This window comes from Terrimonas pollutisoli (assembly GCF_029360765.1).
Taxonomy (GTDB): Bacteria; Bacteroidota; Bacteroidia; order Chitinophagales; family Chitinophagaceae; genus Terrimonas_B; species Terrimonas_B pollutisoli.
The window spans coordinates 115,343-173,013 of the sequence record NZ_JARKNA010000003.1 but is presented as its reverse complement, the minus strand read 5'-3'; the positions used below and the strand labels follow the sequence as shown (position 1 = coordinate 173,013).

56 protein-coding genes (2 of these 56 running past the window's edge) are annotated in these 57,671 nt (G+C 41.5%); 33 read left to right on the top strand and 23 right to left on the bottom strand.

Features of this window, described 5'->3' with window-relative positions; translation table 11 throughout:
• From P2W73_RS07315 to P2W73_RS07290, 6 genes are all read left to right on the top strand, one after another.
• Positions 1-1,470: the 3' portion of a TonB-dependent receptor gene (locus P2W73_RS07315; protein WP_276501351.1), read on the top strand. It extends 1,065 nt beyond the left edge of the window; only the last 1,470 of its 2,535 coding nucleotides appear in the window; its start codon lies beyond the left edge, outside the window; the stop codon is at positions 1,468-1,470.
• A gap of 450 nt (positions 1,471-1,920) precedes the next feature.
• Positions 1,921-5,778, top strand: a complete 3,858-nt coding sequence (locus P2W73_RS07310; RefSeq protein ID WP_276501350.1) for a TniB family NTP-binding protein — start codon at positions 1,921-1,923, stop codon at positions 5,776-5,778.
• A 245-nt stretch (positions 5,779-6,023) separates the two neighbouring features.
• The gene (locus tag P2W73_RS07305; RefSeq protein WP_276501349.1) at positions 6,024-6,194 is read left to right on the top strand and encodes a hypothetical protein; all 171 of its coding nucleotides are present in this window, start codon (positions 6,024-6,026) and stop codon (positions 6,192-6,194) included.
• The gene (locus P2W73_RS07300; RefSeq protein ID WP_276501348.1) at positions 6,176-6,307 is read left to right on the top strand and encodes a hypothetical protein; all 132 of its coding nucleotides are present in this window, start codon (positions 6,176-6,178) and stop codon (positions 6,305-6,307) included. Before P2W73_RS07305 ends, P2W73_RS07300 begins: the two co-directional genes overlap by 19 nt.
• A gap of 325 nt (positions 6,308-6,632) precedes the next feature.
• Positions 6,633-6,782, top strand: a complete 150-nt coding sequence (locus P2W73_RS07295; RefSeq protein ID WP_276501347.1) for a hypothetical protein — start codon at positions 6,633-6,635, stop codon at positions 6,780-6,782.
• A gap of 169 nt (positions 6,783-6,951) precedes the next feature.
• Complete coding sequence (locus P2W73_RS07290) at positions 6,952-7,245, top strand: hypothetical protein (protein WP_276501346.1); 294 nt, start codon at positions 6,952-6,954, stop codon at positions 7,243-7,245.
• Between the two features lie 58 nt (positions 7,246-7,303).
• Here the strand turns inward: P2W73_RS07290 and P2W73_RS07285 are convergent, their stop codons facing one another.
• Positions 7,304-8,074, bottom strand: a complete 771-nt coding sequence (locus P2W73_RS07285) for an alpha/beta hydrolase (RefSeq protein ID WP_276501345.1) — start codon at positions 8,072-8,074, stop codon at positions 7,304-7,306.
• Positions 8,075-8,569: 495 nt separating this feature from the next.
• Between P2W73_RS07285 and P2W73_RS07280 the strand changes: the two genes are divergently transcribed.
• Entirely contained in the window at positions 8,570-8,923 is a 354-nt protein-coding gene (locus P2W73_RS07280; RefSeq protein WP_276501344.1) for a hypothetical protein, read from the top strand.
• Between the two features lie 196 nt (positions 8,924-9,119).
• Here the strand turns inward: P2W73_RS07280 and P2W73_RS07275 are convergent, their stop codons facing one another.
• Complete coding sequence (locus P2W73_RS07275; protein WP_276501343.1) at positions 9,120-9,377, bottom strand: Txe/YoeB family addiction module toxin; 258 nt, start codon at positions 9,375-9,377, stop codon at positions 9,120-9,122.
• The gene (locus tag P2W73_RS07270) at positions 9,374-9,607 is read right to left on the bottom strand and encodes a hypothetical protein (RefSeq protein WP_276501342.1); all 234 of its coding nucleotides are present in this window, start codon (positions 9,605-9,607) and stop codon (positions 9,374-9,376) included. Before P2W73_RS07270 ends, P2W73_RS07275 begins: the two co-directional genes overlap by 4 nt.
• A 252-nt stretch (positions 9,608-9,859) precedes the next feature.
• Between P2W73_RS07270 and P2W73_RS07265 the strand changes: the two genes are divergently transcribed.
• The 3 genes from P2W73_RS07265 to P2W73_RS07255 all read left to right on the top strand — a co-directional run bounded on the left by P2W73_RS07265 (position 9,860) and on the right by P2W73_RS07255 (position 11,287).
• On the top strand, positions 9,860-10,456 hold the full coding sequence (locus tag P2W73_RS07265; RefSeq protein WP_276501341.1) for a hypothetical protein: 597 nt from the start codon (positions 9,860-9,862) through the stop codon (positions 10,454-10,456).
• Between the two features lie 245 nt (positions 10,457-10,701).
• Entirely contained in the window at positions 10,702-10,833 is a 132-nt protein-coding gene (locus tag P2W73_RS07260) for a DUF4160 domain-containing protein (protein WP_276501340.1), read from the top strand.
• Between the two features lie 103 nt (positions 10,834-10,936).
• A complete protein-coding gene (locus tag P2W73_RS07255; protein ID WP_276501339.1) occupies positions 10,937-11,287 on the top strand; it encodes a DUF2442 domain-containing protein in 351 nt (116 codons plus the stop codon).
• Positions 11,288-11,456: 169 nt separating this feature from the next.
• On the opposite strand, the gene P2W73_RS07250 is transcribed toward P2W73_RS07255, so the two are convergent.
• Complete coding sequence (locus tag P2W73_RS07250; protein ID WP_276501338.1) at positions 11,457-11,909, bottom strand: DUF1569 domain-containing protein; 453 nt, start codon at positions 11,907-11,909, stop codon at positions 11,457-11,459.
• Between the two features lie 146 nt (positions 11,910-12,055).
• On the opposite strand from P2W73_RS07250, the gene P2W73_RS07245 reads away from it, so the two are divergent.
• A complete protein-coding gene (locus tag P2W73_RS07245; protein ID WP_276501337.1) occupies positions 12,056-13,042 on the top strand; it encodes a GlxA family transcriptional regulator in 987 nt (328 codons plus the stop codon).
• A 262-nt stretch (positions 13,043-13,304) separates the two neighbouring features.
• Here the strand turns inward: P2W73_RS07245 and P2W73_RS07240 are convergent, their stop codons facing one another.
• Complete coding sequence (locus P2W73_RS07240) at positions 13,305-14,795, bottom strand: FAD-binding oxidoreductase (RefSeq protein WP_276501336.1); 1,491 nt, start codon at positions 14,793-14,795, stop codon at positions 13,305-13,307.
• A 350-nt stretch (positions 14,796-15,145) separates the two neighbouring features.
• Between P2W73_RS07240 and P2W73_RS07235 the strand changes: the two genes are divergently transcribed.
• The 3 genes from P2W73_RS07235 (at position 15,146) to P2W73_RS07225 (ending at position 19,602) form a co-directional block, all read left to right on the top strand.
• The gene (locus P2W73_RS07235) at positions 15,146-15,268 is read left to right on the top strand and encodes a hypothetical protein (protein ID WP_276501335.1); all 123 of its coding nucleotides are present in this window, start codon (positions 15,146-15,148) and stop codon (positions 15,266-15,268) included.
• 914 nt (positions 15,269-16,182) lie between these two features.
• On the top strand, positions 16,183-16,725 hold the full coding sequence (locus P2W73_RS07230; RefSeq protein ID WP_276501334.1) for a heme NO-binding domain-containing protein: 543 nt from the start codon (positions 16,183-16,185) through the stop codon (positions 16,723-16,725).
• 15 nt (positions 16,726-16,740) lie between these two features.
• The gene (locus tag P2W73_RS07225; RefSeq protein WP_276501333.1) at positions 16,741-19,602 is read left to right on the top strand and encodes a response regulator; all 2,862 of its coding nucleotides are present in this window, start codon (positions 16,741-16,743) and stop codon (positions 19,600-19,602) included.
• 183 nt (positions 19,603-19,785) lie between these two features.
• On the opposite strand, the gene P2W73_RS07220 is transcribed toward P2W73_RS07225, so the two are convergent.
• Entirely contained in the window at positions 19,786-22,284 is a 2,499-nt protein-coding gene (locus tag P2W73_RS07220; RefSeq protein ID WP_276501332.1) for a DUF5916 domain-containing protein, read from the bottom strand.
• Positions 22,285-22,467: 183 nt separating this feature from the next.
• The gene (locus P2W73_RS07215) at positions 22,468-23,046 is read right to left on the bottom strand and encodes a TMEM175 family protein (RefSeq protein ID WP_276501331.1); all 579 of its coding nucleotides are present in this window, start codon (positions 23,044-23,046) and stop codon (positions 22,468-22,470) included.
• A gap of 540 nt (positions 23,047-23,586) precedes the next feature.
• On the opposite strand from P2W73_RS07215, the gene P2W73_RS07210 reads away from it, so the two are divergent.
• On the top strand, positions 23,587-24,285 hold the full coding sequence (locus tag P2W73_RS07210) for a DUF998 domain-containing protein (protein WP_276501330.1): 699 nt from the start codon (positions 23,587-23,589) through the stop codon (positions 24,283-24,285).
• 356 nt (positions 24,286-24,641) lie between these two features.
• Here the strand turns inward: P2W73_RS07210 and P2W73_RS07205 are convergent, their stop codons facing one another.
• Positions 24,642-25,049 carry a winged helix-turn-helix transcriptional regulator gene (locus P2W73_RS07205; protein WP_276501329.1) on the bottom strand — a complete coding sequence of 136 codons (408 nt, stop codon included), beginning with the start codon at positions 25,047-25,049 and terminating at the stop codon, positions 24,642-24,644.
• A 123-nt stretch (positions 25,050-25,172) separates the two neighbouring features.
• Here P2W73_RS07205 and P2W73_RS07200 point away from each other — a divergent pair, with 123 nt between their 5' ends.
• The 4 genes from P2W73_RS07200 (at position 25,173) to P2W73_RS07185 (ending at position 28,433) form a co-directional block, all read left to right on the top strand.
• A complete protein-coding gene (locus P2W73_RS07200) occupies positions 25,173-26,045 on the top strand; it encodes an SDR family oxidoreductase (RefSeq protein WP_276501328.1) in 873 nt (290 codons plus the stop codon).
• Between the two features lie 25 nt (positions 26,046-26,070).
• The gene (locus P2W73_RS07195) at positions 26,071-26,655 is read left to right on the top strand and encodes a YceI family protein (RefSeq protein ID WP_276501327.1); all 585 of its coding nucleotides are present in this window, start codon (positions 26,071-26,073) and stop codon (positions 26,653-26,655) included.
• Between the two features lie 11 nt (positions 26,656-26,666).
• Positions 26,667-27,203, top strand: a complete 537-nt coding sequence (locus tag P2W73_RS07190) for a YceI family protein (RefSeq protein WP_276501326.1) — start codon at positions 26,667-26,669, stop codon at positions 27,201-27,203.
• A gap of 1,002 nt (positions 27,204-28,205) precedes the next feature.
• Positions 28,206-28,433, top strand: a complete 228-nt coding sequence (locus P2W73_RS07185) for a hypothetical protein (RefSeq protein WP_276501325.1) — start codon at positions 28,206-28,208, stop codon at positions 28,431-28,433.
• A 51-nt stretch (positions 28,434-28,484) separates the two neighbouring features.
• On the opposite strand, the gene P2W73_RS07180 is transcribed toward P2W73_RS07185, so the two are convergent.
• A complete protein-coding gene (locus tag P2W73_RS07180) occupies positions 28,485-28,727 on the bottom strand; it encodes a hypothetical protein (protein ID WP_276501324.1) in 243 nt (80 codons plus the stop codon).
• Here P2W73_RS07180 and P2W73_RS07175 point away from each other — a divergent pair.
• The 3 genes from P2W73_RS07175 to P2W73_RS07165 all read left to right on the top strand — a co-directional run bounded on the left by P2W73_RS07175 (position 28,721) and on the right by P2W73_RS07165 (position 31,354).
• The gene (locus P2W73_RS07175; protein ID WP_276501323.1) at positions 28,721-29,533 is read left to right on the top strand and encodes a response regulator transcription factor; all 813 of its coding nucleotides are present in this window, start codon (positions 28,721-28,723) and stop codon (positions 29,531-29,533) included. The two genes, P2W73_RS07180 and P2W73_RS07175, sit on opposite strands and share 7 nt — an antisense overlap.
• 68 nt (positions 29,534-29,601) lie before the next feature.
• Complete coding sequence (locus tag P2W73_RS07170) at positions 29,602-30,375, top strand: isocitrate lyase/PEP mutase family protein (RefSeq protein WP_276501322.1); 774 nt, start codon at positions 29,602-29,604, stop codon at positions 30,373-30,375.
• 19 nt (positions 30,376-30,394) lie between these two features.
• On the top strand, positions 30,395-31,354 hold the full coding sequence (locus P2W73_RS07165; protein ID WP_276501321.1) for a quinone oxidoreductase family protein: 960 nt from the start codon (positions 30,395-30,397) through the stop codon (positions 31,352-31,354).
• A gap of 66 nt (positions 31,355-31,420) precedes the next feature.
• Here P2W73_RS07165 and P2W73_RS07160 read toward each other — a convergent pair whose 3' ends face one another.
• From P2W73_RS07160 to P2W73_RS07150, 3 genes are all read right to left on the bottom strand, one after another.
• Positions 31,421-32,041: a DUF4202 domain-containing protein gene (locus P2W73_RS07160; protein ID WP_276501320.1), complete on the bottom strand. Its 621-nt coding sequence runs from the start codon at positions 32,039-32,041 to the stop codon at positions 31,421-31,423.
• Positions 32,042-32,315: 274 nt separating this feature from the next.
• Positions 32,316-32,597 carry an alpha/beta fold hydrolase gene (locus tag P2W73_RS07155; RefSeq protein ID WP_276501319.1) on the bottom strand — a complete coding sequence of 94 codons (282 nt, stop codon included), beginning with the start codon at positions 32,595-32,597 and terminating at the stop codon, positions 32,316-32,318.
• Between the two features lie 165 nt (positions 32,598-32,762).
• Complete coding sequence (locus P2W73_RS07150; RefSeq protein WP_276501318.1) at positions 32,763-33,044, bottom strand: hypothetical protein; 282 nt, start codon at positions 33,042-33,044, stop codon at positions 32,763-32,765.
• 359 nt (positions 33,045-33,403) lie between these two features.
• Between P2W73_RS07150 and P2W73_RS07145 the strand changes: the two genes are divergently transcribed.
• Positions 33,404-33,883, top strand: a complete 480-nt coding sequence (locus tag P2W73_RS07145; RefSeq protein ID WP_276501317.1) for a hypothetical protein — start codon at positions 33,404-33,406, stop codon at positions 33,881-33,883.
• Between the two features lie 81 nt (positions 33,884-33,964).
• Here P2W73_RS07145 and P2W73_RS07140 read toward each other — a convergent pair whose 3' ends face one another.
• The 4 genes from P2W73_RS07140 to P2W73_RS07125 all read right to left on the bottom strand — a co-directional run bounded on the left by P2W73_RS07140 (position 33,965) and on the right by P2W73_RS07125 (position 36,772).
• Positions 33,965-34,465, bottom strand: coding sequence for a DinB family protein (locus tag P2W73_RS07140; RefSeq protein ID WP_276501316.1), 501 nt, complete (start codon positions 34,463-34,465; stop codon positions 33,965-33,967).
• A gap of 302 nt (positions 34,466-34,767) precedes the next feature.
• Complete coding sequence (locus P2W73_RS07135; protein WP_276501315.1) at positions 34,768-35,196, bottom strand: hypothetical protein; 429 nt, start codon at positions 35,194-35,196, stop codon at positions 34,768-34,770.
• Between the two features lie 387 nt (positions 35,197-35,583).
• The gene (locus P2W73_RS07130; RefSeq protein WP_276501314.1) at positions 35,584-36,168 is read right to left on the bottom strand and encodes a PhnA domain-containing protein; all 585 of its coding nucleotides are present in this window, start codon (positions 36,166-36,168) and stop codon (positions 35,584-35,586) included.
• Between the two features lie 226 nt (positions 36,169-36,394).
• A complete protein-coding gene (locus P2W73_RS07125) occupies positions 36,395-36,772 on the bottom strand; it encodes a cupredoxin domain-containing protein (protein ID WP_276501313.1) in 378 nt (125 codons plus the stop codon).
• A gap of 250 nt (positions 36,773-37,022) precedes the next feature.
• On the opposite strand from P2W73_RS07125, the gene P2W73_RS07120 reads away from it, so the two are divergent.
• The 3 genes from P2W73_RS07120 to P2W73_RS07110 all read left to right on the top strand — a co-directional run bounded on the left by P2W73_RS07120 (position 37,023) and on the right by P2W73_RS07110 (position 39,671).
• Entirely contained in the window at positions 37,023-37,874 is an 852-nt protein-coding gene (locus P2W73_RS07120; RefSeq protein ID WP_276501312.1) for a ParA family protein, read from the top strand.
• Positions 37,875-38,078: 204 nt separating this feature from the next.
• Positions 38,079-38,654 carry a hypothetical protein gene (locus tag P2W73_RS07115; protein ID WP_276501311.1) on the top strand — a complete coding sequence of 192 codons (576 nt, stop codon included), beginning with the start codon at positions 38,079-38,081 and terminating at the stop codon, positions 38,652-38,654.
• A 249-nt stretch (positions 38,655-38,903) separates the two neighbouring features.
• Complete coding sequence (locus tag P2W73_RS07110; RefSeq protein WP_276501310.1) at positions 38,904-39,671, top strand: SDR family NAD(P)-dependent oxidoreductase; 768 nt, start codon at positions 38,904-38,906, stop codon at positions 39,669-39,671.
• A 35-nt stretch (positions 39,672-39,706) separates the two neighbouring features.
• On the opposite strand, the gene P2W73_RS07105 is transcribed toward P2W73_RS07110, so the two are convergent.
• From P2W73_RS07105 to pxpB, 4 genes are read right to left on the bottom strand one after another with little or no spacing between them, the layout of a single operon-like run.
• Positions 39,707-40,894, bottom strand: a complete 1,188-nt coding sequence (locus P2W73_RS07105; RefSeq protein WP_276501309.1) for an NRAMP family divalent metal transporter — start codon at positions 40,892-40,894, stop codon at positions 39,707-39,709.
• A complete protein-coding gene (locus P2W73_RS07100) occupies positions 40,884-41,597 on the bottom strand; it encodes a 5-oxoprolinase subunit PxpA (RefSeq protein ID WP_276501308.1) in 714 nt (237 codons plus the stop codon). Before P2W73_RS07100 ends, P2W73_RS07105 begins: the two co-directional genes overlap by 11 nt.
• Before the next feature lie 7 nt (positions 41,598-41,604).
• Positions 41,605-42,576 carry a 5-oxoprolinase subunit C family protein gene (locus tag P2W73_RS07095; protein ID WP_276501307.1) on the bottom strand — a complete coding sequence of 324 codons (972 nt, stop codon included), beginning with the start codon at positions 42,574-42,576 and terminating at the stop codon, positions 41,605-41,607.
• Complete coding sequence (gene pxpB, locus P2W73_RS07090) at positions 42,566-43,255, bottom strand: 5-oxoprolinase subunit PxpB (RefSeq protein ID WP_276501635.1); 690 nt, start codon at positions 43,253-43,255, stop codon at positions 42,566-42,568. Before pxpB ends, P2W73_RS07095 begins: the two co-directional genes overlap by 11 nt.
• 220 nt (positions 43,256-43,475) lie before the next feature.
• Between pxpB and P2W73_RS07085 the strand changes: the two genes are divergently transcribed.
• The 4 genes from P2W73_RS07085 to P2W73_RS07070 are packed head-to-tail and all read left to right on the top strand — an operon-like array spanning position 43,476 to position 48,279.
• The gene (locus P2W73_RS07085) at positions 43,476-44,051 is read left to right on the top strand and encodes a hypothetical protein (RefSeq protein WP_276501306.1); all 576 of its coding nucleotides are present in this window, start codon (positions 43,476-43,478) and stop codon (positions 44,049-44,051) included.
• Between the two features lie 44 nt (positions 44,052-44,095).
• Positions 44,096-46,456, top strand: a complete 2,361-nt coding sequence (locus P2W73_RS07080; RefSeq protein ID WP_276501305.1) for a TonB-dependent receptor — start codon at positions 44,096-44,098, stop codon at positions 46,454-46,456.
• Between the two features lie 18 nt (positions 46,457-46,474).
• Positions 46,475-47,518, top strand: coding sequence for a sensor histidine kinase (locus P2W73_RS07075; RefSeq protein WP_276501304.1), 1,044 nt, complete (start codon positions 46,475-46,477; stop codon positions 47,516-47,518).
• Between the two features lie 2 nt (positions 47,519-47,520).
• Positions 47,521-48,279 (top strand): LytR/AlgR family response regulator transcription factor, encoded by a 759-nt coding sequence (locus tag P2W73_RS07070; RefSeq protein ID WP_276501303.1) that lies wholly within the window; start codon positions 47,521-47,523, stop codon positions 48,277-48,279.
• Positions 48,280-48,314: 35 nt separating this feature from the next.
• On the opposite strand, the gene P2W73_RS07065 is transcribed toward P2W73_RS07070, so the two are convergent.
• A complete protein-coding gene (locus tag P2W73_RS07065) occupies positions 48,315-51,380 on the bottom strand; it encodes a PVC-type heme-binding CxxCH protein (RefSeq protein ID WP_276501302.1) in 3,066 nt (1,021 codons plus the stop codon).
• A 326-nt stretch (positions 51,381-51,706) separates the two neighbouring features.
• Entirely contained in the window at positions 51,707-52,066 is a 360-nt protein-coding gene (locus P2W73_RS07060) for a phage holin family protein (RefSeq protein ID WP_276501301.1), read from the bottom strand.
• A 155-nt stretch (positions 52,067-52,221) separates the two neighbouring features.
• On the opposite strand from P2W73_RS07060, the gene P2W73_RS07055 reads away from it, so the two are divergent.
• Positions 52,222-53,808: a M1 family metallopeptidase gene (locus P2W73_RS07055; RefSeq protein WP_276501300.1), complete on the top strand. Its 1,587-nt coding sequence runs from the start codon at positions 52,222-52,224 to the stop codon at positions 53,806-53,808.
• 101 nt (positions 53,809-53,909) lie between these two features.
• Here P2W73_RS07055 and P2W73_RS07050 read toward each other — a convergent pair whose 3' ends face one another.
• On the bottom strand, positions 53,910-55,724 hold the full coding sequence (locus P2W73_RS07050; RefSeq protein ID WP_276501299.1) for a T9SS type A sorting domain-containing protein: 1,815 nt from the start codon (positions 55,722-55,724) through the stop codon (positions 53,910-53,912).
• Between the two features lie 427 nt (positions 55,725-56,151).
• On the opposite strand from P2W73_RS07050, the gene P2W73_RS07045 reads away from it, so the two are divergent.
• Positions 56,152-57,186: a PhoH family protein gene (locus tag P2W73_RS07045; protein WP_276501298.1), complete on the top strand. Its 1,035-nt coding sequence runs from the start codon at positions 56,152-56,154 to the stop codon at positions 57,184-57,186.
• 152 nt (positions 57,187-57,338) lie between these two features.
• Positions 57,339-57,671, top strand: the 5' portion of a protein-coding gene (locus P2W73_RS07040; RefSeq protein ID WP_276501297.1) for a nuclear transport factor 2 family protein. Its footprint extends 93 nt past the window's final position; the window shows 333 of its 426 coding nt (coding positions 1-333); the start codon lies at positions 57,339-57,341; its stop codon lies off the right edge, out of view.

Sequence of the window (57,671 nt, the reverse complement as noted above, 5' to 3'; positions counted from 1 at the left end):
GATATATATTTTGACGGCAATGAAAAAGATGAGTACAAGACCAACATGGCCGGTCTCTCCTTCACCAACCAGCTTACCAAAAAACTAAAACTAAAATGGATGGCCTCCCGTTTTGAAAACGATGAGCGGGAAAACGTCGACATCACGGGAGCTTACTTATTTGGCCAAAGAGACTTTGATAAAAGCAAACCCAGCTACGGGCTCATTGTAAACCCATTAGGCGCCGGTGTGTTCCAGAATTATGCAAGAAACCGGCTCAATATCGAGAACTGGAGCTTTGCACACAAGGGTAATTTGGAAAAAGGCAGGCAAGCTTATCAATGGGGCATCACCTACGACCGCACATTGATCAATGATAAACTCAACGAATGGGAATTCCAGGACTCGGCCGGTTACTCATTGCCGTATCAGCCCGATATGTTGCAATTGAGTAAAGTGCTCAAATCAAAAGCCGATCTCAGCATTGATAAATTCTCCGGTTATGTGCAGGACAATATCCGCTTTGGCGATTCATTGAATGCTTATACACTCACGGCCGGTGTTCGTTACAATTATAATTCGCTGAACAAAGAAACGCTGATCTCGCCCCGTATCGGCGCCAGCTGGAAACCCAACTGGAAACGTGACTTTGTTTTTCGCATTGCCGCCGGCGCCTATCACCAGCCACCCTTCTATCGTGAGTTAAGGCGTTATGATGGCACTATCAATACCGATCTCAAAGCACAAAAAAGCTGGCAGGGCCTGTTGGGATTTGATTACAACTTCATTGGTTTTGGCCGGCCCATGCGCTGGACCACCGAAGCCTACTATAAACACATGACCGATGTAGTGCCTTATGATGTCGACAATGTGCGAGTCCGTTATTTTGGTGAGAACAATGCCAAAGCTTATGCCGCCGGTATTGAAATGCGGCTCTATGGCGAGCTGGTCAAAGATGCCGAATCATGGATCAGCATCGGCCTCATGAATACCAGGGAAGATATCAAAGGCGATACCTACAAGGAGTATACCCTCAATGATCTCAACGAACCTATCGACAGTGTCACGCTGGAAAAAGGTTGGGTGCGCCGCCCTACCGACCGCCGCATCACCTTTGGTATGTACTTCCAGGATTACCTTGCTACCAACAAGAATTTAAAAATGTATTTGAACCTCTTGTATGGCAGCAACCTGCCCTACAATATTCCCAACAATACCAAATACCGCAATGGGCTTGAGATACCCGCTTATATCCGTGCCGATGTAGGCTTTAGCGCCCTGCTGCTTGATAGCGACCGCAGCAAGCGCCGCAGCCATAGTCCCTTCCTTGGTTTTGATAATATCTGGGCCAGCCTCGAAGTATTTAATATCATCGATCGCGACAATACCATTTCCTATTTGCTCATCAAAGATTTTTCCAACACTACTTATACCATGCCACAACGCTTAACACCACGACTGTTGAATTTTAAAATTGTGGCGAGGTGGTGATGTTTTGAAAGTTAGTTTGTAGGTTGTGTTGGTATTCAATGGTATAATCGTTGTAAAACATCCGGCGCGACGCAGAAGAAAAACACTTTAATAACTAGTGTCTAAAAAATGAGGTCTTAGAACATCTGAATAAGCTGCAAAAAGGATTAAGGTATTTGGTTTGACGAGAGCTTAAATAATGGCGGACCATCTTTTTAGCAAGGCTGGTAAAACTTTTAAGGTGGCCATGGCTGGTCTTCAGTTTATTTTAGCATATACATATTGAAATTAATTTCGCAAACTAAAATTCATTTCAACAGAGAAGTACGTTTACGACAAAATAAATCATTATCATTTATGTTTCAGAAAAAGGATATCATAGTATTGCTCGAATATGAATAATGGCGATTTCCCCTTAACGACTTATGAAACTCTATTTAAATGTTCAGAGTATTAGAATAAATTAGAAAAATGCCAGTTGCCACCACCATCACTATATACATTGCGGACAAATTAGTAAGCCAGTTTATTAAGGAAGAAGGCTATGGAAGGATAAAGAAATTTTTCTTCCCATTTCAAAAATATGCACACAGGCTATCCGACATAATTGAAGAAACGATAGCCGAATTTGAAAAAGCACATCCCATAGAAAATAATGGGACGAAATTTCCATTTTATCACTCCCAAATTCTATATGATCTATTAAATCAGCATATTCTTTTTAAAACGACCAATTCGCCTCTTGTTATTGAGGAGTTCAGGAAAAATAAGAATATAATTATCCCGACGGAAAAAGAACTGGAATTATTTTACCGTCTTTTCACGGAAAAAGTAAACGCAGACAAAACACTGAAAAACCTGCATTTCGATGAAAATTACAAATCCGAAATCTTCGGAATTGCAGCAGATGTAAAGAAGCTCCTGTCGGGGAACGCCGAAATTCTGGAGAAAGTTAATAAAATAGAAGAAGAATTTGGAGCTACTTCATCCCAGATGCAACAGCTTAGAAACCGCTTTGAAGATGTATTGCAGGTTCAGAATTTTTATAAGCTCCAGGGACTTGCCGTTTACCCGAAGATTGAAAAACATTCCGACAGAAAAGACTATGTTGAAGAATTGTTAAGGGATCTTCAGCAATTCTCCTGGGTTCTCGTCCACGGTAATGTTTCAATGGGAAAAACGCAAATAGCCGTTCTGGTTGCAGAAAGATTTAAACATACATTATGGATTACCTTAACTGACCTGGATTCCAAAGTTGTTATTGATGTTATTCTTCAGGAATTATCACTTCACTTCAACCGCCCCGTTTCTTCGTTAGACGACATTACCGCCCTAATAGCAATGATACCCGAAGGGACGTTGATAATATTGGACGATTTACCTAAGCTTGACTTATCAAAATCAGATTGGATCAGGTTGCAACATATTGTAAGTAATTTAAAATCTCGGAATATAGAGTTGCTTTCTACCAGCAACTTTATCTTACAATCTAGAATTAAAGACTATATCTCCGACTCCCTTTTTAGTGAAAAATCCATCCCGTATTTAAACGAAAGCGAAGTTTCCGAAATCCTGTTGGCTTACGGCGCATCGGAAGATAAAGCGAGTACGTTAAAAGGCATAGTGTGCAAAACGGCAGAAGGACATCCTGCTATTGTTAATGCCATGTGCTCCTACCTGAAAAAGTTGAACTGGGATATTACCAGAGAAACCTTTATCGAGTTATTCAGGGGAAACTATACGAGTGCATTAGACGACGATACATACGAACGTATTATTAAAACAGTTTCGGATGCTGATTCCCGGGACTTACTATATAGACTAAAGGTTGTTTCCGGTACCATTACAAGTGAAGAAATTGATACCGTATCAGCAATTAAGCCTTTCATTTCCCGACCATACGAAAAAATTACCCCGCTGTCGGGGATCTGGTTGCAAAAAATTAAAACCGATAGTTATGAGATATCCCCTTTAATTAAAAGGATCAAAAGCCACAACATGTCCCCGGCAATATATAAATTAATTAATAATGCTTTGGGAAGACAAATACTTTCAAAAAAGAAAATTGATCAGATTAAGGCCAATAAGGCAATCCTTTATTTTATAAATGGGAAAGACTATAACCAGGCTGGTTTTGTGTTATCCCTTGTGCTGGAAGAGGCATTAAAAAACCCCGACTTGTATTTTGACTGGGGTTTTTCCTTCTATTGGTCTTCAACAGCATTGCCGGAGGAAATGGACTTGTTTTTAAAATCTGTAATCAGGTATCTCCAGATCAATTTGTTTTTAAAGAAAAAAGATCAAAGCATAGATTTCCTGATAACTGACCTTGAAAAAATTACTGTCCAGGCAGCCAAAGAGAACATCAATGTTACACATGCAGCCCTTCTTTTAACTACAATTTTGTCCGGAACAAATGCTGAAAAAAGTTCCGAATACCTGCTGTTGTCGCTAAAACACCTTGATCAGATACGAGCAAAAGATGTTGACAAGCTGCTTCCTGAATTATCCTTTCCTGTCGAGAGCCTGTTATGGAATAACTTATTGCAGGTTAAAAATGCTGCGGGGTTCGACAAATGGCTTTCTTCATTTTCCCTATTGACCCCGGAACAGCAGCGTCGTTCTTTGGATGGAGATTTAAATCAGGTTTGTTGTTTGCTATTCTGCGCCAAAATGTTTGACCACTATGCAGCGCAGCAAAATCCTGACTGGAATTTATTGCTTAAAGAATATGAAATCATAATTGAGAAAATCACTCCTTATAATGTTTCTGTTTTGATTGCCTGCTGCGTGAAATTTCAGATTAGATGTCTTTGTTCAAAATTAAATGACACTGCAGCAGCGATCCATCTTTTCGATTCGCATTTCAATCTGATCAGGGATAATCCGATAGGAGCTTTTCTGTTATATGACGAGCTGGGGCGGCAACTCTTCTATGCCGGGCAGCCGGAAAATGCCCTGCCGTATCTGCTTGAAGCCGCCGTTATAGAAACCCCTGTGATATTTACAGAGAAAATAGATACATACCTAGCTCTAAATGAAATTTTTGGCCATAAAGATATCCGGGTAGCTCATGAATATGCTCAAAAAGCGTATAATGCCCAATACGAAAATCAATTTGTAGATGATGTATTTTCTGCAAAGGTCATTGGCGAGTATGCCATCTCCACATGGCAGATCAAACAGGATAAGGATATCTTTTACCTGCTTGAAAAAGGATTGGAAAAACTGCTGTTCTCGTATAAACCGCTGGCGGATTATCAAGGTACAATCATAAGGTATGGGCATATCATAAACTATTATTTCCATCTTCTTGCTAAAAAGCCCCTGGCTGATATTGACGGACAGCCTTATGCCATTCCGTTCCAGGGCACCTTTTCTAAAAACAACGACCGGCTGCTGGAAGGCGGCTACTATTTTGAACAACGGAAATTTATGCTGGCCTACTTAATGGTACAAGCGTTTGAATTCATCGGCGATTTAGAGCCAGCAAGAAAATGGGCCTATATATGTTTTAACCTGGATAAAGAAACTGCTTTAAATCCTTTCGCCTCTTTAATGACGGGTATGAATACCTACCTGATACTTGAAGATAAATATGAAGAAGCTGTTATTAAGGAAATCGAAATATTAAAGGTTATTAACGAGTTTAATACCGGCACAGGTCTTTCCGGCAAGATAGACAATCCACGTCTCTCCGAAATAGTAAAAGACAGGCCGAAGACCACTTTTAATTCTTTTGATGACCTTCTTTTTGAGTATGTCATTAATTTTATTATCATCAAAGGCCTTTGGAACTATTGCCTCAATAAAAGCGATGAAACAATAACCGGATTCCTTACTGCATTTGATGCGGTAACGGAGTATTTTGATGACAAGGAACCGCTTTTGATTTTAAAAAAGGCTTTTGAATTCTTGATGGATGATGAAAAATCGGCTGATGATATCCTTTTATTACACAACGAGTCAATTAAATTGGCTACACAACTCCGGCTTCTCCTGTATTTAATAGCCTCCTTTAAGAGTGATGCTAAAAAGACCTTGCAATTACATCTAGCCCTGATCCAACGATTGGAAATGATTTCAACCAAAGTAGCTGCCGAATCGGCTTATAAATTTATGGTGGAGCCTTTCCTGATTGACTTTTGGAATGCAAAAATGCAAGAGCAAGCTCACGAATTCTTTCAATATGATTTTCTTATGGCGAAAGGCATACCGACAATACACAAAGCTGGCCCAGACAAAAAACTAAAAAAACTTTTCAGGATATTATGCTATCATTTGGAGATAGAACCTGATACTAAAATTGAAGACTGGTTGAATAATTAAGAAATAGATTTCCGTCCTGTTGTCCGTAGTGTTCCAAACCAATAAGAAAAATAAAAATTATAGGATGTTATACGGAGACTGCGTCTCCGTATCAGCTTCAAAGAAGCTGTCATACCTGCAATTATCTGCTAGTTGCAATGATAGGAAACCGGGGCTATCTCAAGTTATGCTACCCGGTTATCATTCATTTAAAAAGCCTGTAAAAAACCGAACTTTATTGTAGATTTAAACATTAAGACAGCAATATGACACAACTGGTAATTGATAAAAAAAAGTATGTTCTTATCCGGGAAAAGGAATACCAGGCCCTCCAAAAAAAAGCTGCATTAAAAACTGCACCGGCAAAAATCTTCACGGTGGAGCAGGCAAGGGCCTATAGCAAAAAACTGATCAGGAAATGGGCCGCCGGAAAATAGTTGTAAAACAGGAAGCGGCGGAAAACATTGCAGCCATTGCATGGTATATAGGATCACAGGGTATGCTGGCTACTGCTGAAAAGTTTGCCGATGATGTGTACATTACTTCATAAAAATGGCCGATAGACGCAAAAGCTATCGCCTATGCCGGGAACCAAACCGGACTCTTTTGGGATATAAATGCCTCCCCTACAAAAAGAAATATACAATCGTATTTTTTGAGTCGGACACAGAAATAATTATCACAGAGTTTGTTTCGTCAAAAGTTATTCATTGGTGATTTCCTTCCCCTCGGTTAGTGTCCCCCCTCATTCCTTGCTGAGTCTCCCATCCTTTCACAGGCGATGTCTCACAGCATAGCCTTGTGTGTAGCGTGGACCTGCCTTTGCCGGCAGGCAGGCTCGCCGTGCTACGAAGAAATAATCCGTAATTTGTTAAATGCCTGTCAAAAGAAAAATAACAGAGTCGGATGGGGTTTACTTTATTACCATCACCTGTTACCAATGGTTATCCTTAATTGAACAGGTAAAAGGTTATGATCTTATTTATAAATGGTTCGATCATTTAAAAGAAAAGGGCATTTCATAACTGGTTATGTCATTATGCCAAATCATTTGCATGCATTGATAACTTTCAGAAACACCGGCCAATCGATTAATACGATTATCGGAAACGGGAAAAGATTTATGCCTGCCTGCCGGTAGGCTGGGCCTATGAAATTATCAAACGCCTGGAACTGCAGGGAGCTGCAAGGCTATTGCATAATTTAAACCTCGCTGTAGAAGCTAAAGACAAAGAAAGAAACAAAAAACATGAAGTGTGGGAAGACTCATTTGACTGGAAAGAATGCAGAAGTAATTCATTCATCCGGCAAAAGCTTGATTACATACACAATAATCCGTGCAGGGGTAAATGGAACCTTGTGAATGATGTTACAGAATATGAACACAGTTCAGCCCGGGTTTACTTGCGTAGCATGCAATCCGCCTATCCTGTTATGAACTTTATGGAGCTTGATGATATAGACCTGACGAAACTCATTACAAAATGACGCCGAGTCCACCCCACCCCCAGAAGCCATGCAGTGAGACCCGGCTGGGAAACAGGTATTACTGGTTTTCATACCAATCTAAAATATAATCGGCCACCATTTCCCAACCAGGTTCCCCGCAAATGAAATGACTTTTACCTTCAAATATTTTTACGTCAAGCCGGCTATTGGAGTCCTTATACCTTCCTGCTATTGTTTGGGTAAGTTGGGGCGGGAAGATATGATCGCTGCCGCCCCCAACAAATAAAATGGGGACATGAGGTTTCTTAAAGTCTATATTTGAAAAAGAGTTTAAAACTAATTGACGACTGACCTTATAACTTTCTGGTACAGCCAACGCTTCAAATGCCTTTGTTTTCTCCGCGTCAGGTATTGTATTGAAAAATGCATAATCGTACCATTTACGGCTGCCCATAAAATATTTATTGAAAGAAAAGAACCCAAAGGCTGGCAACACAGTTTTAAGTGTTTGAAACGGGGGAAAAACATTTTTCGGAGGCGCTCCATCAATGCTTACTCCGGCTGCTGCCTTTTCCATTTCTACCAGTTTCATCGTTACCATGCCTGCCATAGAGTGACCGATCACCAATGGTTTTTCAGGTAAGCTATCTATTAATTGAACAATATTGTTTACAACATCTACGAACCCAGTTTTGACAAGGTCGGGATGAACTTTTGCTCTTAGATCAGCAGGGTTACCCTCATGCCCGGGGTTTGTCGGTGTATAAACTTTATAACCTTTTTGTTCATAGTGGCGTTTCCATTCTGTCCAACTGATATTGTTCACAAAATTTCCGTGGATGAGGATGATGGTCTTTGATTTTGCCATAATTGTTTATGTTATATCGGTAATAAACTTACGTCGTGGTAGGTGTTCGGACTATGAGTATTTCAAATTTAGTTCTATAACACCAATTACCGACAAACGAACTAAGATCATCTTCATTACTGTCAGAAAGTTTCTTTCTTTCGCCTCGGTTAGTGTCCGTAAAATAAAAGCCCCGATGCGTGTCTCCACGCATCGGAATCCTCGAACTAAAGCAATGTTGTATGAAAGTTCACTCCGACTGTCCCTGGAATATCTCACAGTCAGAAGAATGATGCGTGGAGACACGCATCATGGCATCACTTCATTTTTTCATTCCTTGCCCAGTCTCCCGTCCTTTCACAGGCGATGTCTCACAGCATAGCCATGTGTGTGGCGTGGACTCGCCGTGCTACGAAGAAACTCATTACAAAATGACGCCGGGTCCACCCCACCCCCAGAAGCCATGCAGTGAGACTCAACTGGGAAACGTACTTTTGGAAAAATCTTTTGTTTTGCATGAAGTATATTTTTTGTATAGCCATGTTGGCCAGCGCTTGCACAGCTAAGAACAGCTCTGTTGAGCCGGACAAACTAGTCGGTATCTGGAATTTGCAGCCCGATACATCCAGTCAATCTTTTTTTAACGGGAAAAACCGGTTGGACTACCACAGGGGATATACGATGGCTGCTTTTGATTATACAATCAGCAATAATGTTCTGATCGAAACAGACCGGAAAAACGGCGAGGTGTATCAATACGATATCATTGTCCTCACTGATGACTCTTTAACCTTAAAACATATGCGATCAGGTCACGTGTTAAACTATCGGAAAAGTAAATCAGCCGTTATTGTTCGAAGACCCAATTGATATCCAATATCGTGAATTAATGAATTTTGACCTGACGAAGGAATCAATTTCAAAAGCGATGAGTCCCCGCTATCCGTAGTGTTCCAAACCAATAAGAAAAATAAAAATTATCGGATGTTAAACGGACACCCGATAGCTATCGGGTGCATCTCCGCATCAGCCTCAACGAGGCTGTCCATCTACCAAAGAAATCTGGCTAATAATGGCCTTTGCATTTGGCAATAAGAATTTGTGAATCGGACACTTTATATATCAACCGGTGTTCCTGGTCAATGCGGCGGCTCCAGTAACCAGTCCAGTTTCCTTTCAATGGTTCAGGCTTGCCAATTCCTCTAAAAGGATCACGGTCAGTGTCACGTATCAATGTCTTGATGCGGCTAACCAGTTGTTCGTTGGCTTCAAACCATTCATTGTATTCCTGAAAAGCTACAGGGGTAAAAGCAACGTTTCTCACTGCCTTTTCTTTGGCGTATAGGCTACGAATTCTTCCATTGTCATCGTGATAAGTTCGTCGCCGTTTTCTGCCTGGTCAATGGAACGGTCAAGGGCATCCACATAAGCAGGGTCAAATTCCTTTAAGGAAATTGTGACATCAACATTTTCATTATTCCCGATAAATTTCCTGATCTTATTGATAAGGCTGGAATTGAGTTCTGATGGATGTATTTTAATAACTGTTTCCATATTAATGATTGGATTATAAAAATAGCAAAAAAGCCGGATTTGTCCTTAGAGATGACATTGTGGAAAACAGAGCCTGGTCGTCCGGGTTCTACTTCCCATCGGTATCACCTTAGCTTTGTGTTATGGATTCGGCACAATGATTGAAAAATGCTATGGTCCGGTCTTTCACTACCGCTTTATTAAGCGTGAGGTTGCACCCCTAATAAAAATGAATTAAATTCAGCTCCAATAAATCATACAACTCTTTTTGATATGCCTTATCCTATCAAAACATTCCTTCTGGCAATTACTCTTTTTGCAGTTAATCAAACTAATGCTCAGGAAAGCCAAAGAATCTATTCGTTCAAACAGGTTGGCTGGACAATCGAACTACCCCCTGGTTTCGAGGTGATGGATTCTTCACAGAACACAGCACGGATGGAACGTGGACTTAAAGCATTGGAAGAAGCAAATGATATAACAGCAGATGTTTCCGGGACAATAACGTTGATCGGTGCAACTAAAAACAAATTCAATTATTTCAATGCGACGATAGAACGATTTAATCCCAGGACAGACGGGAGCTGGCAAGCCTCAAATCAACAGCTTAAAGACATGGTTTATGCCACCTTTGCTGAAAAAATGAAAGATGCAACAATCGATACCGCTTCAGGAAAGGCAAAGATTGACGGTGTAAGTTTTGATAAGTTCCGTATCACAGTCAAGGTCGGGGACAGAGTCCTGTTTAACTCATTTCTTTTGTCCAAATTCTATAAGGGATACAATTTTGGCATCAGCTATTTGTATCTGGACGAACGAACAAAAGAAGAAATTGAATCAATGCTTGAAAAGTCAAAATTTATAAAATAACTGTATACCAGTGGGTCTTCCTTCCCGGTTGTCGGTAGTGTTCAATACATAAAAAAGTCGAATGGTTGTGTGGAGGTTGCACACAGTTATGCGGAGACCCGATAGCTGTCGGGTGCATCTCCGCATCAGCCTCAACGTGGCTCAAACCAGCATGAAATAAACAGGGGCTTGGGGTTGATGCATTGCTTGCAAAGGAAGATTCCATGAACCAAATAGCAAGCTGAGAAATTTGTAACTTCCGGTATATGCCAAAAATATTTCAATACCTCAGCTACCTGATTCGTTTCTATACCAATGACCACTTACCTATTCATGTACATGTTCAGATTCAACAGAGAGAAACCAAGGTGGAATTTCTTATTGCCGGAGATGACTAACTTTAGTATTCAAAAAAGTTAAAGGAAAAACTCCTTTAACAGAAGTGGAAGCCAATGAAGTAGCCGTATTTTTAAAAGCTTATTACAAACAAATAATTGAAAAATGGGAAACAGTGTTCATCTTTCACAAAAGCGTAAAGTGCGAAGTGATTCGAAAAAAGCTAAAGAAGAAAATATAACTGTCCTGGCCGCCCGTTACATCAGTGATTTTTCCATTGCTGTCACTTTTTCATCCGGTCGTACACAGTTAGTGAACTTTCTTCCCTTATTTGAAAAATATGTAAAAGGAGATAACCTGAAATACTTTGCACCGGAACGTTTTAAAAAATTTATTGTAAAGAATGGAAATATTTACTGGGGCAGAAATGAAGATGTAATTTTTCCTGTGTCCGTTTATTTTAAAGACTCTGCATTACAAACAGAGACGTCTGATGAAATCCTGTATATTATCTAACTATTTAATCGACACTATCCTCCCCGTTGCTCGTAATGTTCCAAACCAATAAGAAAAATAAAAATTATAGGATGTTATACACAGAGACCCGATAGCTATCGGCTGCGTGGCTGAGGCACGAACCTTTAGGCGAAGGAATTACCCTCCTGCTATATTTTGATTGTTGTGATCAGGCGTTAAACTGTCTTAAATGATGGTCCGCATGTTTATAAGCAAAAATGCCGATTTCGTCAACGGTCATTTTGCCAAAAAAGTCGTGAATAAAACGCGGGTTGGAGAAATGCTCATAGGCAGCAATTCTCTCTGTCCAAATCTTTTTTTGATGTTCGATATTTCCGTCGTTGTCTTTTACAATAAAAGCCCTTCCGGACGGCATATTTTTTTTGATAGGCCGGTCATCCTTTACCATAGGTTTTAAGGCCATCCGGCCAAAGATTAATCCTAAGAATCCCTGCTTATAGGTAACATTCGTTTTCCCCAGCACCCAATCGTCCCATATCGTACAATGTTTGGCCATTTGATAAACATTCATTTTGCCCCATTGAGCTTTACAATTTTCATCCAGGGAATTGATCCGGCTGATCAGTTCCGCTCTTGTTTCTTTGTCAAATATTGTTTTCATAACAAGTTTGTTGTTTGATGCTGTTCACAATCGTACTGTAAAACTAGCCCGGGGTTTCCTCAGCGTCACTGTGTAAAAATGCCAAACTAAGGGGTATTTTGTGCCAGGCATTTATAGTAAATTCATTTTTAAATGCACAAATAAGTATGAAACATATCTCGATCATAGTGTATGAAGATGTGCTTTTAACGGCGCTTTCCAGTTCATTATCACTGTTGGCCAGCGCCAATGAAGCCGTTGCCAGGAGAGGTAAACCCGCTCCTTTTCAAATCGAGCTGGTGGGGATTCATTTAAAAAATATACAATTGAATATGCCCGTTCAGTTTTATTGCAGTAAAACGATCGCGGATAATTTTTATACGGATGTCATTGTCATTCCACCAATGACCACAAGCCCGCAGGATATGAGTGCTTTCCTGTCCAACAATAACGCCCTCGTCAATTGGGTGAAGAAGAAATACAATGAAAAAGCGCAGGTCATCAGCCTTTGCACCGGAACGTATTTTGTGGCAGAATGCGGTTTGCTGGATGGTATGCCGGCAACATCACATTGGGGCGCTATGGAAGATCTGCAAAAAAGATATCCTCTCATCCATTTTAAACCGGGGCATGTTGTTACCAACTCAAAAGCCATTACCACCGGTGGTGGTGGATTTTCGGCGCTGAATGCTCTTTTGTATTTTATCGAAAAAAACTGTGGTAAAGAGATTGCGGTGGAGCTAAGCAAATATTACGCCCTTGATTATGGGCGAACTTCACAAACAATATTCACTGTATTTTCAGGACAACGCCTGCATAACGATGATGAAATCCATAAAGCCCAAACTTATATTGAGAAAAAATTTAAAACCGATATTTCGGTTGAGCAAGTGGCACGGCAGGTAAATATGAGCAAACGAAATTTTATACGCCGGTTTAAGAATGCCACATCATTAAACCCGATAGAGTTTATTCAAAAGATAAAGGTGGAGGCCGCCAAGAAGGCATTGGAACGTGGAGAAACAAATATTGCCGCTCTTACGTACAGTGTTGGCTATAATGATTTGAAAACATTCAGGTCTGTGTTTAAGAAGATCACGGGGTTAACACCAATTGAATACAGGAACAGGTATAACGGGGCCGCGGTAGCGTAGTTGTTTTGGGTGGAAGTCGGGGAAGTCCGGAAGACGGAGGTTACTCCCGGTCGCTTTAGATGCAGGAACATGATTGACGGGGAGACACATCGGCAAAGCAATGCTCTCCAACGAAGTCCTTTGTTGGTCAAAGAAGACACTGAAAGAACTAACTAGCATGAAGATCGGGGGAAGGTCGCCCAATAACGAAAAATGTAATGGAGTCTCCGCCGAAATTAGAAGACTCCATTTAAACAAAATGATCGCTTACAGATTCAAATATTTAAGCCTTTGCCGGAGTGATGTTTTGATTAATGCGAAACATGTTACCAGGATCATACTTACGCTTCAAAATAGCCAACTTCTCATATTTCTTTCCATAGCCCTGTTTAACGCGGTCTTCGCCTTCGTCTCCAATATAGTTCAGGTAAACGGCCTTTGACATGAATGGCTTCATTGCATCATAAAACTCTTTTGTCCATTGGATATTTGTTTCTGAATCTGCAGCATTGGTCCATTCGGATGTAACAAGAAAATTGAAATTGCAATTCCGGTAACCAAATGCAGTCTCATCTTCACCAATCTGACTCATAGCACAGTCGCCAATATGTTCGAGGACAACTACGGTTCGTGGGGAAGGAACACTGGCAAAGAATTTAAGAATAGTATCAATGGCGCCATCACCAAGCTCATTGAGAAAGTTTGACTTCCAGTAATTATATAATCCCCGGGGCCATAGAAAATCCGCCATCGTTTGAGCCGCACTGTAAGGCATTGGTTGAAAAATGTCGGCCGCAGGCGGGCCAAATTCGCGGAGCGGACGCAAAGCCTCTTCACCGATGCCAAGAGATCCCGTATAAACGCCGCCCATTGCTACGATACCTTCCTGGTGCAATATATCCGGCACAGGGAGTTCAGCAGGGGGATGGAATAGCAAGGCTCCTCCCGTTAGCTCTATCGGTGATTTATCCGAAAAGTCACGCCAGTACTGAAGAGCTTTTCTGCCTTTTGATGCAGGATGCAATACCAGGCCACCCAAAACTGTACCGGCAGAATGTACTTTGAATTTGAACGATGAGACAATTCCGAAATTTCCACCACCACCGCGAACACCCCAGAAGAGATCTTCGTTTTGAGTTGAATCAGCAGTTAGAAGCCGTCCATCCGCAGTTACAACATCCACGGACAAGAGATTGTCCAACGCCATGCCATGCTTGCGAAGGAGCCATCCCAGTCCACCACCCAGCGTAAGTCCTGAAACGCCAGTGGTAGACACATAGCCGCCTGTAGCAGCAAGACCGAAAACCTGCAGGTCGTGGCTAAGTTCGCCCCATGTAACACCAGGTTCAACCCGTGCCGTGCGATGTGTGGGATCAATTCGTATTCCTTTCATGCCGGAGAGATCAATGACAATTCCACCATCACAAACCGAACTTCCTGCAACATTATGACCGGCGCCGCGAACAGCTACGAGCAGGTTGTTCTTTCGGGCGAAGTTGACGCTGGCAATGATGTCGGTTACGGTAGTACATTGAACTATCATAGCGGGACGTTTGTCTATCATTCCGTTGTGTACCTTGCGTACCTCGTCATAAACAGCGTCTTTGGTACCAACCAGTTTTCCCCGAAGGCTGTTCTTAAACTCATCAATAATTTCTTTTGAAACTACTCTTTCTTCACCCGTGGTTGTAGTAATCCGCACATTTGATATTATATCTTCCAGTTGATCTGCCGGGGCGGCATTACTCTCAACAGTTGCATTTTCTGTAATCATAACGAAAGATTTAATAGTGAGATAATTTTTTTTAGGACACATTAAGGAGACATAGAAGTCATTTGAAGAATACAAAAATAAAAATATAATTTAGGCGACTTCCAGCTTTTACAGCATTTAATTTTCCGTTTCTCCGGGGGGCTTCCGTTTCATCAGGGTTTTCAAAATATTTCAGTTCCTTCGGGATCTTTCAAATAATAATCTACAATAAAAGAAAATGTTATTACAAGATTTCCCGTTATCCCAATACCGGTAAATTCCATATTCCGTTAACAGAGATCTTACACCACATTCGTGAAGCCCATGCCTTACCGGTCACCCCTGTAAAAGGATGTTTCAACTTTCAGCGGGTGATCAACACAGAACAACTCATCGGCTTCGACAAAGCCGGCCAGCCCACTTCCACTATTACCATCCTCACCGACGGCAAGATCATCACCGCATTCCCCGACACGCTTAATAACGAAACATAAGAGCACATGCCGCCCCTACAGGGCTTGAAATAATAAATAGTTCTACCCACATCAGGCCCCGCTGGTGCCAAAAACCTTCGCCATCAGAATTAAGTCAACACCTTTCCCCTATTATCATCGACAGAATCGGGCCAGGACATCGCGGTTTTACAAAGAAGAGAAGCCGATTCAATAACTGGCAGCAGGTAAAATGAAAAATGAAATTCAGACAAACCAAGTTAGTTAAACAAAGTAAAAGACATTACCGGCGCCTCCTTTTCGCCTGCTGTAGAAATGATAATGCTATTATCAACACTCCTGGCGAAAAAGCAGCGCCTTTCGTTGCCTCCCAAAGCATGCTACGGAGTCTTCGTCCTGCCATTTCGGATAAACAAACGACTTCCAAATTATCAGACTTTTTGTGCGTTGGCCGGACAAATAGCGGAGCATTTATTTGTCCTTGAACTTTTGGTTCTTTTCGTTCAAGCGAAAAGAACAAATAACTACATCCTTCCTTGCCGGATGTCCATTCTTTCACCGTCGATATCTCACTGCATAGCCATGTGTGTGGCATGGACTCGCCATTAAAACTTCTCAATGGATGGATAGGTTTTCTCAGCAGTGCAGATCATAACTGTTTGCTGATACAATAACCTGCCGGCCAGAACCAGAAAAAAATAGACCAACTTATCAATTCGTAGTAGTTGTTTTTACGGTTATGGTGTAGAGTTTTGTTTACAGAAAAATACCTGCTGCAAGTGACCGGCGGCTATACCTCTGATCTCTAAGTATTCTGCCGGGTTCTATATAAGTGATAACACTGTTGTTGAAATTCCTTACGGAAAAGTTGCTGTGAAAATTTAATAAAAAGCGGAAAAGCCCGTTACTGGTAATGCGTTTGTGAAATTAATATTCTTTAAAAAAAACCAACTACCATGTACGGTATTGTAAATAAAGCCATCCAGGGACTCATCGTGGAAAATTTCGGCGAGGAAGCATGGCAGAAAATCAAAGATAAAAGCGGCGTTCATGTCGATGCTTTTTTAAGTAATAGTTCATACCCGGATGAGATGACATATAAGTTAGCCGCTGCTGCTTCCGAAACGCTGAACCTGTCAATGAAAGATGTGCTGATTGCATTTGGCGAATATTGGGTGCTTAACACGGTGACAAAAGGTTATGGTTCGCTCATGAAATCAGGAGGTAGCTCATTGAAAGAATTCCTGGTAAACCTGCCTGACTTTCACAGCCGGGTGATGCTGACTTTTCCTAACCTGACTCCACCTGAGTTTAGGGTATCAAACATCAAAGACAGATCACTGCGCCTGCAGTATTACAGTAAGCGGGAGGGACTCATGCATTTTGTCTTTGGACTCATCCAGGGCCTGGGAAAATCCTACAATACTGATACTAAGATTACCATACTAAAACAAAAAAATGGGACTTATGACCATGATGAGTTCTTAATAGAATGGTAAACAAAACGCCGTGCCATGAAAACACCAGCCAACATCCTGGAAGGGAAACTAAATATCCTTTTCCCTTTTTATTTTATCGCTGATAATTCGCTTACCGTTACCGATGCCGGCAAGAGTTTGCAGAAACTGTTTCCGGGCATCGTCGGCAGGCAACTGGCAGACTGTTTCCGGTTTAAACGACCTGGCAAGGTGGCTTACCAGTTTGATTCTATCCTGAGCTATACTGATCAGATATTTATTATTGAGTCAATCGAAAAAGAATCCCTTTTATTTCGGGGACAAATTCTTAAAATAGAGGAGCTTCCCCACCTTTTATTTACAGGTTCTCCGTGGATAACCAATGCGGATGATTTGACAAAGTATGAGCTCCTTTTAACCGATTTTGCCCTGCATGATACTACCGTTGATATGATCAGGACTATTACGTCAAAAGAGGTCATGATGAATGATATGGAGGAACTAACCAGGAACCTGGAGAGGCAGAAACAGGAATTAATCATATCGCAGGAAGTTATTCGTAAAAATGAAGAACGTTTCCAACAGGCTGCAAAGGCTACAAGGGATGTAATGTATGATTGGGATATGGTAAACAATACAGCCTGGGTAAATGACCAGCATTACATTGCTTTCGGATATGAAAAAGAAAACAACTTTGTACCAGGACTTGAATGGTGGGAATCAAAGCTGCATCCTGAAGATCATGACCGGGTACTGGCTTCGATTGAAGAGACTACCATGCAAAAAAAAGATTTCTGGACTGCAGAGTACAGGTTTCGTCGTGCAGATGGCAGCTATGCCAATGTTTTGGACCGGGCTCTCATTTTTTATTCAACAGATGGTCAACCGATTCACTGCCTTGGCGTCATGACGGATGTATCGGCCCTGAAGGAGGCTGAATGTGAGCTTCGCAAGGCAAAAGAAGCGGCCGAAGAATCAGTAAAAACTAAAAGCGAGTTTCTTGCCAACATGAGCCACGAAATACGAACCCCGCTCAATGGTATTATCGGCATGACCGAAATGGCGATGGAGACAGACCTCACTGCTGAACAACAACATTATATCGACATTATAAAATCCTCTTCGGACACCCTGCTGGGATTGATCAATGATATTCTTGATTTTTCAAAAATCGATGCAGGTAAGCTTGAGCTTTCAGCCGCACCGTTTTCCCTACGGAAAGAATTTCCAAAATCTTTACAGTCCCTGGGCTTCAAAGCTGCCGGGAAAAAAATTGAATTCTTGTGTTTCATTGATCCGGACGTCCCCGATGATTTGGTTGGCGATATCTTGAGGCTGGAGCAGGTGATTGTGAATCTTGCAGGCAATGCCATCAAATTCACTGAAAAGGGTGAAGTGATTCTTCGTATACAAAGTCAATCTTTTACTGACGAAGAGGCTGTTCTTTATTTTGCCGTAAGCGATACTGGTGTAGGAATACCTGCCGACAAATTGCCCATCATTTTTGAAAAGTTCACACAGGCTGATGCTTCCACCAGCCGCAAGTTTGGAGGTACAGGCCTGGGGCTTGCCATTACAAAACGACTTGTAGAAATGATGGGTGGCACGATATGGGTGGAAAGTACCGAAGGAAAAGGCAGCACATTTCATTTTACCATTCCTTTCCGGCTGCATTCAAAGCAAGTCTTGCCCTCTTGCATACCGTTTCCGGAAATGGAAAATACACGGGTACTGATAGTAGAAGATAACAAGACAACCTGCGGATATCTTACTGAAATGCTCGGACATTTCAACATGAAATCAACGGCTGTTGACAGGGGTGAGGATGCTCTCATAGAGCTAAACCGTGCTGTCCGTCTTGGGCGGCCCTACTCGTTGGTATTGCTCGATATTACATTGCCCGGCCAACTGGATGGACTTGATGTGGCTGAATCCATTAAAAATAATGCGGCGCTGAAAGACACGGCAATCATTGTAATTACCATTTCGCAAAAGCCCAGCGACCGGCAGCGCTTTTCATTGTTGGGTATTCACGACTATTTCTCCAAACCATTCAGCCAGTGTGAGCTGATTGAAAGCATAAAAAATATCCTGGGAGGAAAATCATTGCTAAATGAAAAACGCTCCGATCAACATCGTTTGAAAAATGGAGAGCCGTGTTTTGCTGTAACGTCTAAAGGCAATCTTAAGATCCTGCTGGCAGAGGATAACAAAGTGAACCAGGAAGTGGCGATAAGTATGCTTAGCAAACAGGGATATGAAGTACATATTGCCAATAACGGGGAAGATGCGGTAAACGCAACGCTAAAAAATTCTTATGATCTTATACTGATGGATGTTCAGATGCCGCTCATGAATGGCTATGAAGCGACAAAAAAAATCCGTCAATTGCAGCGGGATACAATCAGGCCTATTCCCATCATCGGGTTAACGGCTAATGCAATGAATGGCGACAGGCAGAAATGCATTGACGCAGGCATGGATGATTACCTGAGCAAGCCGGTGAGAATGCAAAATCTTCTTGCTGCTATTGACAAGCTGGGATTAAGTGACGAAAATTCCGAAACTAAAAACAATGGTGGGAAACAGTTGAAAGTTGGATTAGAAGAGCTGTTCAATAAATTGGGCGGTAACAAAAAGATAGTTGCTACCTGTCTGAATTTGTTTCACGAAGAAGTTCCTCCATTACTAAACAAACTAGACGCTGCTTTAAAAGACGACAACCCGGATGAAGTAAGAGCTATCTGCCACGGATTACGGGGGGCTTTATCAACGATGGAAATGTATGAGGCGGCAAAAATTGTTAAACAAATTGAACAAATGGCGGAATCTAACCGGTGCCAGGAAATCAAAAAGCTTTTCCCATTGTTGAAAAATGAGATCAAAGAAGCGACAGATTACATTGGAAGCGTGGTTTGAAATGTGATGTAAGAGTACCTGTGAAACACTTTAACTCAATCTTCGATTTTTTCCGACGCTGCAGTTATTTCCAATATATCGCCACCACGGAGCTCTGAAATAATGCATGATGCCGGGGCTACAATATTTGGCCCCCTGGGCCAGTTAGTTCAGCATCCAGCAGCTTCTCACCCCGGCAAAGGATTACAGCTTTTTACCAGCCTTACTGCTATGTTTCTTAAGACTGAGGTAGTCCAGGAAATAAATAACTTTTAAAGAGAGATTGTTATTGTTGTCTGAATCGAGTGTATTGCCCAGGTTTTTGAAATAGCCATTTTCTACCTGGTTGCTGTAATGCTGTGTTGCATTTTTCCAAACAATATTTAAGAAACTTCCGGGTGCAAACTGCCAGGTATATACCATATCAATATTGAAGAAGTTTACATTTTTGTTTGCACCAGGTTGGAAGCCCTGGTTGAAACGTAAATTACCATCCTGCTGCAGTATATAAAATTCTTTATTATCAACAGTGCTTAAATAATGTCTTGCCCGGAACGTAATGCCCATCTTGTTGCTGAAACTATATTTGGCGCTGAGTACATGTTCGATGGTGTTTACTTTTCGTTTAGCAAAGTTTATATCGCTGCTGCCTTCAACATAGGTGTAACCCATATTGTTGTAACTGGGTTGATAACCGATCCGGTGAGAGAGTGATAATTTATTATTGAAGCGAAAATTTTGACCTAACCACATATCCATGGCAAAAGAATTATAGAAATTGATGCTTGATCGTGCATAAAGTTCTGTAAACCATGAATATTTTTTGCTGTAATTACTTTCAAACCATACACCTCCGCTAATGTTTGCACCCCGTTTAAAAAACCACCCTTCTGTTCTTGGCTCATAAAAATCGTTTTGTTCAAAATTGTACGTCACATTTCCTCCGATCCACCATAATTTTTTGCTTTGAATATTTGTATTCACATTTAATCTTGCAGATTGATAGGTTTCATCGCTGGGTGCAATTTTCTTTGAGAGAACACTCAGGTTTGAATTAAAGTTAATGTTGATACGGTTGTACCAGTTTTTCGGTTCAACCCATTTATAACCTAACCACAGGTAGTGGTTAATAAAATTATTGTTGGTAAAATAACCCATGTCATCACTGTTATACCGGGTATCCGTTCTCTCCTGCGAGAGATTAAAATTGAAACGTCCGCTTGTTTTGCCTACATGCAGTTCGTGGCTGAAACCACTTTGTGTATTGCCGGTGGGCAGGTAGCCGAAACGGTTACTCATGGCCAGTTTGCCGCCAAGGTTCCAGGTATTCTTTTTATTATTCAGTTCAAACAAACCAGCCGTTACATTGGCGTCATAGTCAGGGCCGCTGCGCCAGACATTGGTGTTGATCAGTGATACACTCGAATTATTCTTCAGTGTTTGATCAAGTACCAGTACATTGTAGTTGGTAAGCGGATCGGTAAGTATTTTTCTTTTTTCTTTTGTAACAGTATTTTCAATAGTGGCATACTGCTCTTTTGTTATCGCATTTAAAATACCTATTCCCAGTCCATTCTGCATTCTGCCGGAAATCTTTGTTGCATTGATCAGTTTTGATTCCGTAGGATTTTTGACAACGGTTTCGTTGCTGTCTGTTTTATTGTACACATCGTATAAACGAATAGGGGATCCGCCAATACGTCTTGAATAAAAAAGATTGCCTTTACTGAACAGTTCAGTACCTTCTGTAAAGAAGTTCCTGTACTCGTTAAACTTTACTTCAAATGGGGTAAGGTTAAGCACCTGGTTATCGCTTTGTACCTGTCCGAAATCCGGTATCAATGTAGCATCTAATGTAATAGCCTGGTTAATGCCATACTTAACGTCGAGCCCGCCATTTACCTGGCTTGTCCAGTTTTTTTGTCCCGGTTGGTTGCCCGGAAAATGATTGGCATAAACAGAAAAATAAGGAGAGAACTGCAAACGCAGGGGAGGCTTAATATTGGAAATATTTTTCCAGATTCCTTCCTGGGTAAGAAACCCATTTACATTGGGATCAATTGGGTTCCAGGTGTTTTGTTGTTCAGTTTTTCTTCTGCGGCGGGTAATATTAAGACCCCAATCCTGCACTTCTTTTTTGCCGAACCGGATGGCAGAAAAAGGAATGAACATTTCAAAACTCCAGCCACTGTCTGTGATAACAGCCCCGCTTTGCCATACGGCATTCCAGCTAAAATCTTCCATGTCGGTATTTGGGCTGGGCGGATTCATTTTTGAATCCCATTGTTCACCTAAGGGTGTAACAAAATATTCAAATCCGTTCAACTTATCGTTATAGGTGTCAATAATTATTCCTACATAATCATTCGCACCAAAACCATCACGGGTGCCGGTTAACTCTGTAGCGATGCTGTCTTTCGTTCTTTCATGGCAAAAGCCGCCGAAATAAATCCCTTCATCGCTGTACATGAGCCAGGCAATGGTTTTGTTAGCAGGATCTTCCAATGCACCGATCTTTGGCCTGAACTCTACCATATCTTTCATAATAGCGGCATCCCGCCAGGCACTATCATTTAGTAAACCATCGATTTTTACAATACCGTAAGTGCGTTTTGCTTCAAGTTCTCTTATTACTTTTTTTTGGGCTGTGCTGCTGAAGGAAACAAGCAACAATGCTAGCCATAATGTAAAGCTGGTTCTCATTATTCCGGTAGTTGGTTCTACGATTTACGTTTGATGCAAAAAAAAGTTACACTACTAACAATTTCGTAACTCAAAAATCACTGATAATGATATCTGTAGTGAGTTAATTTATTTGAATTGCAGCTTATGCCTGACAAGTGGTATATTTTAATTCACCTCGTTGTCTATTCAAAGCACGATGCCCTACTGTGATTTACTCGCCTTTTCCATTCTTTTATCAGGTATAAACCAGGCGGCTGCAACTAACGCATACAGCAAAACTCCAAACCACGGAGATAAAAAGCTAAGCCCGGCGCCGGCAACATACATCACAACAGACAAAATGCCTTTCCAGTCTTTGCCCAATGCAATAGCCAACGAAGAATCTTTCCCATGCAAATCAGCCAGGCAATGTGCCAGCAGGTAATAAGCAATGCCCGCCATGGCGGCCACCACGCCGTATATGACTACCGGAAAAGTGGCAAAATTATTTTCACCCATCCACCCGGTGACAAATGGAAACAAGGAGAGCCAGAAAAGCAGGTGCATATTGGCCCACATCACGGATCCGTTAATATGCTTTGCCGCATGCAGCATGTTGTGGTGATTGTTCCAATAAATGCCGATATAAATAAAACTGAGTACGTAGCTCAGGAAAACCGGTATCAATGGCTTCAAGGACTGCAAGGATGCCTCATGCGGCACTTTCATTTCAAGCACCATGATGGTGATAATGATAGCAAGTACGCCATCGCTGAAAGCTTCAAGCCTGCTTTTTGTCATAATAAGATAGTTATGTCCGGCAATATAAATAATTCCGTCGCCAGGGTTGTGCCTGGAAAATGAAAGCCGGTTAAAGATAAAGTATCGCAAATTGCGATGCCAAAGCCCCGGACATATTTAACGCCGGCTTGGTGTACTGAGCCTGCCTGTTGGCAGCTTATCCTTACCAAAATCTCTCCCTTAATGTTTTCGCTCTAATAACCCGGATATAGGAAATATCCAGCGCCTTGTTTTTCGCCAGAAGCTGCGGGGTCCTGGCCTCGTAGCTTTCTATTTCTTATCCTGAAAACCATTACAGGAGCTGGTTAATATACAGCAGTTTTAATACCCGGCCTCCGCAAAAAAAGCCCCGATGCTTCAATGCTTGGTTGGAGCCTGCAGACGCACCATGGCAGCAGAAACATGATGACAGCACCTGAAGTTCTGCATTTTTTATCCATCTCTGTCCGAACTATTTATTTTGATGAGAATCAGGTTTTATTTTGATGGCCGTCATTTTCCTTTTACAGTCACAGTCCGAACTTCTGGTTGCAAAAAAAAATGATGAAGCCGATTGTAGTAGAAACCGGGAAGCCATTATACACGCCAAAACTGTTGCAAAAATTTTTACTCATTTGCGGCATCTTCTCCTCCCTGTGGTATGTCGTAATAAACATTGTTACACCAGCGCAGTATGCAGGTTATAGTATCGCATCGCAAACAGTGAGTGAACTCTCAGCGATAGACACTCCTACAAGAACACTATGGGTTGTACTTTGCATATTTTACACGCTGCTTTTAATTGCTTTTGGCTGGGGTGTTTGGGTATCAGCAGGCGACAACAAAAAACTCCGTGTTGTCGCAGTTGTAGTTGTTTTCGATGCTGTCTTCGGATTATTCTGGCCGCCGATGCATCAGCGTGAAGTAATCGCAGCCGGCGGAGGGACGCTTACGGATACATTGCACCTTGTTTGGGCCTTCGTTCATCTTATTTTAATGTTACTAATGATCGGGTTTGGAGCAGCGGCGTTTGGAAAACAATTTCGCAACTACTCCATAGCAACCGTTGTTGTCTTTATCGTATTTGGCATATTGACTACGATGGAAAGTTCCGGAATTGAAGCGGGTAAACCGACACCTTATATCGGCATTTGGGAGCGGATCAATATGGGAGCTTATATGTTATGGATTGTTGTATTTGCCATTGTTCTTTTACAAAGTGAAAAGATGCGAAATACAATGAATGCTATTAATGCCTGAATCAAATGAGAACCTCTTTGGAAGTCCTGGCTATTTTCTTCCTTCTTTCCTGACTCTCCCATTTTCTTTCACTGGCGATGTCTCACTTCTTGATCATGTGCAGATTCTTCCTGTAAAAGGAATATAACGATCTTGGCTCCTCTTTAGTTAAATGAATGACCTTCAACAACGGGCTCATTTTAGATACCTGCGACGGATACTTGTATAAAAGAAAATTATTTTTTTCATCCGAAATAATAGCTCCCCTTTTTAAAGATCTCCCGATTAGAAAAAGAGCTACGGCTACAGCCCTTGGTAACGATATTTTTCGCCCCCTTCTCCCTTCCAGGTTCAATGAACCCGAATGGTTAAATACATCATGATCGATAAACAGTCTTATTGCTAATATGTCCATCGCGGCCTGTTCTTTTACTTTTCCCCATTATCTTTCTCCGGTGGGCAGTGCCCCACTCATACATAGCGAGTAAAACTTTTTCCAGCGATTTTCCATATTCAGTGATCTCATATTCCACCGTAGCAGGAATGGTATTGTACACTGTCCGGGTAATCATATGATTCATTTCCAGGTCCCGCAGCTCTTTTGAAAGCATGCGTGGTGATATACCCACAACTGTACGTTCTATTTCTTTAAATCTTTTTTTGCCCTCAAACAGGCAGCCCAGGATGGGCAACTTCCACTTACCGCTGAAAAAATCAAGCGTATCATTTACCGCTTTAGCAAACTCCGTAGAGCATTTCGGCATTTCAGTTTTTGTTGTTCGCATTTTGTTCGTTTTTGATGCTATACCAGAGTATAGCGCTATACTTGAGTATAGTAGTTACTGATGTATAGCGAAGGTAGGTAATTTTGTGTGTCCAATATTATTACACACATAAAAACTACAAGAATGATTCTCGTAACAGGAGCCACCGGGCATTTAGGAAAAGCCGTGATCAACTTTTTATTACAAAAAGGCATCAGGGCGAATAAGATCATCGCACTTGTAAGAGATGAAGCGAAAGCTGCAGACCTGGAAGAAAAAGGTGTCATACTGCGCAAAGGCAATTACCATGATTATGCATCACTGGCACAGGCATTTAAAGGAGTTGAAAAACTTTTGCTTGTCTCTTCCGGCGATTTCAATGATCGTTCTCAACAACATATCAATGCAGTGAATGCGGCTAAAGAGGCAGGTGTTAAACATATACTTTATACAAGCTTCCATGGCAGGGAAGATAAACCATCGTCTATTCCTTTTGTAGTGCAAAGCCATCTCGATACTGAAGCAGCCATAAAAAAATCAGGCATCCCTTATACTATCCTTCGTAATTCAATATATGCCGATATGCTTCCGATGTTTCTTGGGCCAAAAGTAACAGAGACGGGTGTGTTCATTCCTGCAGGAAATGGTAAAATACCTTTTGCTTCGCGACTCGATATGGCAGAAGCAGCTGCAGTTGTATTAAGCACTTCCGGTCATGAGAACAAAATATATCCCATTGCATCATCAACAGCTTATTCATTTGCAGATATAGCAACCACACTTTCTGAACTGGCTGGAAAAACTATTCCTTATATAGATGCAGATCCTCTGCAATACAAAGAAGCATTAGCACAGGCTGGCGTGCCGCAGGAATATATTGGTTTCATGGGGGGCTTTGCTGAAGCTTTCAAACAGGATGAATTCAATGCTGCCAGCAATGATCTTGAAACATTACTCGGAAGAAAACCCTCTTCACTTAAAGAATTTTTAAAAACAGCTTATTTCAACAATAATTAATTAAAACAAACAAAACACACACCTGATGAAAAAAATTATTTTTCTCTCTGTTGCAGCAGCATTTCTGCTTCTTGTTTCATTTACCGTTGTAAACAATATTACCTGGTCCGTTGACGGCGCCCATTCAAGATTGGGTTTTACCGTTAATCATCTCGGCATTGCCGATATAAACGGAAGTTTCGGTGCTTTTGAAACAAAGATCAGTACAACAAAACCTGATTTCTCCGATGCAGTAGTAGAGCTGAGCGGCGACGTTAGCAGCATCAGCACCGGCATAACTATGAGAGACGATCATTTAAAAAAAGCTGACTTCTTTGATGCAGAAAAATATCCAAAATTTAGCTTTAAAAGCAACTCATTTAAAAAAGGTGCTGGCAAAAATTATATCGTAACAGGCGATCTGACGCTGCATGGCGTTACCAAACCGGTTACATTAAATGCGGTGCTGAACGGAACCGCTACACATCCGATGACGAAAAAAGAAATGAGCGGATTTAAAGTAACCGGTAAGATCAAACGTTCCGACTTTGGGGTAGGCTCCGGTTTTCCCGCTCCCATGCTAAGCGATGAAATAAACATCATAGCTGATCTCGAATTCAGCAAAGAATAAAAAGTGTGAAGATGAAAAGAATAGCATTAGTGATGGCAGCACTATCCTTATCGGGGATAGTGTTTGCCTTTTTAGGCATCACCCCATGGAAGGTTGACAAAGATTATAGCATCCGCTTTTCCAGCAAAGACGTAACGGGTGTTTTTGAAAAATTCAATGCAACAATTGTCTTTGATGAAACTAAACTACAGGCTTCCTATTTTAATCTATTGATTGATGCTGCTTCGGTCAATACCGGCATCGATCTGCAAACCGAAGATGTCAGAAGCCATGAATGGTTTGATGTGGCAAAATACCCGGAAATAAAATTCACTTCTTCAAAAATAGATACGGCAGGTACAACTTATATTGTAACAGGAACTATGGAACTGCATGGTATCAAAAAGGAGGTCAACATTCCTTTTTCATTTGCAAAAAATGGCGACGATAAAGGATTTTTTTCATCCAGCTTTATCATCAACCGCAACGATTATAAAGTAGGCCCGCCAGGTGGCGGCATAGCAGAAGAGATCAAAGTGGAGGTAAGGGTGCCGGTGCTAAAGAAATAGGTTGGCTGGTGGTTTTAGGGGGGTACAGTGGTTCACAACCGCAGCACCCCTTTTTTATTTTTCAAGATCCGGTGAGTCTTCATCATCCGCATCCATCTGCATCTGATATTCCGGTTCTCCTTTGCAGGCGTGGCTTACCGCATAGGGCAGTTTCTCTCCATGGGCAGAAACAACATCAATAATTGACAAAGCTTTGACAGAGCAGGATCAAAGCGGATTTGAACGCCAAAATAAAATTATAATCTTTAATCAACTGAATAACAATATTGAAAAAGGAAATTATAAAACTGCTATTGGTACATTGGGCTTTTGAATAAATCCTCCTCCCCTGTTGGTCTTCCAAAAAATAATAGCCGAACGTCGAAGTTGGTATACTGAGCCTGCCTATCTGCAGCTAACCCTTACCCAAATCTCTCCGATATTTTTTTCGTTTTAATAGGCCGGTATAGGAAATATTCCAGCGCCTTGTTTTTCGCCGGTCTGCCGGCCACCAAATTTCAAAAGCCTGCAAGCGAAAAACACAGCGCCTCAAGCGGCTGCTCATGGGACGCAACGGAGTCTTGTTTCTGTAGATTTTTCAATTTTCATGTTGTTCTCATCGGCCAATTCTGCAGAGGAACTTTTCACATAAGGAAATGTACCGCATAGAATTGGCCTTGAATTTTCTTTGTTACTTTCTTTTTTTTAAGAAAAAGAAAGTAAACGGAGTCTGCTTATTCGAAAGAAATAATAGAAAAACAGGTACAATATTATTATAATGAACATGGATAAAAATTTGGGTAAGGATTAGCTATCTGCAGACAGGCATGTCAAAGTATCGCCAAACGGCCAACCTAAAGTTCTACACCTTCTAACAATAACCATGGAGTGATCTTTTACTCTTCACCCGGAGTGAACCACAGATTGGTGGTTGGGGAAAGAAATAACATCGCGGTATAAATAAAGAATCCGTTATGCATACGGAAGAAATTATTTTATCTTCATTCTTAAATAACATTCCTTATGCGGACTTTCCTCGTAAACTTTACATACACTTCGGGCGGCCAATCTTATAATGCTGACTTTGTTTTATTCAAGCAAAAAACATTTCCGACTTCGCATGAGGTCTATCAACACATTAAATCAACGGCAGTTGAGAAGGGGCTACATGTTCACGGGTCCATTTTATGGACAGGAATCATTGAATTACACAAAAGCGACGAGCAGGAATTTCTTTTTAAAGAAGAATAATTTTTTTGGCCTGGTTAGTCTTCCATAAAAATGAAGATCGCCTTCTCCTATTCATAAGGGATGCCTCACCGCATAGCCGTGGCGGGGTCTCGCCGTATTACGAAAAAATAATCCGCCATTTGCTGAATGCTGCGTCCTACCAGCCACATTTTTCGTCCTGCCGGGATCTTCCTCAATCCGCCAGCAAAATTTGTCTCCTGGCTTACACAACAGTTCCGATTTATACAATCGCTGTTTTTGAAATTCTATATTTTTGTCTTTACCTACGTACTTAATAAAAAAAGGTAATGGCATACAAAGAATTTATACCGGGTGATGCATTAAAGCAATATGTTAAATGCTATTACATTTTTGAATCGGATTCCAGTGCGGTATTTGAGGATAAGGCTTTTGCCACCGGTTGTATGGAGATCATGTTCAACCTGGGAACAGGCAGGTGGCAAACGGCTTCAGGCGGTGATTTTAAGACTACTCCCCACATTGAATTATGGGGACAGATCATCCAGCCATTAACCTTCCGGTCGCTTGGGAAAAACACTATGCTTGGCATAAGATTTTATCCGCATACGGCTTCTACTTTCTTAAATACAGATGTCAGCCTGTTGAATAACCAGGTTACAGACCTCATGGATGTAGCAGGCAAACAGGTGCATACCCTTCATTCAAGATTGCTGGATATAACATCCATGCATGAACGCATTAAACTCGTTGAAGAATTTTTACTGAACCGGCTTTCGCTTCTTGAAAAAAAACTGGACAAAATTATTTTGGTAAACAACGTAATGAAGGAACTGAAACGTGAAGACTTCTTTAATAATATCGGGAATGTGGCATCACGATATGGCGTTTCATCCCGTTATCTTCAAAAAATATTTTTACAATACACAGGTCTTACCCCAAAATTATACAGTAAAATAAACCGTTTCCAGAACAGCCTTCAACTCGTTGCAAACGGAAACTTATCTCTTACTTCCATTGCTTATGAATGCGACTATTTTGACCAGTCTCATTTTATAAGAGAATTCAAATCCTTTACCGGCCTCACACCCTCTGCCTTTAATCCTGAAAGTTCATCTGCTATACTTATTTCACCAAATTAGCAGACTGTTCCGTTTTATACAATTTTCATTGTTGCTATAAGCTCAACTTTGTGTAAAAATTAAAAATCATGACATCAAATTTTGAAGTATTTAAAGCCCTGCACCATGATGAAAATTTATTTATTCTGCCAAACGCCTGGGATGCAAAAAGCGCCTCGGTCTTCCAGGAAAATAAATTTCCGGCCATAGCCACATCCAGTGCAGCGGTGGCTGCAAGCCTGGGTTATGCAGACGGAGAAAACATGCCATTCACCGAATATCTTTTTGTCGTTAAGCGGATCCTTGCGACTGTAAAGGTTCCATTAACTGTTGATATGGAAATGGGCTATGGAAAAACGAAAGAAGAAATTATGGAAAACCTAAAGAAATTGGTTGCCCTCGGTGTTGCGGGAATCAATATCGAAGATTCAACCATCCATAATTCAGAAAGAACGTTAAAAGATGCAAACGAATTCGCAAAAACTATTGAATACCTGAGAAGCAAACTACAATCCGAAAAATTGGCTCTGTTTATCAATCTCCGGTGCGATACTTATCTCCTTGATGTAAAGGATAAGCAGAAAGAAACCACGAAACGGCTGAAAATATATGAATCAACCGGAGCCGATGGAATTTTTCTGCCTTGCATCAGTAATGAAGATGATATTGCCAAAGCGGTTGACAATACAAAGCTACCCGTTAATGTCATGTGCATACCAGGTCTTCCCGGCTTTGATAAACTGAATAAATTGGGTGTGAAAAGGGTAAGCATGGGACCATTCCTGTTCAACAGTGTTTATAAAAAAGCGGCAGAGCTTTCACAAAAGATTGTTGAAGCCGGAGATTTTTCGCCTCTATTTTAATCATTTTTAAGAGATAAATATGAAAGCATTGACCTTTTCGTCCTTTGGCAAGCCAGATGTATTGGAATATACTGAAGTAAATAATCCTGTTTTGAAGCAGGATGAAATATTAGTGGCGATGAAAGCCATCGGCCTGAACTATGCTGATATGATGCGAAGAAGTGGCGTTTACCAATTAAAAGGAAATGCACCTTATATAAATGGATACGAAGGCGCCGGCATCGTTGTTGACAATAATAATCACAAAGAGATTAAGATTGGCGACAGAATTGGATTTGCCGATGTACCATTTGCCAATGCAGAGCTGGTAGCAGTACCGGCATCACATGCTATTCCTTTACCTGATGCCATTGATTTTGAAACAGCCGCGGCTGTTTTATTGCAGGGTTTATCGGCACATTTTTTAACGACAGACTGTCATCAGACAAAGGCTGGAGAAATAGTGGTCATACATGCGGCTGCCGGAGGTGTGGGCCAGATAATGATCCAGATCTGCAAAACACTTGGAGCCAAGGTGATTGGCCTTGTTTCTTCTGAAAGCAAAAGACAGTTAACACTATCAAAAGGAGCCGATGCAGTTTTTTTATATAATGAAAACTGGAAAGAAAAAGTACTTGCACTTTATCCATTGGGTGTAGATGCCGTGTTTGACAGCATAGGCAATACAATGGAAGAAAGCCTTCATGTAACAAAAGTAAGAGGACAAGTAGTTTTTTTTGGCATGGCAGGGGGCGAATTCAAATTGGGCAATCCGCTTTACCTGATAGGCACATCCAAAACTATTACCGGTGGCGACTTATGGGATTATCTTACTTCAAAGGAAGAGAGGCTTAAACGTGCCGGGCAACTTTTCAAATGGATCATGAATAAGGACATTCAAATTTCTGAACCTGTAAAATTTAAATTATCCGATGGAAAGGCTGCTCATGAGTTTATGGAAAGTCGTAAAAGCACAGGAAAAATATTATTGATACCATAACTCCCAGATTTCTGTACAGAAGAAACCTGTATCCAATTTGGTCAAAGATTGCTACCATCACTTTTTTTATGGGGAATTGTTCGGTCCGGCGGCATTATCACCAAGAGCCATCGTCAGCAACGCTTTTCCTTTCTCCCCGAAATCCAGTGATAAGGCTGCATCTTTACCTGGTCCGGTCATTTTTCTCCATGTTTTCTGTAAAATTCTGATCACCATCTGGTCATCATGCTTTGTAATAAAATCTTCGTATTGAAACTGAAGAAATACCAAACACAACGCATTTTCCATTACCTGCACTACTTCATCCGTCCGAAGGTCTTCTTTAAGCAGAATGTGCTGTACTGCATTTATTTCTTCTTCAGGGTAGCCGGCCTCCGACAATAATCTTCCGGCTGTATCCGCATGGAATTTCGCAAGGTCGTTCCGCCATTTGTAATAACCCGCTTTTCCTGAAGGGTATTGATTTCTCGGAATTTTCCACCTTCCAATATGCTGACATCTTGATGCCAGCAGCAAATCCTCGCCGGCCTGTGGCGCCAGCTTTTTTACCCATCCATACAATTGGATTGCATAAAAGTATTCAGCAGGATATGCAATACCATCCCATGTTATAATATTCGGATCCTGTTTATTATAAGCATCAAACAGTTCAAATGCCTTTTCAGTTCTTTCTGTGCTTTTATCCATATCTTTTTTATTCTTATAGCTTTATCAAAAATAAAAAATACACAGCGTGCATAAGAAGAAAATATTCAACATTTAACCCGGAATAAATAGGCGGGTAGTTTCATCATCAGAAAACCCTTCCAACTTAATTTATAAAGTATTGAATAAACAGCGATGCAAAATCCGATAGCATCAGGTCTTTGTTCAAACTTTGGCTAAAGGGATTTGGCACAGGCACAGGATAGAAAGTGAGATAAAACGGCCGGCTCAGATCCTGCGAATACATACGCCTTAATCAGGGTTTAATTGTTTCCGGCAATATTTTATCAATGATAATATCCTGGAACAAGGCGGGATCTGTTTCAGGCAATGTATGACCGCTGCCGGCAAGCAGGTACATATCCTTTTTGGGCGCTGATACTTTACTAAAATACTCCTGTGTAATGGAATAATTGATTTGATAATCTTTTTCGCCTGCAAAAAAATAGACAGGGCAATTAATTGTTGGCAGGCTTTTAAAAAGATTTACAGCGCAGGATTCAGACCATACATTGAACCAGGTAACTCCCCATGCCATTACAAAGCTTTTGGGAAAAGTAAGGCTTACCAATTTTTGTCCGTAAATCAGAAAGATACCTGGCTGATAACCACAAATAAAACGTGATGGACATCCAACGGGGAATATCGGCGTACACATTATAGTCATCAATAAAAACACCCCAGGGCTTTGGGTTGGGCCTGATCACTCCTGCATAACCCCTGCAAAAAAAATGATACCTGTTAATGAAGGAACAAGGTCAATGATGGTGGGCAGGAAATGACGCCGGTGTTTTTTTGTCATTTTAAATTCCGGGTCAAGCGAAGACCGGATGTAAAAATATACCAGCGGACCCATCGGCATAACGATCACCATTGGGATCAATGCACTAAGGGTAGAAGTTAATCCATTCAGGTTAGTGACCCCAATCTCATTCAGGTACAGATTCAGGCTCGCAAGAGACATCAGGAAGATCAGCTTAGCCAATAAACGATCGGGAAGTTTGTTTGTGTTTGAATAAAAGAGCAGGCAACAAACAATAAAACCCTGCAGGGTTCCAAGCAGTATGATTGAATTAAAAAAGCCGGGGAGAGAACATGAAAGAACGCTTTGACTCTTGTAAATTAATAATCCCCGGCGAATGCCTGTAAAAAGGGAAGTTAATTTTTCTTCACATTGAGTTTCTTATTCCTGGGGGTCTGTGCGAAACGTGGACTCGACTGTGGTGCCAGGGTAGGTATTCCAGGCACCAATTAAATGAACTTTATTAACGCTCACAAAAAAAGAAGATAATATGGCACTCATTCAAAAGCCCTTACTTTTGCCTCTCATCATAAGCAAAGCGTATGCGTCCTGTACTTATCCTTCTGCTTATTTTAACAGCCTGTGCTGACAAAAGCAGTAAGCAAACCTCATCAACAGCTGACACAACCCAGGTAATCGAATTAGCCTTAAAAACAGTACTCGTTGAACCTTTTCCCGAGATGGATGGCATCAAGAGGAAAAGCAGCTTTAATGATTCAATCTTTCTAACGACAACTTTGTTCCCTCTATCCAAGCTTCCATCTGCTGTAGATAGCTTCCGGTTTAAGATACTTCCGGATTCCACCATATGCTCTTTCATAAAAACCGACACGGTTGCCGAACTGCCAAACTACCTGCGGCTTCAATCCTTTGAAAAAACGGATACCGGTTATTTTGTTCAATTCGAAAGTATGGATTGCATTCCCTCGCCTTCGCGGGATGGCTCTGTAAGTTTGCACCTGTTGAAAACGAAAGATAAATATGTGTTTAGACACAAACAAGACAACAAAGAATCTCACTAAGAAATCAAAATCTTAATGGCAGATGCAATTGGGACGGTCAATAACAATATCCAACCAGGGTGTTCTGTTAAGCAAACTTTATCAGAACGTCCCCTCATCTGCTGATGGCCCATAAATAGACGGTACAGGAATATCATTCAACCGCATATAAACTGTAAGCTGACCGCGATGGTGCACCCAGTGATTGATCGAGGAACCAATGGATTCTTTTTTAGAAGTTGACATCAGTTGTTGCCCGTTGTTTTGTAAGACAAATTGATCTTCCAGTTTATCATCTGTTATTTGTTGCAAGGCCTGCACAGCGCTTTTGAAACTATCTTCATAATGTTTCAGTAGCGCCTCCCCTGTGGATAATTGGAATCGTTTGTACGTCGCGAAGTCTATTACTCCTTCTTTAATTATATGCACGATCCACAAAGGTATTTCTGCCACCAGCAGTGCCAGGTAGCCTAGTTCCATCGATTTGGGATGTGGCTTGAAATGATAGATACTCTCCGGTATTTTTTCCAGGCACTTTTTTGTGGCGGTGTACTCTGCCTGTAATTCGCGGGCATATAAATTAGCCAGGAAATTATTCTCCATAAAGTTTTTTTGGGTCTTGTTCCAAAGATGATGCCTGATCCGTGTAAAGAGTCAGAAGAATTTCGGTGGGATGTATTTTGTCTGGAAGACCGGCGATCAACGAGAATGGAACTATTACATGAATGGCGGGAGAAGGAAGAACGATAGTTTTTCTCACACGATGAATCTCTATTTGTCGTCCCAACTCTTTCTTGTAAGCTATTCTACGTTTTGTGACGACAACAAATCTTATAAACTGTCCCGCATACCATCAACATAATAATATGCAGGACAGTGTCTTTTAGTTTAAACACAGCTGCAGATCACGCAACAACCTCTACCGCATATTTTTCCAATACTGTATTTGTTGTAGCGATTACCTGCATGGTCCCGTTGGAGCTAAGCACCACATTTTTCAATGTATATAATCCTGCTTCATAGCTGGCAGGAACTGTCATGCCTTCTACCTTGACATCTGCCGGCAAACTACCACCGTCACCGGCTGCTATTTTTTCAATAACCTCAATGGTCTTCATCGGGCAGAAATACATCACCATCTTACCGGGATGACTTTCAAGGCGTACAGGTGAAATGTTTGCCGTTACTGTTTCAGCATGCGTCATTTTTTCTTCCTCCATCTTACGTCTCAGGACATGTGGTTGTGAAAAAGCGCTGGTTGTAATGGGCTTGGATGTTGTGGACTCAGGTGAACGCAACCCTGTTCCGGAGCCGAAGCCAAATAATGTTTTCATTGTTGAAGTTTTTTAAATTTTCAATAATTGTTGAGAACCCCGGTTAATCATACATATCCGGTCAATAAACTTCGTTGAATTATTCTGTTCTGTTAAGGCAACCAGTAAAACCTATGAATCACTATTACCGTTTTATTCCTTCTTCTTTGCGTAGCTATTGTTGCCTTATTGGTTTTGTGAGTGGCCACTCCGGAAGAACCAAAATAAAGGAATGAAAGCTTTATACTATAATTGACGATAAAAAACGCCGGATTGCTGCCCCAAGTTATAAAAAAATGGTTAAACTTTTTATTTAAAGTAGAAACAAAAAAAGTGCCGGCGCTTTCTTGCACCGGCAATTATTTTTAAGTAATTTAATAATCAATATTAGCGGGCTATAGCGCCTTTTTAATTACTTTGTTTCCTTACATATTTCGTAAGTATTACAATCAGCTGTCCCTCGATCTTGCCTTCTATTTGTTCAGTATTATCTTCCACGATCCGGATATTTTTTACCACGGTTCCCATTTTTGCATTCAGCGTAGAACCTTTTACATCCAGTGATTTGGTCAATACAACGGAGTCGCCGTTTTGCAAAACCTGGCCGTTGCAATCTTTATGCAGGTCGACGCTTGCATCGTTCTCATGATCGCCACTGGCCTTGGCCCAGGCCAGGCGTTCATCATCCAGGTATAGCATATCCAGGTTATCCATCGCCCAGCTTTCATGCCGCAAGCGGTTGAGCATGCGCCATGATACCACTTGTATCCCCGGTACCTCACTCCACATGGTTTCGGATAACCCATTCCAGTGGCTGCTGTCCAATTCGGCTTTTTTATCGATCTGCAGCCGGCAATCATTACAGATCATGATACAATTATCTTCATTTCTCCCTGTTTGCGGCAATACTTCGTATAGTTGAATGTTGTCCGCTGATTTACACAGCTCACACTTTTCTTCACTGCGTTGCAGCAATATTTCTTCCAGCTTCATATTACAGTTTTTAATGGGCGGCAAAGGTAGGTAAACCAGGTATTTCTACCTCAGGGACTTCCACTTTGGAACTAAATGGTCCACCCTCGTCATATTCAAAAAAACAGCATACGAAGCCGGTATTTTCTTTGCCTTAAATCTCAACATCAGTAAGGCATAAAAAGCCCGATAATAAGTACAATTATCTGCACTTTCTCAGTGTGGCCTCTATTTTATGGAATAACTTTCAGTTCTCCTGACTCGCCGTGTTTATCACAACGATACCGGAAATGACCCAGGTTGTATGCCGTATACCTATACTCACCACCTGCTGGCAGATCCGCAATAAAGGCCCCGAAAAATCTGTACAAATTATGCTATGCGGAATGGTATCGGTATTGTGCCATGTCACCATCTGCCCTTTCTGAACAGCCATTGAATCCGGTGCGAACCCGTGACCCATGATGTAAATAGTATTGGAAAAACTTCCGCCGCATCCGAGACAACCACCCTGACCAAAATCAGGTCCCGTGTCAAAATCGGGTGAACAAGCTGAGAAAAGAAGAAGAGAAAAAACCAGCAACCCACAACCCGCTTTGTCAATTAAACGATTAATCTTTTTCATCGATTGCTGTATTGAATTCCTGATTACAACCATCGATATTTAGACGGGATACGTGTGTGCAAGGGAAACAGTTATTGGGGCCCTGATATTGGGTGATTGAAATCTTTGAAAGCAAATCTTGTACTTTCTCACGAACCCTTCCGATAGGCCGAAGTTTTTTTACGTATCATAATTACCAAATCAACCCAAAACTGAACAAGAATTAACGGATTGTTTTTGGATATTTCGTTTTCGGCATTACATTCAGGTGTTGAAAAAAATCGCCGTATACAATATCAAGGGAGGCGTTGGAAAAACCACCACATCCGTAAACCTGGCCTGCTTCCTGGCTAAGAGTGGTTTGAGTGTTTTACTTTGGGACCTCGATCCGCAGGGTGGCAGCAGTTTCTTCTTCAACCGGCAAAATCACAACAATAATACCCATAGCCGCTTATTCGACCGGTATATCACCATCTACGATGTTATTCATTCCACCGAAAGTTACCAGATTGATGTCATCAGTAACGATGCCCTGTTCTCCGACCAGTTTATGAACCATGCTTCCCGGATGACCACAGTAAATTTTGGCAACAACGAACTCATCCGGATTACGCTGAAAGAAGTGGAGGATGATTATGATGTTTGCATTTTGGATTGCTCGCCCGGCCGCTTTTTGTTGCACAACAATATTTTTCATGCCGCAGACCTCATACTGAATCCCAATGTACCGGCACCGCTTTCTATTTATTGCAACAACCTGCTGATGGATTATTTTCAGCAAGATGATTTGCTGGCAAAGAAGGTCCTGAGCTTTTATAATATGGTCCAGGTGCACAAGGTGCTGCACAAACAATACCTTGACAATCGTAAAGATGCATCCTGGATGCTTGAGAGCTTCATACCCTTTTATACCGATATCGAACTGATCGGTCTTACCAAGGAATCTTTGTTTCACCAGGAAAAAGAATGCCGGGCCAACAGCTATTATCTCAACTTATGGATGGAAATATGCCAGCGAATGCAATGGCAAAAATTGAATGATCTGAAAGGGTTGCTAGTGGACATGCGCAAAGATGAACCGACCGATGACTTTGCTTCGGTTCTGCAAGCGACAGGTAAATAAAAATCGGGGCTGCTTTTTTAGCAGCCGCCTTTCCCCGCTATTGCAGCCTACAATTTATGTTGGGTCTCAAAAATTCTTCCTACCTTTTATTATCCTTTGGCAGCACCCACACCCCCTGGAAATAATGGAACAGCAGAGGTCTCTTATTCTGTCTCTTGTAAACATTTCTCCAGGTATCTCATCATTAACTCAATACTTTACAACATGAAAAAAGCATTTTTATGCGTTATGGTTGCCTTTGTATTTATATCGTGCAATAATAACCCAAAAACAACCGAAACAACTACTACCGCCGACAGTAAAGAAAAAACTGATACCGCAGCCATATCGGCGCCGGCCATGAACCTGCCTTACACGGCGCAATATTCCTCGCAGTTTAGTATAGGTGATCCAAAAATCACTGAAAAAATTCTTATCCTTTTTAAACAATGGGATGACAACAAGCTAGCCGATGGCAAGTCACTCTTTGCCGACAGCGTTCATTTTTATGCCAACAATTGGGAATTTCACGGAACCAGGGACAGTTTTTTTGCGGTATCACAAAAACAAAGAGATAACTACAAGGAAATTAAAACCGTTGTGCATGCCTGGGTACCCATGCACAGCATTGATAAAAACGAAGACTGGGCCCTGATATGGAGCACAGCTTATCTCACTGACAAGAAGGGGAAGCTGGATTCCACACATTTCCAGGATACCTGGCGCCTGAATAAGAATGGACAGTTTGATATGATGTATGATTATGAAGCGAAAACGCCAAAACGGCCAGCTAAAAAATAACCTTGTGTAATGGCTTAAATAATGCGGTCGTCTCAAAAGGATGACCTTTTTTCACATTTATAGATAACTCATAGGATGATGGGCTTACCCAAAAGCACGGGCACCATAAAGGGCCATCGGGTTTAAATACATATGTGCGTCTTCATCGCTGAACAAATCAATCCAATTCTTGCATAGTACAATACTCACTTTAATTCAGGATAATTCATAATCTTCGTAGTGTGGCCAGCCACATTGAAAACTTGACACATGCGATTCAACAACAAAACTGCGATTGTTACCGGCGCAGGCCAGGGAATTGGCTTTGAAATTTGCAGGCAATTGGCAAAAGAAGGGGCAACTGTCATTCTTAATGATCTTGACCCGGTATTGGCCGAAAATGCAGCCAGCCAGATTCAACAGGAGGTCAACGGAAAATGTATACCACTGCCAGGTGATGCAAGTCAGCCAGCATGTATCACTTCAATGGTAAACATGGCTGTGAATGAATCGGGCCAGCTTGACATCGTAATTGCCAATGCCGGCATCACTTTATTCGGGGATTTTTTTACTTACACCCCTGAAGCCTTTTACCGGGTGATGCAGGTAAACCTTGGAGGAACATTTTTTTTGGCACAGGCTGCCGCCAATCAAATGAAACGACAAACTACAGGAGGATCACTGCTATTTATGTCATCGGCTACCGCACACCAGGCGCATAAAAACCTGGCTGCCTATGGTATGAGTAAGGCGGCATTGGAAATGCTGGCCAAAAATCTTGTGATTGAAATATCGCCTTATCATATCAACATCAATACGATTGCACCTGGCGCGACATTAACAGAACGCACATTAGATGATCCCGATTATATAAAAACATGGTCGAGGATAACACCGATGGGAAAACCGGCAAGTGTAAGTGATATTGCCCACGCTGCATTATTCCTGGTACATCAGGAAGCCAGGCATATCACCGGTCAGAACATTATTATCGATGGAGGCTGGACAAGTGTCAGCCCGTCTCCTTATAACTTATAACCAGAGTTTATAGGGAAAACCTGACGGTGTCTTTATCAGTTGGTATTGAGCAGGCCTACAATTGCTTTGATCCCCATATAACCCATCGTCACCACAACGATCCATCCAGCCGTGGCGAGCCAGACCGGGTGACGATAGTCGTCTATAATCTTGCCTTTGTAAGCCGCTAATAAAATTATCGCCAGTGCAAAAGGCAAAATCAGTCCATTAATAGCTCCCGCCGCAATCAAAACTTTTACCGGTTGACCAATCAACAAGAAAACGGCTGTCGAGAAAACAATGAAACATACAATAACTGCTTTAAAATTTTTCGTGATGGCAGGATGAATCAATTTCGCAAAGGTGACAGAAGTAAAAGCCGAGCCTACTACAGAAGTTATAGCGGCGCTCCATAGCACCAAACCAAAAATTCTATACCCCACTTTCCCCGCTGCGCTTTGAAATACGGTAGCAGCAGGGTTCCCTTTATCCAAAGTAATTCCCTGCCAAACGATGCCTAAAGCAGCAATAAATAAAATGAGCCGCATCAGGGATGCTATTAAAATGGCTGAAACAGCACTGGTTGAAACACGGCGCAAATTTTCCTTACCATAAATTCCCGCCTCCAATAAACAATGAGCCCCGGCGAAACTGATATAACCACCCACCGTACCACCTACAATAGTGAGAATGATCGTTTCATTAATTGTGTCGGGAATAAACGTTTTGACCACCGCCTCGCCCATTGGCGGATTGGATTGAAAAGCCACAAAAAGAGTAAGCGCAATCATTACAAACCCAAGCAATTTGGCAAAAGCATCAATGGCTTTTCCTGCTTCCTTTACCACAAATACCAATACAGCGATCACACAACTGACAATAGCCCCGGTTTGCACACTACAACCAGTTAATACTTGCAACCCTAACCCAGCCCCGGCGACATTGCCAATATTAAAAGCCAATCCGCCGAGGATAATTAAAAATGACAAAACATATCCTGAACCTGGCAGCAACTTGTTCGCCAAATCCTGTGCATATAATTTACTGATGCTGATAATGCGCCAGATATTTAGCTGGGCGCCTATATCAATTAAAATGGAAGTGAAAATCACGAATCCAAAACTTGCCTTCAGTTCTTCCGTAAACTTTGTTGTTTGTGTAATAAAGCCGGGACCAATGGCCGATGTGGCCATCAGGAAAGCAGCGCCCAATAAAGGACCGGAAAGAAAGGATTTATTTTGCATGCAGAAGGTTGTAGATGGCTTTTGCAAATTCAACGGCATGCTCACCATCGCCATGAATGCATATAGTATCGGCCTGTATTGAAATTTCCTCACCACTTGTTGTACGAACTTTCCCTTCTTTCACCATTTTCAACACTTGCTCTGTCACTTTCCTCTTATCAACTAATAGCGCACCAGGCTGAGAGCGGGGCGTAAGCGATCCATCCGGCTGATAAGTTCTATCGGCAAAAACTTCACTAGCTGTCCGAAGTCCCAGCTTTTCTGCTTCGGCAATCATCACCGATCCCGAAAGCCCGACATAAAGCAGCGAGGGATCAAAATTCCTTACAACCTGCGCAAGAGTGTTGGCGAGCCCTGCATTGGTAGCAGCCATATTATACAAAGCGCCATGGGGTTTTACATGATAGAGCCGGCTGCCGCAATCACGGGCAATGTGATCAATGATCCTTAATTGCGCCTTAACCAAATCATATACTTCGCTATTGGGTAAATGCATCGGCGTCCGGCCAAAATTTTCCCGGTCTAAAAAAGAGGGATGAGCGCCTATATGAACGTTGTATTGAAGACAAAGCAATATTACTTCCCGCATGGTCGCAGCATCACCGGCGTGATAGCCACAGGCAATATTTGCAGAATCAATATATGGCATCAGCTGAGCCTCATTGCCCACGCCTTCCCCCATATCACAATTAATATCTATCAAGATTCTACTAGTTTTTAAGTTGAAGCTGGCAAGCCAATTTTATCTCTTCCATTACTCTTTTCATTTGCATATACTGGTCCTCCGCTTCCTTTAATGATACGATCTTAAAATTAATTGCCTGTCCTGGTTTTGCCTGGGCCAATTTTGCCAAATCTGCTTTGATAACCGACCCAACCCGTGGATAGCCACCCGTGGTTGGGTGATCCGCCATCAACACGATACAATTACCATCGGGTAATAATTGGATCGTGCCTGCATCTACCGGCGATGAGATCAGTTCAATTGATTCTTTCAGCAAAAGTGGCTGACCTTTTAGCCGGTAACCCATTCTGTCACTCTGATGAGTTACCATAAAATCCCGAGTTTCGAAACTTTTCTTACCAGCCGTATCTAATAATTCATATTCTATTCCCTTCACGCATCGAACTTCATTTAATGGCCGGTAAATTTCATCCAACAGTTGTTGAGAAACGGGTGTGGTGAAAATTTTACTTTCTTCAAAATTTTGTATTATCGGATCAAAGAATAGCCGATCTTCCTTTTGCAATGATCTGCCGTAGTGTCCCCCGACCGAAAGTTTTAAATGAGTGCTAAAGCTGCTTAGCCATTTCTCCGCCTGCCACCCTCCCTTCACAGCCAGATAAGCCCGGGTGCCAAAAACAGGTTGATTGAATTTCAGCACTGAATCCTTTTTTACCAATAAAGTACTCCAGCCGGGTACCGGTATTTCATCCACTGCTGCTTTCAAATTGGCGCCTGTTATGGCAATTATTGCATCTTCTTCAAAAACAATCTCAGGAGCCGGAAAATGGATTTCGATCACAACACCATCTTCATCATTTCCCGCCAGGTAGTTTGCGATACTCATCGCAAAACAGTCCATGGCTCCGCCGGTTCCAACCCCGATGCTGCGGTAACCTCTGCGGCCATGATCCTGCAAAGTGGCTAATATTCCCGGCCTGGTGATTTTAATACTCATTTGAATTATCAAACTCCTGTTTACTGATCGGTGTGAATTGAATTTTATCTCCCGCTTTCAATAAGCAAGGTTTTTCCCTGCTGGTATCAAAAATTTTTATCGGTGTTTGCCCGATCAATTGCCAGCCTCCCGGTGATGACACCGGATAAATACCTGTTTGCAAACCTGCAATACCGACACTGCCCGCCTTTACATTTATTCGCGGAACAGCATGTCTTGGCGTAGCAATTCTTTCATCCACCTTTCCCATGTAAGCAAAGCCCGGTAAAAAACCGATCATAAAAACACGATATATTTTTTCCGTATGAATTTGTATTACGTCTTCTGCGGAGAGCTGATGCAGGCGAGCCAGGCTTTCGAGGTCTTGCCCTTCGTAATAAACAGGAATAATGATCGTCTCCGCTTCTCGGGCTACAACGTCATTTTCTATTCCGGCAATCAATTCCTCAACAACCATTTTGACCCACTCAAATGCTGTGATATTGTCTTTGCAATTTTTTTTGACAACTATTAAATTATAAAAAACGGCGAGTGAGGCATAGGCTGGAACAGATTCTATAAACCCGTCAAATGGTTGTTTCCCCAGTGATTCATGCAAAGCTATTACCTGCTTATTTATATCCTCATCAATCCTGTTTTCAAACGAAACCAGCAAAGCCATCTCATTTAGTGCTGCTATGGAATAAGATAAATAAGTGATAACAAATTAATTTGATACTAAATATAAATAACGAAGGGCTAAAATAAATGGACTGCAAATGTTTTTTCGTTGCTTATAATTGAATTCTCTTCAACTCAATCCTGATTTTCTTCAACTCACTCCTTTTTGATTGCGGGCACCGCATCTTACCACTAGCATTGTGCCGAAAACAATCATCAAAGACAAAAAAACCAAAATCATGAGAATAGTAAACATCTTAACTGTTTGCATTGTGAGCCTTATTCTTTCACATGCCAATGCCCAGACCGAGGCGCCCAAAGGATTTAAAAAAGGATCGATCGTATTAGCAGACGGCTCCCCTCTTTCCGGTTTTATTAAAGATAATATTCGCAATAGCGCTTCGGTGATGTTTATCAGCGGGGCCGACGGGAAGAAAAAAAATTATGATGGCACTGATCTCAATGCAGCAGAAATTGAGGGCATCAAATTTATTTGTATTAAAGGAGATTTTTTTAAGATCATTACCGAAGGTGAGTTGAATTTCCTGCAAAAATCAAGCGACGCTTCAGGCAAGGTGACTTATAACGGCAGTGATGCTATTATCTCCGGCGGCACAGAGGGCAAGCCAAATGATTATTTCATCTACAACCAACAAACCAAAACGCTAAAGCTGGTTTCCAAAAAAAATTTAGCGGAAGTGATTGAAGCAAGTTTCGCCGGCAACACGGCTGCCATTGACCAGGCGAAAACAGTGAATGGTGATTTATCCCAATTGAAAACTGCGGTTGAACTATACAATAACCGGAACAGGTGATTTATTCCATTTCTTCCTTTTCTATCAAAATTCAGACTTGTAAAATGAAACCGATACTTACAGTATTAACGTTGTTTATTGTGCAGCTGGTGCTAGCACAGGATATTTCATTCAGGCAAACAATCAAAGGAACAATTTTAGATGAACAATCGGGAAATGCATTGAGTAATGTCAGTGTAATACTGGATGGCCCGGGATTAGCAGGAGATATGACAGACTCTCTTGGCAATTTTAAATTAAAAAATGTACCCATCGGCCGGCAAACAATAAGGATATCACTGGTAGGATATGAGGAGGCCATTATGAGAAATATAGAAGTTACTTCTTCGAAGGAAGTAGTGCTTGAAATAAAATTGAAAGAAAGAATTAAAAAGTTGGATGAAATAACGATTAAATCCTATAGACAAAAGAACAGGGCATTGAATGAAACGGCTGTAGTAAGTGCCAGGCAATTCAGCGTGGACGAAGCAGTGCGATACTCAGGTACAAGAAATGACCCAAGCCGGATGGCACAAAATTTTGCAGGGGTTAGCGGAAGTAACGATGCGAGAAACGACATCATCATCCGCGGCAATTCGCCATCCGGCGTTCTTTGGAGAATGGAGGGAATTGACATTCCCAATCCTAATCATTACAGTACGCTTGGTTCCACTGGAGGACCGGTCACCATTCTGAATACAAATACGCTTAAAAATTCAGATTTTATTACCAGTGCCTTTCCGGCACAGTATGGAAATGCCATTGCAGGTGTGTTCGACCTGCGCATGCGAAATGGCAATAATGAAAAATATGAATTTCTTGGCCAGATGGGATTTAATGGATTTGAATTTGGCGCCGAGGGCCCACTAAACGCTCAATCCAAATCGTCGTTTTTGGTAAACTACCGGTATTCGATGATCGCTACTATTCAAAAACTGGGGCTTGATGTTGGCACAGGTTCTGCAACACCCTATTACCAGGATGTTAATTTCAAAGTAACTATTCCAACGAAAAAGGCAGGAACCTTTAGTTTGTTTGGTTTGGGTGGTGAAAGCCATATTAAGTTTGCTGCAATCGACGAAGACAATCTATATTCTACTCCCGATGGCAGCCTTCGTGAAAGAAATTTTCGTTCATGGACAGGTGTAACAGGTTTTACACATCATTACTTCTTCAATCCAACCAGTTCCGGCAAGTTTACGCTGGCTGTTTCGGGTTTTGATTCAAAATACCGGGAAGATTTTTTTGACAGTCCTAAGCCGGATAAAACTGCTTTCTATAAAAAGAACACGCAGTTAAAATATTCAGCCGGTTATACCTTTAATAAAAAGTTTAATCCAAAGAATCAACTCACAGCGGGAATTGTCACGGATTTTAACCGGTTGAAATTAAGAAACGATTATATCCCCGATGGAGATTCGGTGCTCATCACATTTTTTGACAGCAGGAAAAACGCTATGCTGGCGAAAAGTTTCATCAATTTTACCCACCGCTTTTCCGATAAGCTGTCTTCCAATCTTGGAGTATATCACCAGCTGTTTACCTTAAATAATACGCAAAGTATTGAGCCCCGCTGGAATCTTAAATACCAGTTGCGACCCAATCAATCATTTTCAATTGGCGCTGGTTTGCATAGCCAAACACAGCCGCTGGAAGTTTATTTTTATGAAACGAAAAACAATAACGGTCAAATTGAGTTAACCAATAAAGACCTGGATTTTGTAAAGAGCCTGCACGGAGTCTTGGGTTATGATATCAACTTTTCAAAACACCTCCGGCTCAAGGCCGAAATCTATGGGCAGTATATTTATAATGCGGCAGTTGAAAAAGAATCCTCTTCTTTCAGTATGCTGAATGCCGGTGCTGATTTTTATTTTCCCGACAAAACAAACCTGGTAAACGAAGGAAAAGGTTACAACTATGGCGTGGAGCTGACGCTGGAACGATTTCTTGACAAAGGATTTTATTACTTAATAACAACTTCAGTTTTTGAATCAAAATATAAGGGTAGTGATGCTATATGGCACAGTACCGTATTCAACAGCAATTTTGTAATGAACCTGCTGGCGGGAAAAGAATTTCGGCTCAACCAGAAAGCGTCATTTGGAGTTGACACAAAACTTGCTTATACCGGAGGTCAACGCTACACCCCGTTTGACCTGGCCGCTTCGCAGTCAGCCGGCTATATTGTGTTCAGGGAAAACGAGGCTTACAGTTTACAAAATGACTCCTATCTCCGCCTTGACCTAAAACTATCTTTTAACCGTAATGGCAAAAGAACAACCCAGAAATGGTACATTGATTTACAAAACCTGACCAACCGGGACAATATCTATATGCGTACACTAAACCCAAAAGATGGAACAATCGGAATGATCAACCAGATCGGATTTTTCCCCAATATCAATTACCAGCTAACTTTCTAATTCCAGTAACTTTACCAAATGCAAAAACACAATTGCAGGATAGGATTCAATGACGGCTTGCTGATGGCGATTGGCATTCCTTTTTTAAGTTTTATTATTCCTATTGTGTTTTTCGGTTGCCGCTTCAACAAAGCTCCTTATCTCACCTGGGAAAAATATATCGCGACGCTTTGCATTACCGGTGCAATATGGATAGGCAACCGCTATATAATGATATATAGCCGCGGGAAGTATCCTGATTTCAATGATGTAAAGAAAAGGCTGGTGTTTCAATCGGCCCTGATGTTTGTATTTACCGTTGTTACCAACATTCTATTAGGACAGCTTGCTGATGATATTTTTAATAAAGACCATGGAATGCTTACCCCGGCGGATATCCTTATTCATTCGAATTCCGCCGCCATTTTCTGTACCATCATGATCATTGCCGTGTATGAAAGTATATTTTTCATGCACCAACTCCGCCATTCGGTAGAAGAAACTGAAAAACTCAAAAGAGAAAGTTTAAAGGCGGAATTATACTCTTTAAAAACTCAGGTCAACCCGCATTTTCTTTTCAATAATTTAAACACACTTGTTTCGGTGATACCGGAAGATCCGAAACTGGCCGTCAATTTTGTAAAACAATTGTCGAAGCTCTATCGCCATATACTTGAAGTAAAAGATGAACAAAGCATCCTGCTGAAAGATGAACTGGATGTAATGAAAGCTTACGCCTTTTTATTACAAACAAGATTTGGTGAGAATCTTGAGGTGGTCATTGACGTGCCGGATGAAAAACTTAGTAAACGTATTGTTCCATTGTCCTTACAAATACTGATGGAAAATGCAATTAAACACAATATTGTTTCATCCGACAAGCCGTTGAAGATTGAAGTGCTGGCACAAAACGGAAAACTCAGGGTCAGCAATAACCTTCAGAAGAAAAACCAGGTAAATGAATCAACCGGTATTGGCCTTAATAATATCCGCAACCGGTACAGGTTGCTCGGTAATGAAGAAGTGGAAGTGAAGGAAAGCGGGTCTGATTTTACTGTTTCTATTCCTTTAATCGAAGAATGAATATGAGGGTCCTTATTATAGAAGATGAAACACCGGCAGCCAACCGGCTGGCAAAATTGTTACAATCTAATACCGACGAACTGCAAGTAGTGAGGAAAATTGACAGCGTAGAAGCAGCCGTGAAATACCTGCAAACAGCCGACGAAATAGACCTCATCTTTATGGACATCCAATTGGCCGACGGGCTGAGCTTCGACATCTTTAAACAGGTCAAAGTAACAGCCCCGGTGATTTTTACAACTGCATTTGATCAATATACATTGAAGGCTTTTAAGGTAAACAGCGTAGACTACCTCCTGAAACCTATTGATGAAAAAGAGTTGCAACAGGCTGTTGAAAAATACCGGCAATTGTACCAGCAAAAAGAAAACGGGCTTTCGGAAAAGATCCTGAAAATAATGCAGGACATAAATGGAACCAGGTATAAAGAAAGGCTTCTAATCAAACGTGGTCAGCAACTAAGTTATCTGAAAACAGACGCTACTGCCTATTGCTATGCCGATGGTAAGCTTTGTTATGCTGTTGATTTCACCAATAACAAATACATGCTGGAAAGTAACCTGTCACAACTTGAGGAACAGTTACAACCAACAAAATTTTATCGTATCAACCGCCACCTACTGGTGAATATAGACGCTGTGAACAAAGTGTACACCTGGCTGGGCGGACGATTAAAACTTGAGTTATCTCCTTCTACCACTTCCGATACGGTAGTAAGCCGCGAAAGAGTGAATGGTTTTAAGGACTGGTTAGGCCAGTAATCCTTTACAAAATCCCGATTGTTACAGCTGCCTTTTTATTTCTTCTTCAACCCTGTCAGATATTCCAACAAGTTGGCTAATTCCTGTGCGGATAAATTGTTTTGCAAGCCTTCGGGCATCATGGATTCTTTCATCTGTGTAAGGGTTTTCAGGTCTGCTGTCTTAACCGCTTTCTTTCCGCCACCGGGAAATTTTAAATCAATATCGGTTTCCGTCTTACTGGCAATGATGCCAGACATGGTCGAACCATCTTTCATCCTCAGTTCCCAACCCTCATAGCCGAAGCCAATGCCAGCAGAAGGAGACACGATACTTTCCAGCAGACTTTCTTTGGGAAGCTTGGAACCTATTTCATGGAGTGCCGGGCCAAAATCATAGCCGCTTTCATTAACACGGTGGCAAGTAGCACAGGCTGTGGTGAAAACTTTTTTCCCATCTTCTGCATTCGCTGTTAACGCATTTATTTCCTGCATTGTTATTGCCTTTTTCGCAGCAGTTGTTTTGCCTTCGTTGGGTAAATAGCTGGCCGCCTCATTGCGTATTGCACCACGCCATGCGCCACTCACACTGCTCACTACTGCTGGAATCAACTCTTTGGGAACTTTTTTTGCCTTTAGTATTTCCAACACTCTTTCTTCCCCACTCCAGCTTTTTCCGATAAGACCAGCCGATTCTTTTCGCAGAGGCATTGCGTACTTATTGGACAAAGCAATTGTTTGCAACATGTCAACAGATACCTTACTTCCTACTCCCGCCAGGGATGCCAACAATTTCTTTTGCTGAACGCTGTCGGCAGCGTTGATTATATTCCAAACCAGTTGACTACCACCAAGCTTCAGCATTAAAGAAGCTGCATCTTTGCCAAGACTTTTATCATAGTTGTTGATCGCCAACTGCAACAGATTAGAGTTTTCGGTTTTTACTTCGTAACGGGCCACCATTTCTACGTACTCATTTGTACCTGCCAGGGACTGTAATACTTCCCGCAATGTTTTTTGCGCAGCAGGGTTTTGTTTTACGGTTTTAACATCAAGATGACGCAAGACCAGCTTATTCAAGGCAACATCGTTACCACTATTTTCCTGTATCATTTTCAACAGCAATGCAGATTTTGCCGGACCGGTATTAAAATCAAATGCACGGAAATAACGCAACCTGTTGCCCAGGGGAATATTATTATCCGATGCCAGAGCAGCCAGGTAGGGAACCGCTTTATCCGTTCTTGCCCGCCATACAAGGTCATTAAATGCTGCAGTCTGCTTATCTTTTACCTGGGTAAGGTAAGTGGTGAAAAATTTGTCCCATTGTTGATCCGCACCAATGCCCAGGGCTTCTAAATACCACCTGTCTTTTCCGTCGTACTGCAACGCCAACGAGCTCCACAGCTCTGCGGCTTCTTCTGATTTATTATGATGCAAGGATATCGCACATTCACGACGTACCTGCGCATCCGGATCATTGATCAATTGCTTAATCGTCGCAATTAAATTTTTGTTCAATTCACGTGCTGCTCTCAAACCGGTAATGCGCAGATCAGCATTATGATCTGCTACGGCTTCACTGATGTATTTTTCGGCAGTAGCCGCTGGCATTTTTGCCAGCACCCAAAATGCCCTGGCCCGCATCCTTGGATCTTCCGATGTTCGCCAAATTTTTTCAAGAGCAGGAATCGCAGTCGTGCCCATTTTTTGCAAAGCAGTAAAAGCATGGTAACGCACCGCAAGATTAGGATTTTGCAAGGCTTTGGCAGCGCCATCTGTAGTTGTATAGTCTTGTGCCGGTATTGAATATTTTGAATTCCTGGGAGCAACACGATAAATCCTGCCTCTAGCCTGGTCTGCCGCTGCATGTCCGCCTACACCGGGATCATACCAATCTGCGACGATCAATGAACCATCCGGCGCCACACATACATCTGCAGGACGAAACCACTGATTTTTATCATCTTTCAAAATATTAACGATACCTGCTGTGTAACCTGCTCCATTTTTCTTTACGGGATAAGAACGCACTACGTTGGGGCCCGCATCACAATGTATCATACTACCTTGAAAAGGCTGAGGCAACAAACTGCCTTCATAAATGATCATACCGGTCGGCGAACCCGCAAAAGTTTGCAGCACATTGGGCACTGACCCGGGATCATTCTGGTACCAGTGACGAAGCGGTATAGAATCTTCAATGTTTGTACGATTCGCCTGCCAGCCAGCACCCGTCATTTCATCTGTATAGCCATAATTGCCATACTGCAGGATGTAATTGATGCGGGTACCACGGTTGCCATCATCGTCATTATCACTTTGCCACAAGCTACCATAACTGTCAACCGCTACCTCGTAGGGATTACGGAAATTATGTGCCAGGCATTCAACAGCTGATCCATCCGGATTGCAGCGGAATACCATACCCTCTTTATACTTCTTGTTGTCGATGATATCACCATCCTGGTCACGGACCGGCCTGCCATTTTTATCCTTTAATTGTTTCCCGGCGTTGCCAAAATTGAAATAGAGTTTGCCATCAGGTCCAAACGTAAAAGCATGCACGCCGTGATCATGTTGCTCACCACTGATGCCCTGGAAAAGTATTTCCTTACGATCTGCCTTATCATCCCCATTATCATCATAGAAAATCCACACAAAAGGACTTTGCGAAACAATGGCTTTATTACCCAAAACACAGATTCCTAAAGGGGCATTCAATTCAGGTCCCTGGTAAAAAACTTTTGCGGTATCTGTTTTGCTGTCACCATCTTTATCTTCCAGTATCACGATTCGATCTCCCAATGCATTCGTTGGATTGCCATTGATACCGGGGCGATAATTATAAGCTTCACAAACCCAAATACGGCCACGATCGTCCACATCAATGTTTGTTGGATTTTGTAACATGGGCTCCGTGGCTATTGCCGTTACTTCCAGCCCATCTGCCACGGTGAGAGTTTTCAATGCATTTTCAGGGAGATGTTTTTGTTCTTCGGTAAGACTGTCTGACTCAATTCGGGCATTTTTTTTATCAGCTGCATTATTACAGGATACAATCAGTGCTGCCAGTATAAATCCATAGCCGGCGGCAGCAATCATTTTTGTTTTCAATGGCATTTAGTGTAAAATTTACAATTATACCGAAGCTATGAAAACAAGTTGATTTTTGGGTGATCAAATTAGAATCAAGTTCTGTTAATAAAAGCAATCCCGGCTGCTAATGCCGGGATATAAAATCATTCAACTGAAGCTACAGGACGGTAGAATTGGATATTTATCCCCTAACATGATAACTATTGACAAAGTCATTCTATCACTTGAAAGCGATATATTTTGCTTCTGCTTTAACTATTTTATTCATTAAATCCTTAAATGTCGTGTAGCCTAAAAGAAAACTAACTCAATGCGTTTGATTAAAAAAATCGAAACATCATTCTTTGAGGTTAAAATACCCCCTTCTTCTTATCCTTGTCCACTTCTTTGGTAATAACAGATGTGACGAAAGCGAGGAGCAATGCGAAAAGTAATCCCCACCAGAAACTATCGATTCGAAAGCCATCGACAAATTTACTGGCCAGTAAAACAACCAGAGTATTGACAACAAAAAGAAATAATCCCAGCGTCACAATAGTCAGGGGTAGCGTTAACAGTATTAAAATGGGCTTGACAAAAACATTCAAAATGGCCAGGATCACTGCAAATACTATGGCAGTCCAGAAGCTGTCCACATGAATGCCCGTTAATAAATGAGCAAGAGCAAATGCAACCAATGCCGTGACGAGAATGCGAAATAAAAAATTCATACGGGTAAGATACAGAAACTTAGTTTATTAGCAAGCAATGCCGGGCACTATTAAAATATGCAAGAATAAAATGTTGCACTATTCCTAAAACCTTTTTACTACTATTGCCTGCTATTATTCTTTGGCTATTTTTGAAGGATAAATAAATTTTACCCATGAAGTTTTTGTCTCTTTTGCTCTCCATTTGCATCTGTACTCAGTTAGTGGCCCAACAGGATTATTGGCAGCAGCAGCTTAGCTATGATATTAAAGCGGAGCTAAACGATAAAGAAAAATCCATTACTGGTTTTGAAACGATTGTTTATAAAAACAACTCCCCTTCTTCGCTTGATTTTATCTGGTTTCATATCTGGCCAAACGCCTATAAGAATGAGACAACTGCTTTGCTGCAACAACTAAAGAATGATAAAGAACGGGCAAAGAAAATGGAAAGCTTTGGCACCGGGTCAATCGATGGATTTGCGTTCAAAGTGAACGGGCAGGCGGCAAAAACAGAAGCACACCCCAACCCTCAATACATTGATATCATTAAACTGGTATTAAACAAGCCCTTGGCCTCCGGGGATTCCATTACAATTTCTACCCCCTTCAAAGTGATGCTGCCCCCCTATTTTTCAAGGTCGGGTTATGCCGATGGGCAATTCATGGCCTGCCAATGGTATCCCAAGCCGGCTGTATTTGATAAAAAAGGCTGGCATGAGTTCCCCTATCTGGACATGGGTGAGTTTTATAGCGAATATGCTGACTACACGGTAAGTATTACGGTGCCGTCGGATTATATTGTTGGCGCTACGGGTGTATTGCAAACAAAAGAAGAGCTCGAAGCTTATAAAAAAACAGGTAAGAAAAATGTTGCTGACCGCAATGGTAAACCAGCACTATACGCCCCGTTAAACAAAAAAGAAAACAAAACGCTAAGCTATCATGCTGAACAGGTGCCTGATTTTGCCTGGTTTGCCGATAAGGATTTTGTCATCCAATATGATACCACACAATTACCGGGTGGAAAGATCATTGAGGTCTTTTCTTACTATCACAACAAAAAAAGTACACTTTGGAAAAATAGTATTGATTATATCAAAGACGGTGTGAAAAAATACAGTGGCTGGGTCGGCGAATATGGCTACCCGGTAGTGCAGGCTGTAGAAGGGCCAAAGAATAACTCAAGCGGCGGTATGGAATATCCCATGATCACACTTATTACAAGCCCTGATGCAAAAATAGAGACATTGGATGCGGTGATCGCTCATGAAATAGGTCACAACTGGTTTATGGGAATGCTTGGCAGTAACGAAAGAGCTCATACCTGGATGGACGAGGGCCTGAATACCTATTTCCAATTTAAATATGAAGCCGAGAAATACCGCAGCAATTCCGTTTTTGGCGATGCTATTCCTAAAGAAATAAAAGAAAAACCGGCGGATGAATTTTTGGATATTATCTACAACGTGATTGATAAAAATCTTCCCATGCAATCGGCCATGGATATCCCGGCTGATAAATTTCCCAATAGCGAAGAATATGGGATAGTATCCTATGTAAAGACAGCTTTGTGGATGTACCTGCTGGAGTCAGCAGTGGGACAGGATAAAATGGATCTTGCTATTCAAACCTATTTTACCAAATGGAAAAATAAACATCCGCAACCTGAGGACATGCAGGCGGCCTTTGAGGAAGCGACCGGTACTAAGCTCGACAAAGTGTTCGATCTAACCAAAAAAGAAGGACGATTAACTAATTAAAGGTTATTTGCTCTCCCGGACTTATTTCAAAAGTCATCCTGTTGTAAGGATGACTTTTTTTTAGCAAAAGAAGAGAAAATTAACTCCTGACAGTAACTATACTAGTTCGATACAACAATCATCTTTTGTGAAGAAAAATTATTTTCACCGGTTAGACTGATGATATACAATCCCGGCTGAAATTTTGTTGTTACCTGTATTTTATTGTGCGTGTTGTTTCTTGTGGTTTGAAGCAGTTTGCGGCCAGACATGTCATAAAATTCAATCACCACATTTTCCTTCCATTTGCCGGAAAAATAGATATCAATGCTTTTCTTATTTGCCGGGTTTGGATAAACATTCCACGCAGGTTTGGCAGCTGTCATTACTGTTCTTACAAGTGAATAAATATAATGGCCATTTATATCAACCTGTTTTAAACGATAATAATTTTTCCCGGTTAAAGGCCGGTCATCATAAAAGCTGTATTGGTTTAAATTATTTGAATTGCCCTGGCCCCGGATAGTTCCAATTTTTACATAGCTATTACCATCAGCGGATCTTTCAATCTCAAATCGGTCATTATTTATTTCGCTGGCTGTTTTCCAGAACAACTTCACCTTATCAGCTTCCATTGTTGCGAGAAACTCAACTAAAGAAACAGGCAAAGGGTCAACTGTCGTAAAACTCCACAAGGGCCCGGTGGTGATATTCTGACCGTCATAAAGCTGCAAGCCCCATTCATAGGTGGTATTATACACCAGATCATTCCAGCCAAGACAAGGCGTAGTGCCTGAAGGGATATTATTTAAAACACCCAACTGTGGTTGCATGACAAAAGGCAATTCAAATTGGCTGCTGGCATCGGTTTCATAGTTGTCGATATAAGGCGAATAAGTTTGCACGGATACCTTATTTTGCGAGGGATCAAACTCGTATATCCGTAATAAACCGTTGCCTCCCCCATTTCTGTGTTGGTAGTCTGAAAGAATGGAATGAACCTGGTTACCATTGTAAATATCAGTTCGCCTGGCCTCTCCCCCGTTAATGCTGCTCATGTGGCCACCAATCAAAAAAGAAAAATTGGAATACAGTTTTAGGCGGTCATAAATAGCTTGCCCCTGTGGGCCAAAAGAAGCATCTTCACTAATCGCCCAATGCGTCATAACAATCACTTTTTTATTCGGATTGTTTTGTACTAAACTTTCTGCCCAATCCAGGGCACCATCGGCGACGGAAAATCCCGGGGTCTGGTCAAACTCCAACGATATTACAAGAAAGTCGATACCGCTGGCACTGAATAGCTGATAATGATTGTCATTGTTAGTTCCATGATGTCCGCCATAATAGCTCCGGCCGGCAAAATGCGAACTGCCGAAATATTGATTGTAGAAAAAAGTCGTGCCTGCTGGTGATCCGATAGGAGTTTGTTCATGATTGCCCACACAAATACCAAAAGGAACTCCATGCACCAAGCCCGTTTGTACAGGGTCTTCGATGGTAGCGAAAGCAGCCTGTGCCCTTTGCCATTCTATTTCAAAAAAATCTCCATTCTCAACGCAATCACCCAATTGACCAACATACACAATATTTCGTGCCAAACGGTTATTCTTTATCCATGTTGTTTGTGCATTGAGCATAGCAATATTTCCACCATGATTTCCCTGGGGTTCTTCCGTGTAATATTGTGTGTCGGGCAAAAAAACAAGAGTAAATTTTTGCGACCCGGCAGACGTTTTTGTGCGACCAAAATATTTAACCCGCATCAGATCTCCATTGGGATCACTGATGTCGGCACACAGGTTTATATCATTGGAAGTAGTAATATCCTGGTCTGGAGGATCGGGATTGGTTGGTTGCGCAGGCGCCTGGCTATGACATGAGAGATACACCCCTACAGTTAGTAGAAACAACAGCATATAAAATTTGTGCTTCATGCATCATCGTTTAAATGGTGAAGGTTCACAAACACAGGACATTCAGGAATGAAGTAAGAGGAATGAGAGAGTACTATTAAGCCCGCGGGAATTCAGGGGGAATTGGTTGTACTCTAAGATAACAATTATTTAAAAGTCTCTGCTATAAAAAGAATGGTTTTCCGGAATTTTTCTCTCATCTTTTTGTTTGAATGAAAAACAAAAATTCAGGCAATTTACTTTTTACAATATGCGTATAGCTGAAACAATTTTAACACCCGAAAATTTGTATTAACACTTGTTAATAAGTAACTTTAGGAAGTAACTATTGTTACAAGTTATATTTGAAAAAGTGAGGGTAAAGCTTCTGTACCAATTATCAGAAGACGCAAACTAACCCGGTATTTACCCTACGCCGGTTTTTGAAATATGTATAAACTAATCCGCATTGACTGACACAATTATTAACCTTGAAACCGTTAATCCAATTGAGTTTTTCGGAGTAAACAACGGTAAACTGGACATTCTCAAAAAAAAATTCCCACTTCTCAAAATTCTTTCCCGCGGTAAACAGATCAAATTGAGCGGCGCTCCTGAACAGGTCGAAAGTGCCAGGGAAAAAATTTCTCTTATCATTTCTTACCTGGAAAGAAATGGCCACATGAGCCAGAATTATTTTGAGCAGGTAATTGGTGGGGATGATGCCGAAACTATTGACAATTTTGTTGAACGAAACCCCAACGAAGTATTAGTGTTTGGCCCCAATGGCAAATCGGTTCGTGCCAGGACAGCCAACCAGAAAAAAATGGTACAGGAAGCGGAAAAAAATGACATCCTGTTCGCCATTGGACCTGCCGGTACTGGTAAAACCTATACCGCCGTAGCTCTTGCTGTAAGAGCTTTAAAAAATAAGCAAGTAAAAAAAATTATTCTCACCCGGCCGGCCGTAGAAGCAGGCGAAAGCCTTGGCTTTTTACCCGGCGATCTTAAAGAAAAAATTGACCCTTACTTACGCCCCCTTTATGATGCATTGGATGATATGATACCTGCAGACAAGCTTGGGTATTATATGACGACAAGAACAATTGAAATCGCACCATTGGCTTATATGCGTGGCCGGACATTGGATAACGCCTTCATCATTTTGGATGAAGCGCAAAACTCCACTGACCTGCAGTTAAAAATGTTTCTTACCCGTATTGGCGCCAATGCCAAAGCGATCATCACCGGTGATATGACGCAGGTGGACCTGCCAAGAAACCAGAAGAGTGGTTTGTCTACTGCGGTCCGCATTCTTCAAAACATTGATGGCATCGCCCATATTGAACTGGACGAAGAAGACGTGGTTCGCCACCGGCTGGTAAAACAAATACTCCGTGCTTATACCAAAGAGCATGAGAAGGAAAACCCGCAGGATGCACCTCATCGTTCGCTGGGCATTATCAAGAAAAGCCAGGAGAAAGATATACCTGCAAAAGATTAATCATCCGCAAGGCCGGATCAATGAAAAGTTTCATTTTCTTTTATAGAAGAAAGTGAAACTTTTTTATTTTGAAGGGGCTGAAAAACTAACTTAATTCGGGCAAACAGTGTTGGCTCTTTCATCCTGTTCGATTTTAATAATTACTTTTACGAATGAAAAAGATTTTCTATCCCCTGTTCATTTTGCTTTCGGCTTTTTATGCTTGTAATGACGGAGACAGGCAAGCCGCTTCTTCCAGCTCCGACAGCGATATTGATGCGGCACGCAATTTCATCCAGGCGGCTTTGGTAGGTGATTTCGAAAAAGCAAAGACCTATATGCTCAATGACTCTTTGAGTCTCCAGGATTTGAACGCCATTGAACGGCTCAATGAAAGACTGTCCAAAGAAGAAAAAGAAAAATACCAGACAGCATCCATCCGCATTCACAACGACAGGAAAATTAATGATTCGACAAGCATTATTTATTACTCCAACTCTTATAAG

Coding starts and splice junctions, on each gene's coding strand:
- P2W73_RS07310 (WP_276501350.1), top strand. CDS start 1,921: ATGCCAGTTGCCACCACCATCACTATATACATTGCGGACAAATTAGTA.
- P2W73_RS07305 (WP_276501349.1), top strand. CDS start 6,024: ATGACACAACTGGTAATTGATAAAAAAAAGTATGTTCTTATCCGGGAA.
- P2W73_RS07300 (WP_276501348.1), top strand. CDS start 6,176: ATGGGCCGCCGGAAAATAGTTGTAAAACAGGAAGCGGCGGAAAACATT.
- P2W73_RS07295 (WP_276501347.1), top strand. CDS start 6,633: ATGCCTGTCAAAAGAAAAATAACAGAGTCGGATGGGGTTTACTTTATT.
- P2W73_RS07285 (WP_276501345.1), bottom strand. CDS start 8,074: ATGGCAAAATCAAAGACCATCATCCTCATCCACGGAAATTTTGTGAAC.
- P2W73_RS07280 (WP_276501344.1), top strand. CDS start 8,570: ATGAAGTATATTTTTTGTATAGCCATGTTGGCCAGCGCTTGCACAGCT.
- P2W73_RS07270 (WP_276501342.1), bottom strand. CDS start 9,607: ATGGAAACAGTTATTAAAATACATCCATCAGAACTCAATTCCAGCCTT.
- P2W73_RS07265 (WP_276501341.1), top strand. CDS start 9,860: ATGCCTTATCCTATCAAAACATTCCTTCTGGCAATTACTCTTTTTGCA.
- P2W73_RS07260 (WP_276501340.1), top strand. CDS start 10,702: ATGCCAAAAATATTTCAATACCTCAGCTACCTGATTCGTTTCTATACC.
- P2W73_RS07255 (WP_276501339.1), top strand. CDS start 10,937: ATGGGAAACAGTGTTCATCTTTCACAAAAGCGTAAAGTGCGAAGTGAT.
- P2W73_RS07250 (WP_276501338.1), bottom strand. CDS start 11,909: ATGAAAACAATATTTGACAAAGAAACAAGAGCGGAACTGATCAGCCGG.
- P2W73_RS07245 (WP_276501337.1), top strand. CDS start 12,056: ATGAAACATATCTCGATCATAGTGTATGAAGATGTGCTTTTAACGGCG.
- P2W73_RS07240 (WP_276501336.1), bottom strand. CDS start 14,795: ATGATTACAGAAAATGCAACTGTTGAGAGTAATGCCGCCCCGGCAGAT.
- P2W73_RS07230 (WP_276501334.1), top strand. CDS start 16,183: ATGTACGGTATTGTAAATAAAGCCATCCAGGGACTCATCGTGGAAAAT.
- P2W73_RS07225 (WP_276501333.1), top strand. CDS start 16,741: ATGAAAACACCAGCCAACATCCTGGAAGGGAAACTAAATATCCTTTTC.
- P2W73_RS07220 (WP_276501332.1), bottom strand. CDS start 22,284: ATGAGAACCAGCTTTACATTATGGCTAGCATTGTTGCTTGTTTCCTTC.
- P2W73_RS07215 (WP_276501331.1), bottom strand. CDS start 23,046: ATGACAAAAAGCAGGCTTGAAGCTTTCAGCGATGGCGTACTTGCTATC.
- P2W73_RS07210 (WP_276501330.1), top strand. CDS start 23,587: ATGATGAAGCCGATTGTAGTAGAAACCGGGAAGCCATTATACACGCCA.
- P2W73_RS07205 (WP_276501329.1), bottom strand. CDS start 25,049: ATGCGAACAACAAAAACTGAAATGCCGAAATGCTCTACGGAGTTTGCT.
- P2W73_RS07200 (WP_276501328.1), top strand. CDS start 25,173: ATGATTCTCGTAACAGGAGCCACCGGGCATTTAGGAAAAGCCGTGATC.
- P2W73_RS07195 (WP_276501327.1), top strand. CDS start 26,071: ATGAAAAAAATTATTTTTCTCTCTGTTGCAGCAGCATTTCTGCTTCTT.
- P2W73_RS07190 (WP_276501326.1), top strand. CDS start 26,667: ATGAAAAGAATAGCATTAGTGATGGCAGCACTATCCTTATCGGGGATA.
- P2W73_RS07185 (WP_276501325.1), top strand. CDS start 28,206: ATGCGGACTTTCCTCGTAAACTTTACATACACTTCGGGCGGCCAATCT.
- P2W73_RS07175 (WP_276501323.1), top strand. CDS start 28,721: ATGGCATACAAAGAATTTATACCGGGTGATGCATTAAAGCAATATGTT.
- P2W73_RS07180 (WP_276501324.1), bottom strand. CDS start 28,727: ATGCCATTACCTTTTTTTATTAAGTACGTAGGTAAAGACAAAAATATA.
- P2W73_RS07170 (WP_276501322.1), top strand. CDS start 29,602: ATGACATCAAATTTTGAAGTATTTAAAGCCCTGCACCATGATGAAAAT.
- P2W73_RS07165 (WP_276501321.1), top strand. CDS start 30,395: ATGAAAGCATTGACCTTTTCGTCCTTTGGCAAGCCAGATGTATTGGAA.
- P2W73_RS07160 (WP_276501320.1), bottom strand. CDS start 32,041: ATGGATAAAAGCACAGAAAGAACTGAAAAGGCATTTGAACTGTTTGAT.
- P2W73_RS07155 (WP_276501319.1), bottom strand. CDS start 32,597: ATGGCATGGGGAGTTACCTGGTTCAATGTATGGTCTGAATCCTGCGCT.
- P2W73_RS07145 (WP_276501317.1), top strand. CDS start 33,404: ATGCGTCCTGTACTTATCCTTCTGCTTATTTTAACAGCCTGTGCTGAC.
- P2W73_RS07140 (WP_276501316.1), bottom strand. CDS start 34,465: ATGGAGAATAATTTCCTGGCTAATTTATATGCCCGCGAATTACAGGCA.
- P2W73_RS07135 (WP_276501315.1), bottom strand. CDS start 35,196: ATGAAAACATTATTTGGCTTCGGCTCCGGAACAGGGTTGCGTTCACCT.
- P2W73_RS07130 (WP_276501314.1), bottom strand. CDS start 36,168: ATGAAGCTGGAAGAAATATTGCTGCAACGCAGTGAAGAAAAGTGTGAG.
- P2W73_RS07125 (WP_276501313.1), bottom strand. CDS start 36,772: ATGAAAAAGATTAATCGTTTAATTGACAAAGCGGGTTGTGGGTTGCTG.
- P2W73_RS07115 (WP_276501311.1), top strand. CDS start 38,079: ATGAAAAAAGCATTTTTATGCGTTATGGTTGCCTTTGTATTTATATCG.
- P2W73_RS07110 (WP_276501310.1), top strand. CDS start 38,904: ATGCGATTCAACAACAAAACTGCGATTGTTACCGGCGCAGGCCAGGGA.
- P2W73_RS07105 (WP_276501309.1), bottom strand. CDS start 40,894: ATGCAAAATAAATCCTTTCTTTCCGGTCCTTTATTGGGCGCTGCTTTC.
- P2W73_RS07095 (WP_276501307.1), bottom strand. CDS start 42,576: ATGAGTATTAAAATCACCAGGCCGGGAATATTAGCCACTTTGCAGGAT.
- P2W73_RS07085 (WP_276501306.1), top strand. CDS start 43,476: ATGAGAATAGTAAACATCTTAACTGTTTGCATTGTGAGCCTTATTCTT.
- P2W73_RS07080 (WP_276501305.1), top strand. CDS start 44,096: ATGAAACCGATACTTACAGTATTAACGTTGTTTATTGTGCAGCTGGTG.
- P2W73_RS07075 (WP_276501304.1), top strand. CDS start 46,475: ATGCAAAAACACAATTGCAGGATAGGATTCAATGACGGCTTGCTGATG.
- P2W73_RS07070 (WP_276501303.1), top strand. CDS start 47,521: ATGAGGGTCCTTATTATAGAAGATGAAACACCGGCAGCCAACCGGCTG.
- P2W73_RS07065 (WP_276501302.1), bottom strand. CDS start 51,380: ATGCCATTGAAAACAAAAATGATTGCTGCCGCCGGCTATGGATTTATA.
- P2W73_RS07060 (WP_276501301.1), bottom strand. CDS start 52,066: ATGAATTTTTTATTTCGCATTCTCGTCACGGCATTGGTTGCATTTGCT.
- P2W73_RS07055 (WP_276501300.1), top strand. CDS start 52,222: ATGAAGTTTTTGTCTCTTTTGCTCTCCATTTGCATCTGTACTCAGTTA.
- P2W73_RS07050 (WP_276501299.1), bottom strand. CDS start 55,724: ATGAAGCACAAATTTTATATGCTGTTGTTTCTACTAACTGTAGGGGTG.